General features: G+C 67.3%; 64 protein-coding genes and 1 pseudogene (1 of these 65 running past the window's edge). 25 read left to right on the forward strand and 40 right to left on the reverse strand.

What is annotated here, in order from left to right; genetic code table 11:
• Positions 1 to 249: 249 nt before the first annotated feature.
• The 10 genes from EDF31_RS17990 to EDF31_RS18035 form a co-directional block, all read right to left on the reverse strand.
• The gene (locus tag EDF31_RS17990) at positions 250 to 627 is read right to left on the reverse strand and encodes a helix-turn-helix domain-containing protein (protein ID WP_131847209.1); all 378 of its coding nucleotides are present in this window, start codon (positions 625 to 627) and stop codon (positions 250 to 252) included.
• Between the two features lie 587 nt (positions 628 to 1214).
• Positions 1215 to 2804: a glycoside hydrolase family 32 protein gene (locus EDF31_RS17995; RefSeq protein WP_131847211.1), complete on the reverse strand. Its 1590-nt coding sequence runs from the start codon at positions 2802 to 2804 to the stop codon at positions 1215 to 1217.
• Positions 2794 to 3120 carry a hypothetical protein gene (locus EDF31_RS18000; RefSeq protein WP_131847214.1) on the reverse strand — a complete coding sequence of 109 codons (327 nt, stop codon included), beginning with the start codon at positions 3118 to 3120 and terminating at the stop codon, positions 2794 to 2796. Before EDF31_RS18000 ends, EDF31_RS17995 begins: the two co-directional genes overlap by 11 nt.
• 35 nt (positions 3121 to 3155) lie before the next feature.
• Positions 3156 to 3368: a twin-arginine translocase TatA/TatE family subunit gene (locus tag EDF31_RS18005; protein WP_131847216.1), complete on the reverse strand. Its 213-nt coding sequence runs from the start codon at positions 3366 to 3368 to the stop codon at positions 3156 to 3158.
• Between the two features lie 40 nt (positions 3369 to 3408).
• Positions 3409 to 4164, reverse strand: a complete 756-nt coding sequence (gene tatC / locus EDF31_RS18010) for a twin-arginine translocase subunit TatC (RefSeq protein ID WP_131847218.1) — start codon at positions 4162 to 4164, stop codon at positions 3409 to 3411.
• Positions 4165 to 4220: 56 nt separating this feature from the next.
• Positions 4221 to 5123, reverse strand: coding sequence for a carbohydrate kinase (locus EDF31_RS18015; RefSeq protein ID WP_243650139.1), 903 nt, complete (start codon positions 5121 to 5123; stop codon positions 4221 to 4223).
• Between the two features lie 61 nt (positions 5124 to 5184).
• Positions 5185 to 6612 (reverse strand): glycoside hydrolase family 32 protein, encoded by a 1428-nt coding sequence (locus EDF31_RS18020; protein ID WP_131847222.1) that lies wholly within the window; start codon positions 6610 to 6612, stop codon positions 5185 to 5187.
• Positions 6609 to 7400, reverse strand: coding sequence for a carbohydrate ABC transporter permease (locus tag EDF31_RS18025; RefSeq protein WP_243650141.1), 792 nt, complete (start codon positions 7398 to 7400; stop codon positions 6609 to 6611). Before EDF31_RS18025 ends, EDF31_RS18020 begins: the two co-directional genes overlap by 4 nt.
• A gap of 113 nt (positions 7401 to 7513) precedes the next feature.
• Positions 7514 to 8461, reverse strand: a complete 948-nt coding sequence (locus EDF31_RS18030) for a sugar ABC transporter permease (protein WP_131847226.1) — start codon at positions 8459 to 8461, stop codon at positions 7514 to 7516.
• Positions 8461 to 9867, reverse strand: a complete 1407-nt coding sequence (locus tag EDF31_RS18035) for a sugar ABC transporter substrate-binding protein (protein ID WP_131847228.1) — start codon at positions 9865 to 9867, stop codon at positions 8461 to 8463. The genes EDF31_RS18030 and EDF31_RS18035 overlap by 1 nt, the downstream gene beginning before the upstream one ends.
• 137 nt (positions 9868 to 10004) lie before the next feature.
• Here EDF31_RS18035 and EDF31_RS18040 point away from each other — a divergent pair, with 137 nt between their 5' ends.
• Both EDF31_RS18040 and EDF31_RS18045 read left to right on the forward strand, forming a co-directional pair.
• The gene (locus EDF31_RS18040) at positions 10005 to 11054 is read left to right on the forward strand and encodes a LacI family DNA-binding transcriptional regulator (RefSeq protein WP_131847230.1); all 1050 of its coding nucleotides are present in this window, start codon (positions 10005 to 10007) and stop codon (positions 11052 to 11054) included.
• Positions 11055 to 12527 carry a glycoside hydrolase family 32 protein gene (locus EDF31_RS18045; RefSeq protein ID WP_131847232.1) on the forward strand — a complete coding sequence of 491 codons (1473 nt, stop codon included), beginning with the start codon at positions 11055 to 11057 and terminating at the stop codon, positions 12525 to 12527. It abuts the gene before it with no gap.
• A gap of 85 nt (positions 12528 to 12612) precedes the next feature.
• Here the strand turns inward: EDF31_RS18045 and EDF31_RS18050 are convergent, their stop codons facing one another.
• Positions 12613 to 13026 (reverse strand): GH32 C-terminal domain-containing protein, encoded by a 414-nt coding sequence (locus EDF31_RS18050; RefSeq protein WP_243650145.1) that lies wholly within the window; start codon positions 13024 to 13026, stop codon positions 12613 to 12615.
• Positions 13006 to 13104 (reverse strand): annotated as a pseudogene (locus tag EDF31_RS20415) (hypothetical protein); the annotation flags it as partial. The pseudogene EDF31_RS20415 and the gene EDF31_RS18050, both read right to left, overlap by 21 nt.
• A gap of 18 nt (positions 13105 to 13122) precedes the next feature.
• Here EDF31_RS20415 and EDF31_RS20200 point away from each other — a divergent pair.
• A complete protein-coding gene (locus EDF31_RS20200) occupies positions 13123 to 13467 on the forward strand; it encodes a hypothetical protein (protein WP_207896288.1) in 345 nt (114 codons plus the stop codon).
• 3 nt (positions 13468 to 13470) lie between these two features.
• A complete protein-coding gene (locus tag EDF31_RS18060; protein ID WP_131847236.1) occupies positions 13471 to 14460 on the forward strand; it encodes a hypothetical protein in 990 nt (329 codons plus the stop codon).
• 98 nt (positions 14461 to 14558) lie between these two features.
• Here the strand turns inward: EDF31_RS18060 and EDF31_RS18065 are convergent, their stop codons facing one another.
• From EDF31_RS18065 to EDF31_RS18100, 8 genes are all read right to left on the reverse strand, one after another.
• Positions 14559 to 14930 (reverse strand): hypothetical protein, encoded by a 372-nt coding sequence (locus EDF31_RS18065; RefSeq protein ID WP_207896290.1) that lies wholly within the window; start codon positions 14928 to 14930, stop codon positions 14559 to 14561.
• 2 nt (positions 14931 to 14932) lie between these two features.
• Positions 14933 to 15601, reverse strand: coding sequence for a ParA family protein (locus EDF31_RS18070; RefSeq protein ID WP_131847238.1), 669 nt, complete (start codon positions 15599 to 15601; stop codon positions 14933 to 14935).
• A gap of 184 nt (positions 15602 to 15785) precedes the next feature.
• Positions 15786 to 17621, reverse strand: a complete 1836-nt coding sequence (locus tag EDF31_RS18075; protein ID WP_131847240.1) for a hypothetical protein — start codon at positions 17619 to 17621, stop codon at positions 15786 to 15788.
• Positions 17622 to 17901: 280 nt separating this feature from the next.
• On the reverse strand, positions 17902 to 18138 hold the full coding sequence (locus EDF31_RS18080) for a hypothetical protein (RefSeq protein ID WP_131847242.1): 237 nt from the start codon (positions 18136 to 18138) through the stop codon (positions 17902 to 17904).
• Between the two features lie 153 nt (positions 18139 to 18291).
• Positions 18292 to 19416, reverse strand: a complete 1125-nt coding sequence (locus EDF31_RS18085) for an alpha/beta fold hydrolase (protein ID WP_131847244.1) — start codon at positions 19414 to 19416, stop codon at positions 18292 to 18294.
• A complete protein-coding gene (locus tag EDF31_RS18090; protein WP_131973751.1) occupies positions 19413 to 20369 on the reverse strand; it encodes a hypothetical protein in 957 nt (318 codons plus the stop codon). Before EDF31_RS18090 ends, EDF31_RS18085 begins: the two co-directional genes overlap by 4 nt.
• A gap of 8 nt (positions 20370 to 20377) precedes the next feature.
• The gene (locus EDF31_RS18095) at positions 20378 to 20875 is read right to left on the reverse strand and encodes a hypothetical protein (protein ID WP_131847248.1); all 498 of its coding nucleotides are present in this window, start codon (positions 20873 to 20875) and stop codon (positions 20378 to 20380) included.
• A 6-nt stretch (positions 20876 to 20881) separates the two neighbouring features.
• Positions 20882 to 21547, reverse strand: a complete 666-nt coding sequence (locus EDF31_RS18100; RefSeq protein ID WP_131847250.1) for a helix-turn-helix transcriptional regulator — start codon at positions 21545 to 21547, stop codon at positions 20882 to 20884.
• Between the two features lie 287 nt (positions 21548 to 21834).
• Here EDF31_RS18100 and EDF31_RS18105 point away from each other — a divergent pair, with 287 nt between their 5' ends.
• The 16 genes from EDF31_RS18105 to EDF31_RS18180 all read left to right on the forward strand — a co-directional run bounded on the left by EDF31_RS18105 (position 21835) and on the right by EDF31_RS18180 (position 35216).
• Positions 21835 to 23184 (forward strand): hypothetical protein, encoded by a 1350-nt coding sequence (locus EDF31_RS18105; RefSeq protein WP_131847252.1) that lies wholly within the window; start codon positions 21835 to 21837, stop codon positions 23182 to 23184.
• A gap of 18 nt (positions 23185 to 23202) precedes the next feature.
• Entirely contained in the window at positions 23203 to 23559 is a 357-nt protein-coding gene (locus EDF31_RS18110; RefSeq protein ID WP_131847254.1) for a hypothetical protein, read from the forward strand.
• Positions 23559 to 24302, forward strand: coding sequence for a hypothetical protein (locus EDF31_RS18115; RefSeq protein WP_131847256.1), 744 nt, complete (start codon positions 23559 to 23561; stop codon positions 24300 to 24302). The genes EDF31_RS18110 and EDF31_RS18115 overlap by 1 nt, the downstream gene beginning before the upstream one ends.
• A complete protein-coding gene (locus EDF31_RS18120) occupies positions 24302 to 25726 on the forward strand; it encodes a hypothetical protein (protein ID WP_131847258.1) in 1425 nt (474 codons plus the stop codon). The genes EDF31_RS18115 and EDF31_RS18120 overlap by 1 nt, the downstream gene beginning before the upstream one ends.
• 30 nt (positions 25727 to 25756) lie before the next feature.
• Positions 25757 to 26164, forward strand: coding sequence for a hypothetical protein (locus EDF31_RS18125; RefSeq protein WP_131847260.1), 408 nt, complete (start codon positions 25757 to 25759; stop codon positions 26162 to 26164).
• A complete protein-coding gene (locus EDF31_RS18130) occupies positions 26164 to 27780 on the forward strand; it encodes a hypothetical protein (protein ID WP_131847262.1) in 1617 nt (538 codons plus the stop codon). The genes EDF31_RS18125 and EDF31_RS18130 overlap by 1 nt, the downstream gene beginning before the upstream one ends.
• Entirely contained in the window at positions 27777 to 28055 is a 279-nt protein-coding gene (locus tag EDF31_RS18135) for a hypothetical protein (RefSeq protein WP_131847264.1), read from the forward strand. The genes EDF31_RS18130 and EDF31_RS18135 overlap by 4 nt, the downstream gene beginning before the upstream one ends.
• Positions 28052 to 28333: a hypothetical protein gene (locus EDF31_RS18140; protein ID WP_131847266.1), complete on the forward strand. Its 282-nt coding sequence runs from the start codon at positions 28052 to 28054 to the stop codon at positions 28331 to 28333. The genes EDF31_RS18135 and EDF31_RS18140 overlap by 4 nt, the downstream gene beginning before the upstream one ends.
• On the forward strand, positions 28330 to 29910 hold the full coding sequence (locus EDF31_RS18145) for a hypothetical protein (protein ID WP_131847268.1): 1581 nt from the start codon (positions 28330 to 28332) through the stop codon (positions 29908 to 29910). The genes EDF31_RS18140 and EDF31_RS18145 overlap by 4 nt, the downstream gene beginning before the upstream one ends.
• Positions 29907 to 30455: a hypothetical protein gene (locus EDF31_RS18150; RefSeq protein WP_131847270.1), complete on the forward strand. Its 549-nt coding sequence runs from the start codon at positions 29907 to 29909 to the stop codon at positions 30453 to 30455. The genes EDF31_RS18145 and EDF31_RS18150 overlap by 4 nt, the downstream gene beginning before the upstream one ends.
• Positions 30452 to 31564, forward strand: coding sequence for a hypothetical protein (locus EDF31_RS18155; RefSeq protein WP_131847272.1), 1113 nt, complete (start codon positions 30452 to 30454; stop codon positions 31562 to 31564). The genes EDF31_RS18150 and EDF31_RS18155 overlap by 4 nt, the downstream gene beginning before the upstream one ends.
• Positions 31561 to 31782, forward strand: coding sequence for a hypothetical protein (locus EDF31_RS18160; RefSeq protein WP_131847274.1), 222 nt, complete (start codon positions 31561 to 31563; stop codon positions 31780 to 31782). Before EDF31_RS18155 ends, EDF31_RS18160 begins: the two co-directional genes overlap by 4 nt.
• A gap of 17 nt (positions 31783 to 31799) precedes the next feature.
• On the forward strand, positions 31800 to 32303 hold the full coding sequence (locus EDF31_RS18165) for a hypothetical protein (RefSeq protein ID WP_131847276.1): 504 nt from the start codon (positions 31800 to 31802) through the stop codon (positions 32301 to 32303).
• Positions 32304 to 32406: 103 nt separating this feature from the next.
• The gene (locus EDF31_RS18170; protein ID WP_165901484.1) at positions 32407 to 34017 is read left to right on the forward strand and encodes a TraM recognition domain-containing protein; all 1611 of its coding nucleotides are present in this window, start codon (positions 32407 to 32409) and stop codon (positions 34015 to 34017) included.
• Entirely contained in the window at positions 34010 to 34441 is a 432-nt protein-coding gene (locus EDF31_RS18175) for a DUF4913 domain-containing protein (protein WP_131847280.1), read from the forward strand. Before EDF31_RS18170 ends, EDF31_RS18175 begins: the two co-directional genes overlap by 8 nt.
• A gap of 274 nt (positions 34442 to 34715) precedes the next feature.
• Positions 34716 to 35216 (forward strand): GNAT family N-acetyltransferase, encoded by a 501-nt coding sequence (locus tag EDF31_RS18180; RefSeq protein ID WP_165901485.1) that lies wholly within the window; start codon positions 34716 to 34718, stop codon positions 35214 to 35216.
• 636 nt (positions 35217 to 35852) lie between these two features.
• Here the strand turns inward: EDF31_RS18180 and EDF31_RS18190 are convergent.
• The 5 genes from EDF31_RS18190 to mobF form a co-directional block, all read right to left on the reverse strand.
• The gene (locus EDF31_RS18190; protein ID WP_131847286.1) at positions 35853 to 36611 is read right to left on the reverse strand and encodes a DUF4097 family beta strand repeat-containing protein; all 759 of its coding nucleotides are present in this window, start codon (positions 36609 to 36611) and stop codon (positions 35853 to 35855) included.
• 42 nt (positions 36612 to 36653) lie between these two features.
• Positions 36654 to 37316 carry a response regulator transcription factor gene (locus EDF31_RS18195; protein ID WP_131847288.1) on the reverse strand — a complete coding sequence of 221 codons (663 nt, stop codon included), beginning with the start codon at positions 37314 to 37316 and terminating at the stop codon, positions 36654 to 36656.
• Positions 37304 to 38509: a sensor histidine kinase gene (locus EDF31_RS18200; protein WP_165901486.1), complete on the reverse strand. Its 1206-nt coding sequence runs from the start codon at positions 38507 to 38509 to the stop codon at positions 37304 to 37306. Before EDF31_RS18200 ends, EDF31_RS18195 begins: the two co-directional genes overlap by 13 nt.
• A 192-nt stretch (positions 38510 to 38701) precedes the next feature.
• Positions 38702 to 39040, reverse strand: a complete 339-nt coding sequence (locus EDF31_RS18205; protein ID WP_131847292.1) for a hypothetical protein — start codon at positions 39038 to 39040, stop codon at positions 38702 to 38704.
• A 306-nt stretch (positions 39041 to 39346) separates the two neighbouring features.
• Entirely contained in the window at positions 39347 to 43126 is a 3780-nt protein-coding gene (mobF, locus tag EDF31_RS18210) for a MobF family relaxase (protein WP_165901487.1), read from the reverse strand.
• A 376-nt stretch (positions 43127 to 43502) separates the two neighbouring features.
• Between mobF and EDF31_RS18215 the strand changes: the two genes are divergently transcribed.
• On the forward strand, positions 43503 to 43943 hold the full coding sequence (locus tag EDF31_RS18215) for a hypothetical protein (RefSeq protein WP_207896292.1): 441 nt from the start codon (positions 43503 to 43505) through the stop codon (positions 43941 to 43943).
• Between the two features lie 279 nt (positions 43944 to 44222).
• Here EDF31_RS18215 and EDF31_RS18220 read toward each other — a convergent pair whose 3' ends face one another.
• From EDF31_RS18220 to EDF31_RS18265, 10 genes are all read right to left on the reverse strand, one after another.
• Complete coding sequence (locus tag EDF31_RS18220) at positions 44223 to 44720, reverse strand: hypothetical protein (RefSeq protein WP_131847296.1); 498 nt, start codon at positions 44718 to 44720, stop codon at positions 44223 to 44225.
• On the reverse strand, positions 44717 to 44935 hold the full coding sequence (locus EDF31_RS18225; protein WP_131847298.1) for a hypothetical protein: 219 nt from the start codon (positions 44933 to 44935) through the stop codon (positions 44717 to 44719). Before EDF31_RS18225 ends, EDF31_RS18220 begins: the two co-directional genes overlap by 4 nt.
• Positions 44932 to 45276, reverse strand: a complete 345-nt coding sequence (locus tag EDF31_RS18230; RefSeq protein WP_131847300.1) for a hypothetical protein — start codon at positions 45274 to 45276, stop codon at positions 44932 to 44934. Before EDF31_RS18230 ends, EDF31_RS18225 begins: the two co-directional genes overlap by 4 nt.
• 71 nt (positions 45277 to 45347) lie before the next feature.
• Positions 45348 to 45596, reverse strand: a complete 249-nt coding sequence (locus EDF31_RS18235) for a hypothetical protein (protein WP_131847302.1) — start codon at positions 45594 to 45596, stop codon at positions 45348 to 45350.
• Entirely contained in the window at positions 45593 to 45877 is a 285-nt protein-coding gene (locus EDF31_RS18240; protein WP_131847304.1) for a hypothetical protein, read from the reverse strand. The genes EDF31_RS18235 and EDF31_RS18240 overlap by 4 nt, the downstream gene beginning before the upstream one ends.
• Before the next feature lie 17 nt (positions 45878 to 45894).
• Positions 45895 to 46338 carry a hypothetical protein gene (locus tag EDF31_RS18245; RefSeq protein ID WP_131847306.1) on the reverse strand — a complete coding sequence of 148 codons (444 nt, stop codon included), beginning with the start codon at positions 46336 to 46338 and terminating at the stop codon, positions 45895 to 45897.
• A gap of 5 nt (positions 46339 to 46343) precedes the next feature.
• On the reverse strand, positions 46344 to 46592 hold the full coding sequence (locus EDF31_RS18250; RefSeq protein ID WP_131847308.1) for a glutaredoxin domain-containing protein: 249 nt from the start codon (positions 46590 to 46592) through the stop codon (positions 46344 to 46346).
• Positions 46593 to 46947: 355 nt separating this feature from the next.
• Positions 46948 to 47409: a hypothetical protein gene (locus tag EDF31_RS18255; protein WP_131847310.1), complete on the reverse strand. Its 462-nt coding sequence runs from the start codon at positions 47407 to 47409 to the stop codon at positions 46948 to 46950.
• Between the two features lie 108 nt (positions 47410 to 47517).
• Entirely contained in the window at positions 47518 to 48069 is a 552-nt protein-coding gene (locus tag EDF31_RS18260; RefSeq protein ID WP_131847312.1) for an LPD29 domain-containing protein, read from the reverse strand.
• 85 nt (positions 48070 to 48154) lie between these two features.
• Positions 48155 to 48361 carry a hypothetical protein gene (locus EDF31_RS18265; RefSeq protein ID WP_131847314.1) on the reverse strand — a complete coding sequence of 69 codons (207 nt, stop codon included), beginning with the start codon at positions 48359 to 48361 and terminating at the stop codon, positions 48155 to 48157.
• Between the two features lie 333 nt (positions 48362 to 48694).
• On the opposite strand from EDF31_RS18265, the gene EDF31_RS18270 reads away from it, so the two are divergent.
• The gene (locus EDF31_RS18270) at positions 48695 to 48985 is read left to right on the forward strand and encodes a hypothetical protein (RefSeq protein WP_131847316.1); all 291 of its coding nucleotides are present in this window, start codon (positions 48695 to 48697) and stop codon (positions 48983 to 48985) included.
• Positions 48986 to 49372: 387 nt separating this feature from the next.
• A complete protein-coding gene (locus EDF31_RS18275) occupies positions 49373 to 49774 on the forward strand; it encodes a hypothetical protein (RefSeq protein WP_131847318.1) in 402 nt (133 codons plus the stop codon).
• A 323-nt stretch (positions 49775 to 50097) separates the two neighbouring features.
• On the opposite strand, the gene EDF31_RS18280 is transcribed toward EDF31_RS18275, so the two are convergent.
• Positions 50098 to 50391 (reverse strand): hypothetical protein, encoded by a 294-nt coding sequence (locus EDF31_RS18280; protein WP_131847320.1) that lies wholly within the window; start codon positions 50389 to 50391, stop codon positions 50098 to 50100.
• 80 nt (positions 50392 to 50471) lie between these two features.
• On the opposite strand from EDF31_RS18280, the gene EDF31_RS20205 reads away from it, so the two are divergent.
• Positions 50472 to 51305, forward strand: a complete 834-nt coding sequence (locus EDF31_RS20205; protein WP_243650143.1) for a G5 domain-containing protein — start codon at positions 50472 to 50474, stop codon at positions 51303 to 51305.
• A gap of 188 nt (positions 51306 to 51493) precedes the next feature.
• Here EDF31_RS20205 and EDF31_RS20420 read toward each other — a convergent pair whose 3' ends face one another.
• The 4 genes from EDF31_RS20420 to EDF31_RS18305 all read right to left on the reverse strand — a co-directional run bounded on the left by EDF31_RS20420 (position 51494) and on the right by EDF31_RS18305 (position 53813).
• A complete protein-coding gene (locus tag EDF31_RS20420) occupies positions 51494 to 51787 on the reverse strand; it encodes a hypothetical protein (RefSeq protein ID WP_243650144.1) in 294 nt (97 codons plus the stop codon).
• A gap of 298 nt (positions 51788 to 52085) precedes the next feature.
• The gene (locus EDF31_RS18295; protein WP_131847322.1) at positions 52086 to 52838 is read right to left on the reverse strand and encodes a metallophosphoesterase family protein; all 753 of its coding nucleotides are present in this window, start codon (positions 52836 to 52838) and stop codon (positions 52086 to 52088) included.
• Positions 52839 to 53001: 163 nt separating this feature from the next.
• Positions 53002 to 53478 (reverse strand): DUF4411 family protein, encoded by a 477-nt coding sequence (locus EDF31_RS18300; RefSeq protein WP_131847324.1) that lies wholly within the window; start codon positions 53476 to 53478, stop codon positions 53002 to 53004.
• The gene (locus EDF31_RS18305) at positions 53475 to 53813 is read right to left on the reverse strand and encodes a hypothetical protein (protein WP_131847326.1); all 339 of its coding nucleotides are present in this window, start codon (positions 53811 to 53813) and stop codon (positions 53475 to 53477) included. Before EDF31_RS18305 ends, EDF31_RS18300 begins: the two co-directional genes overlap by 4 nt.
• A 129-nt stretch (positions 53814 to 53942) precedes the next feature.
• Here EDF31_RS18305 and EDF31_RS18310 point away from each other — a divergent pair.
• The gene (locus EDF31_RS18310; protein ID WP_131847328.1) for an IS3 family transposase occupies positions 53943 to 54107 on the forward strand; it runs 998 nt beyond the window's last position. Within the gene, positions 53943 to 54107 belong to an annotated coding region that runs on past the window's edge; the region does not span the whole gene.

The following is a 54107-nucleotide window of genomic DNA, read 5'->3' on the forward strand; positions in this document are numbered from 1 at the left end:
GGCAGGTCTGGCCGCCACCCGAAGGCGGCCAGACATCCCGGAGCGACACCACGCAAACGCGGTTTCAGCTGCGGAGCAGATACCCGAACCTGCTCATGAACAGAGTCAAACAGCCCTCACCACGCGGATCCATCCCCAAAACAGGGGGAAAGGTCGTTCTCTCGCACCGGACTCGACACGACACTGGTCTGCGCATCTGCCCCGGCAGCCCCAACTCCAGGGCACTCGCTGGAGCCGTCATACCGGCAGTTAGGCGCGGGCGGCGTGTGCGGTCTCGGACGGTGCCTCACCGTACTGGGCCCGGTAGTAGGCGGAGAACCGGCCGAAGTGCGCAATCCCACTCGCCGCCGCAGCCGTTCCGACCGGCTGATACGGGTTCGCGAGGATCATCAGTCGTGCCCGATGCAACCGCAGCACCCGGACTACGAGGGAGGGCGGCATCCCCAAATCCCGCTGGAACGCTTCCTGCAGGCCCCGTTTGCTGTAGCCGCTCGCCACCGCGATCTCCGGCGCTGTCAGCCGCCCCCGATACCGCGACCCGATACAGACCAACGCCCGAGCCACCGCCGGCTTCTGCACGCCAACATCGATCCCCACCGCTGCAAGCTCGTCCGACGACGTCGACATGAACCGACCGTAGACCCAGCCCACCAACCACGGTCACGGATCGTGAAAGCGTCCCCGAGGACGGCCGCCGCAGCCGGCACGGTTTGCTGGCATCCCCCTTAGTGAAGCGGGCCGCAGCGAACTCATCTTCTGGGAAAGCATGACCGCGTAGCGATCCCCTCAGGGACCCTCACTGCTCCCGCGGAAAGGGCGACACCACGGGCTCGCCAACAGCTCCCCCAAGCCCTCTGCCACGCGCTGCGTCCCACAAACCGTCAAGACAACGCAACGAGCCACCAGCCAGGCCGAGACGACATTCCGAGACAAGCGGCACCCGCTTGGATGCTGATGTCACCGACATGGCAATGTGTCTCACGGCTGCATCTCGGAAAACTATAGTTTTACGAGGCGGACGACGTGCTGCGTTTGTCGCACCCTCACCGGGCAGTTTCGCGGGACACCTACACGGGATTCCCCGGGTCAAGCAGGACAGGGGCAAGTTGTCGCGGTTGATGCCGCCGAACGTGCACCGGAAGGCGACCGGCTGGCGGGCAGCGCAGAAGCCGCCGCAGGGCGAAAGGCAGCTGCTGCCTTTCGCCCTGCGCGTGCTAGCTTCCGTATTCGCGGATGGTGATGTTAGAGAAGGTGGCGGGACCGCCGTCGGAGTACAGCGAGATACCTGTGTCGCCGGCGTCGAAGTTCACCTGGTTGGACAGGACCGTGTAGCCGGCGTTGACGAACACCTCGACGCTTTGCGTGTCGACGAGGATGCGGAGATGCACGGCGCGGGCGGCCGGATCGATGGGCGCTGCAGCCCGCGTGTAGGGCGCCAACGCGAATCCTGCACGGTCGGACGGCGCGCGGTCGACGTACAGGTCGCTCCCGTACTTACCGATGTTGGTGTGCCGCGCCCCGTCCGTCGAACGTCCGACCGAGACTCCGACGTTGGTGGCACTGGTCCACGTGACGTCGAGCTCGATCTCGTACGCGCGGCCGTTGTAGGGCAACACCACCGAACCGTTCACGGTCTGGTTCGCGATCGGCACGGTCCGCTTCGCGGTGCCCTTGAGCGCCGCGATCGGTGCACTGAGGAGGGTGTAGCGACCATCGGTCTGCTTCTGCAGCGTGATCTCGCGGACGATCGAGTTCTGGCCGTTGTACCCATCGGATGCGTCGGTGGGTACCTGCCGGTTCGCGTACTTCCAGTTGTTCATCCAGCCGAGGCCGTACCGCTTTGTTGTCGGCGCTTCGTTGGCAGGCCAGGTGACTGCAGCGTACCAGTCCCACCCCCAGTCGAGCCATTGCGGGGTGAGGTTATCCGCCGTGTACGTGGTGCCGTTCCAGGAGCCGGTCCAGTACGCGTACGTGCAGGGCAGCCCCTCGTTGTAGGCGTCCATGCTGCCGGCGAGGACCCAGTGTTTGGTGCCGTCATTTGCTGTGATCTGGAAGAGGTCGGGGCATTCGATGCCGCCGAGGTTGTGGTCGGGGTAGTCGAAGTTGTGCTGCAGCGTCCAGTCGATGAGGTTCTTCGATGTGTAGAACGCGGCGTAGCGCTGCCGGCCGATGACGCAGACCCATTCGTTGCGGGCGTCGTCCCAGGCCACCTTGGGGTCGCGGAACCACTCGGCGTTGGAGATCTGCGCGTCGGTGGTTGCGGCGCGTCCGTCGGTGTTGACGATGACGGGGGTCGGTCGGGCGGTGAAGGTGAAGCCGCCGTCGGTGGAGTAGAAGAGGTACTGCTCCTGATACTTCCGAACGCCTCCAGTGGGGCGGGTGGCTAGCGCGATGACGGCGCCGGCGCCGTAGCCGGCGGTGTTGTTCGTGTCGATCAGGGTGCAGCCGGTCCAGGTGGGCAGGTTGGTCTGCAGGGGGATGACGGTGCCCTGGAAGGTGAAGTTGATGCCGTCGGTGGTGGAGACGTGGTCCCACCCACCGTCCCCGTTGTCGACATCGGAGTGCAGGTAGTAGAGCTGGTAGGCGCCCCGGGTGAACACCGGGCGCTGCGGGTCGGACAGCCATCCAGCCGGCGGGGTCATGTGGTACTTCGCGCGGAATGATGTCGCTGCGGTGGCTGACGTTGAAGCGGATCCGGCGGTGGCGGCCTGGGCGGCCTCAGCGGGTGCCGCGGTGGCGAACAGCGCCAGGGCGCCGATTCCGGCGCCCTGGAAGAGGGCTCGGCGGTGAATTTCAGAGGTCATCGTTGACTCCGGTTCGAGGGTTGGTTGGTCCTGCGGTGTGGGTGAGCGCCGTTGGTTGGACGGCCGGTTCGTGTGGTGTCTGGGGTTGCGTGAGAGCGTCGCGGATGATGCGGCGCGGGTCGTAGCGGCGCGGATCGAGTTCGGACCAGTCGATGTCGACCCCGGTCTGCTCTTCGATCTGCGCTTTAGTCGTGTCAGCCCATCCCCGGAGTTGACGCAAGAGAGCGGTGAGCTGCTTGGTGTGGGCAGCTAGCCGAGCCGGTCCCAGACATAACCCTGCGATGGCGGCGATGACGAGCAGCTTCTCGAGGTCCACGGTGCTTTCCTTTCGTCAGCCCGCCAGGGAGCAACTCACTCGTGGGACGGCACGGTGCCGTCGTGTGTGACCGGGGTGCTGGCCGGGTCTGCGCTCTTCTTGTTGTCGCCGGCGTGGATCTCGCTGCGGAAGATGTTGAGCGACTGTCCCAGCCCCTTTGCCAGGGCGGGCAGCTTGGTGGCGCCGAAGAGGAGTACGACGATGCCGAGGATGATGAGCAGGTGGATGCCGGTGAGGTTGCCGAGCATGATGAGTCCTTCGTGTGCAGGCGGCGCAGCGGACGCTACGTCACGGGGTGGTGGTTGAGGAAGCCGTCGAGAGGCGCCGGGCGAGACGGCGGTCGTGTAGCCAGGCGACCGCGCACGCTGCGAGGTAGAGCACGCCCATCGGGATGGCGAGCAAGAACATCGACGCGATGTCAGCGGACGGTGTGACGAGTGCAGTGAAGATGAGGATGCACAGCACGGCGATGCGCCATGCGCCGAGGATCGCTTTCGCGGTGAGGACCCCGACGAAGTTGAGCAGGACCAGGAACACCGGCAGGACGAACGCGATACCGACGGCGAGGACGAGCTTCACGGCGAAGTCGTAGTACGCCTTCGCGTCGACGATCGAGGTGTCCTGGTGGGCGACGAAGCTGCCGAGGATCTGCACGATGTGCGGCAGGACGTACCAGCCGAACCAGCATCCGCCGAGGAACAGGGGAATCGCGGATCCGAGGAACCCGACGGCGTAGAGCTTTTCCTTCCGCACCAGGGCAGGAACGACGAACGCCCAGACTTGGTACAGCCAGACGGGGCTGGCGATGACGACCGCGATGGTGATCGTGATTTGGAGGCGCAGGTCGAAGGCGCCGCTGATCGCGGGGAAGTTCAGTTCCGCGGTGTGACCGCCGCCGGCGTTTGCGAGCTCGGTGACGGGTGCGCGGAGTTGATCGAGCACGAACGGTGTGAGGAACCAGCCGATGACCGCGCAGACTGCGATGGCGAGCACCGCGCGGAAGAGCCGCTTTCGGAGCTCGTTGAGGTGCCGGCCGAGTGACATCGTTCCGGCGGCGGGGCGCTCATGCCGCGTCGTCCCTCCGGAAATGGACGGGGCGCTCATCTGGTGGGCGCTCCCCGCGCTGCGAGCACGTTATCAGCGGTTGGTAGGTCCGCACCACGACGGCTCACGGTGATCGCCGCGGCGGTGGCGCTGACCTGCCCGAGTCTTGTCAGAGTGCTGGAGTCCAGGGCGTCGAGCGTGATGGTGGTGTCCTGGAGTTGCCAGATGAGGGTGGCCATATACGTGTCGCCGGCCCCGACCGTGTCGACGACGTCGACGCGTTCGCTGGGCACGGCGATCCGCTCTCGTGCGGTGGTGAGCGTTGCGCCGGCGGCACCGGTGGTGATGGCGGCCAGCGTGACGCCGAGCTCGAGGAGCCGGTCGAGGACGACGTCGGCGCTGTCGCCTGGGTAGAGCCAGGCGGCGTCCTCGTCGGAGAGTTTCAGCACAGTGGTGTCCGCAGCGAGCTGCTCGAACCGAACCCGTTCTGCTACCGCATCTCCGAGGAGCGCGGGTCGGATGTTCGGATCGAACGAGACAATGCCACCGGCGGTTGCGGTGCGTCGAACGAGCTCTCGCACTTTGCCCGCTCCGGGCTGCAGGAATGCGCCGATCGATCCGATGTGCAGCCATCGAGGCGTGTCCTGCAGGTGCGGCAGGTCCCATTCGATGCCGAACTCGTAGGTAGGCTGACCGTCCGGAGCAAGCAGGACTGTCGCCGCGGAGGTTTTCGTGGCACCGAAGACGCCTGGCACCAGCTCGACCCCTGACGCCTCGAGGTGATCTGCGACCTGGTTGCCGCGAGCGTCGTTCCCGAGCCACGTGGCGAACTCGACCGGCGCGCCGAGCCGTCCGAGCCCGAGAGCGACGTTCGCGGGGCTCCCGCCGGGGATCTCCCGTGTGGCGTCGTCGTGGACGATGTCGACGAGGGCTTCTCCCGCAACGGTGATTCGATGCACAGTCATCTCCTTCGATGATTGGGAACGAGGTGGTGTCGGCGAACCTGTCGGCGCCGCTCCGCTAGATCGAGGCGGATCCAGCCGTGGCGTCGGCGGCGGGAGCTGAAACAGTTGTGACGCTCGGCTTGAGATGCCACGCCAGCGCCTGGTTTGGGGCTTCCACGCTCCACGGCGGCGCCTGCGTCGGGTAGACGCGCGTGGTGACGGAACGTCCTGCGCTGGTGAACAGTTCGAGAACCGAACCGTCTAGCAGCACTCGGACTGCGGGTCGGTCCGCGGTCCGGTCGAAGGGAGCACGAATCACCGCGGGGCTCGGGTCAGCGCGGTAATCCGTGCTGGCGTGCGCCCGGTCGACGGTGAGGGTGTCTGCATCGACGTCGACCGTGATGTCGAGGTATTCGGCATCGGAGAAGCGCAGCCGGATGCAGCCAGTGATGGCGACGGGCAGCACGATTTCGGCTTGCGCGCCGATGCGAGCACCGTTTGCAGCCTGCGAGCTGCCGACGCGAAGGGCGTCGATTGCGGGGTGGGGTTCGGTGCCGAGCCGACCGTTCGTGATCCACGCCCGGCGCGGTAGAGAGATCGCGCCGGACCAGCCTGCTTGCTCGGTCCACTGCTCGGTTCGGCCTTCGGTGACCCATCCGAAGAGCACCGGCCCCCACGAGCTGGTCCGCATCACGGAAGCTGCGTAGAAGTGCTGCCCTTCATCGACTTTGAACGGCGAAGGAGACACGGCCAGCGGGATGGCGACCACCTCGCCCGGGCCGGCGGCGTGGGACCAGGACGCCACGATCGCGATGTCGATGCCGTCGACGGTGAGAATCTGTGGGCACTCCCACCCTTCGCCGGTATCGATGCCGTTGACCGTGTCGCGTGCCATCGACACCAGATCGCCCGCGTGGCTCCAGCTGATGCCGTCGACGGATCGGTAGTGGCGGACAGACGCGGTGTGATTCCTGGCCGCCGCGCCGACCGCCATCGACCATCCGTCATCCGTTTGCCAGACGAATGGGTCGCGGAACATGGTGATCGCCTCGTCAGCAGACGGGTCGGCGACGACCTGCACGGGAGGGCCGAACGTTATCCCACCGTCGGTGGATTCCGCGAGGAGGACCGACTGGAACGGACTGTGATCGACTTTGCCGGAGTAGTAGGCGCGGACGGTGCCGTTGTGCAGGACCGTGTTACCAGACCATGCGCCGCCGGAGTCGGCGCCACCGGGGACGGGGACGATCGCCGGCCGGTGGAGCGTCCAGTGCACGAGGTCGTCGCTGGTGGCGTGGCCCCACTCGACGGGGATCTCGAGGTCCACCCGCGGCCGGGACTGGAAGTACAGGTGCGCCTGCCCGCCGATGTCGATGGGGCCGTTCGGATCGTTGACGTACCCACGAGGGAGTCGGACGTGGAACTGCGGAAGGAGGTGGTCTGTTGCGGTCACGGCGGGTGCGGCTTCCTGGGGTGCTGGTGGCAGGGCGTGGAGGTCGGTCATCGGGACGACCCCGCGGTGACGCCTTCGATGAAGTACCGCTGCGCGAAGATGAACAGCAGCACGCTCGGAATCATGGTCAGCACGACGCCTGCGAGGACGACTGAGATCGATCCGGTGCCGAGGTTCCCCTGCAGGCCGACAAGCCCGAGCGGCAGGGTGAAGGTGTCCTGCTGGTTGAGGAAGATCAGCGGCCGGTAGTACTCGGCCCAGAAGCCGGAGAAGTTGAGAATCGCCAGCGTCGCGATCGCCGGGCTGGCCATCCGCGAGTACACGTGCCAGAACACCCCGAACTGGCTCGCGCCGTCGATGCGGGCCGCCTCCCCGAGCTCCTTGGGCATCTGCATGAAGTACTGGCGCATGAGGAACGTCCCGAACGCGCTGCCGAGCGCGGGGACGATCAGGGACGCGATGGAACCGGTCAGCCCCAAGTCCTTCAGGATGACGAACACGGGGATGATGATCGTCTGGATCGGCACCATCATCGTGGCGAGGAAGATGCCGAAGATGGTGTTCTTCCCGGGGAAGCTGATCATCGCGAACGCATACCCGGACAAGGTGCAGGTGATGGTCTGTCCGACGACGATGAGCAACGTCACGAGAACGCTGTTGACGAAGAACTGCCCGATCGGGATCTGGTTGAACACCGCCGCGTAGTTGCCGAAGTCCCACGAGAGCGGGATCCACTGCGGCGGGTTCTGGAACGACTCCGCCGGGGTGCGCAGCGAGGTGGTCAGCGTCCAGAGCAGTGGCCCAAGGGCGAACACGGCGGCGATGATCAGGATGATCATCCCAAGGATGCTTCCCACCTTGGCGACGGGCTTGCGGCGCCGAACGATGTGGCTTACGGCCGGCTGCGCGACGGTTTCCGGGGCGTGCAACGGGTTGAGGGTGTCAGTGGTCGTCATTGGTAGAACACCAGCTTTCGTGCGGCGATGAACTGGATCCCGGTGATGATGCCGATGATGACCAGCAGCAGGATCGCGATGGCCGAGGCAAACCCGAACTGCAGGTTCTGGAAGCCGGCCTGGTACATGGAGATCGTCGCGGTCGTCGTCGCGGTGCCGGGGCCGCCCTTGGTCATGATGAACGGCTGGTCGAACAGCTGCATCGCGTTGATCATCGCGATCACGGTCGCGAACAGGATCGTGGGGCTGATGAGCGGGATCTTGATCCGGAACAGGGTCCGCCAGGGGCCGGCACCGTCGATCGCTGCAGCTTCCTGCACGTCGACGGGCACCGCGAGCAGTGCGGCGACGAAGAGCACGAAGGTGAAGCCGACCTGCTGCCAGACCACCACCATCACGACCGTGACCTTCGCCCAGAAGGGATCGTTCAACCAGTGCGCCCCGGGGAGTCCGATCTCGTTCAGGTAGTAGTTGATGAGGCCGAACTTGGTGTCGAAGATGTAGCCCATGAAGATCGACACGGCCGCCGTCGACGCCAGCAGGGGCAGGTAGAACGACGTCCGGAAGAACACACGCGTGGCGTTGCGCTTCCGGTTGTTCGCCAACACCGCCAGGAGCAGGCCGAGCGAGATCTGCAGCACGACGATGGCGATCGCGAGGGCGACAGTCACACCGAACGATGCCAGGACCGGCCCGTCGGTGAAGAGCCGCTTGTAATTGTCCAGTCCCACGAACTTCGGGCTGCTGATGACGTCCCATGACGTGAACGAGAGCCCGAGGGAGGCGAGGATGGGGATGAGGGTGAACACGGCGACAAAGAGCACCGCGAGCCCGATCATCAGGAACCCGAACGTGGACTCACGTCGGCGGGCGCGCTTGGCCGCCGGCCGGCGGGCTGCGACCTTGGCAGCCCGCCGGATTGGTGTTTCTGTTGCTGCTGTCATCACGAAGCCTGCGACGCTGCCTTCTCGATGTCTGCCTGGAGGCCGTCGAGCGCCTTCTTGGCGTTCCCAGAGGAAATCGCCTGGGTGGTGCGCTGGTTCAGAGCCGTGGCGAGGGCGTTGTAGTACGGCGGTGCGGAGATCGGCACCGAGTTGTCGAGCTGGTCGTAGAACACCGACCAGTGCTCCGGCCCGGTTGTCTTGTACCGCTCGGCGGTCATCAGCGACTTCTGTGCCGGTGTAGTGACGTTGCCGGGCCAAAGGGCGTCGAAACTCTCCGGCTGCACCATGACCTTGATGACCTCGAACGCGAGTTCCTTGTTCTTGGAAGAGTTGAAGATGCCGTAGCCGCCGGCGCCGAAGAGCGACTTGTTGCTCTTCCACGTGGGGAACTCGACGACATCGAAGCTGCCGTTCTTCATCCCGGCGTTGTGGAGGCCACCGGCCCAGAAGCCGCCACCGATGGTCATACCGATCCGTCCGGATGCCATCAGACCCTGCAGCGTGGCGCCACCGCCAACGTCGGGCGACGGGGACGCACCGGACTTCTGCAGGTCGATGACGTACTGCAGCGCCTCGATGGCGGCATCCGAGTTCGCCGTGGGGTCGCCCCACTTCCAGCCGCCCTTGCGTCCGGAGACACCGATCGGGTTGTCGGAGAAGGCCTTGCTGTTCCACAGCCAGTCGCCGCCGGAGTACTTGCCCTCCTCGAGCAGGTTCCCGTCGTTGGCGTAGAGGAACGAGGTCCAGCTGCCCCAGAGGCGAACGACCCAGTCGAAGGCGTAGGTGCCGCCGCCGACCTTTGCGATGCTCTCAGCCGAGGAGTGGAAGTCGTCCATCGACCACTTGCTCGTCGGGCGGGACAGGCCGGCCTTGTCGAACAGGTCGGTGGAGTAGAACATGCTGCCCGCGTTGAAGCTGTCGGGCAGCGTGTAGAGGTGCCCCTGGTACATCGTCGACTCGAGCAGCGCCGGGTGGGCCCCGGTGAAGTAGGTGTGCAGGTCCGAGAGGTTCTTCGTGACGTAGTCGTCGAGCGGGGTGAGGAGGTTCTTCGACGCCAGCAGCTGCTGCCCCTCGGTTGCCACGCTGACGATGTCTGGCACGTCACCCGAGGCGATCTGCGTGAGGACCTTCGCGAGGAAGTCGTTCCAGTCGGTCCCGTTAATCGCCGTGACCTGCAGGCTCGCCTTCTTGTCGAGCTGCTTGATCTTCGGCTCGATGGCTTTCTGCAGGGCCGTCGCTGCGCTCTGCTCACCGAAGTAGAGCATCTTCACCGTGCCGGAGGTGCTGCCTCCGCCGCCGGTGGTTGAGCAAGCAGCCAGCGATCCGATACCGGCCAGCGCGAGGCCTGCGCCACCGAACTTGAACAGCGTGCGCCGGTCGATCGGGGTGCTGAATCCGTTCGCCATGGGTCGCTCCTCTCTGAGCGATAGTGACCCCGCTAGGTCGGGGCCAATACGTATTTGCATGGCGAGCGTACACAGCATGCAGAGCGGACGCAATACGTATTTGCTTCTGGCATGATGATGGCAACGGAGGAGGCTCAATGGCGAACCGCAAGCGCACAACGCAGTCACAGCGCGTCACCATGAAGGACGTCGCGCGCCACGCTGGCGTGTCCCAGCCGACGGTGTCGTTCGTCCTTAACGATCGCCGGGACGTTTCAATCGCTGCTGAGACGCGCACTCGTGTCCTCGAGGCCGCGAAGGAGCTGAACTTCCAGCCCAACCGGGCGGCGCAGTCGCTGCGATCGAATCGGTCCTACACAGTTGGTGTGATCGCCGACCGGCTTGTCTCCCAGCCCTACGCCGGTCACATCGTGCTCGGCGTGCAGCAGGCCGTGCAGGAGGCCGGGTACGTCTGCTTCGTAGTCGAGACCGCGCAAACCACCGACGGCGGCAAGGCCGCCGTTGAGAACCTCGTACAGCAGGGCGTCGCCGGCTTGATCTACGCAGCGCCTGGGCCCGAGTACGTCACCCCTGTCGACGGACTGGACACGGTCCCGACAGTCTTCGTTAACTGCTTCCCGCCCGGGGATACGCCCGCGGTGACCGTACTCGCTGACGAATACCAGGGCGGGTACGACGTCGCCGCCGCCGTTTTCGCAGCCGGCCACACCAATGTCGCCTTCCTCGGCGGCCCTGCGGACGACTACGCCTGTCAGGAGCGCAAGCGTGGACTCGAACGTGCCACCGCCGATTCGGGCATTCCCTCGACGCAGATCAGCATCACGTTCGGCACCTTCCAGGTGGGATCCGGCTACGACCTCGCGGTGGAGGTCCTCGACGACGCTGCCACCCGTCCGACGGCGATCATCTGCGGCAACGACCGAATGGCGGTCGGTGCGCTGATGGCGGCCCAGGCGCTGGGAATGCGCTGCCCGGAGGACATCAGCATCGTCGGATTCGACGACCAGCCCGACCTCGCCGACCAGATGCATCCACCGCTCACCACCGTCGCACTCCCGCACCAGCAGATGGGCTTCGAAGCCGGAACGCTGCTCCTGGCGGAGGCGGAACAGCCCGGCCGACACCTCGTGCCCTGCGAATACGTCTCCCGCAGCTCGCTCGCGGCCCCACGACCCGAAGGAACCTAAGTGACTCCCCCGCCCAGCACCCACTTCCAACCCCCGAATGGCTACGTCGGCGACGTCATCCCGTTCGAACACGACGGAACCGCGTGGCTGTTCTACCTCCTCGACGAACGACCGGACGCTCCGCCGCTCGAACGAACAACGGGGATGCCCTGGGCGGCCGTCACCACAACCGACTTCGTCACCTTCACCAACGAGGGCGTCATACTGCCCTCCGGCGGCCCCGACGCGAGCGACTTCGACTGCTACACCGGCAGCGTCGTCCGCGATGAAGAGGGAACGCTGCATTTGTTCTACACAGGGCACAACCCCCACATCAAGACCGGATCCGATGGCGGCGGCAAGGACGCGCAGGTCATCGCGCACGCGACGTCGTCCGGCGACCTGACCGACTGGGTCAAGCACCCCGACTGGAACTTCCCGGCGCTCGCTGGCTACTCCCCCGAAGACTGGCGAGACCCCTTCGTCTTCCGCCCGGCGGCCGACCGGCCCTGGCAGATGCTCCTCGCCACGCGGCGACTCGGCGAGCCGTACCGGCGCTCCGGCCTCGTTGCACGCCTCGAATCCGATGACCTCGTCACTTGGCGGGACGCCGAGCCGATCTGGGAGCCGCACCGCTTCATCACGCAAGAGTGCCCGGACGTGTTCCAGTGGGGCGACTGGTGGTACCTGGTGTACTCGGAGTTCTCCGACGCCTTTTGCACCCGATACCGTATCGCGAAGTCACCAGACGGCCCATGGCTCGCGCCCGCTGATGACACAGTCGACGGCCGCGCCTTCTACGCAGCAAAGACAGTTGCCCTTGGCGATCAGCGGTACTTCGTCGGGTGGATCGCGTCGAAGGAAGACGAACGCGATGGCGGCCCGTGGCAGTGGGCGGGCACCATGGCGACGTTGCAGGCCCACCAGCGTGCCGACGGGTCGTTGCGGTTCGACCTACCTGACGGGGTGAAGGCTGCGTACCCGAACGAGGTCGACGTCACCGCGGAGCTTGAACCGACCAACGGTGCGGAGGCAACCGTCGGCGCTGGCGCAACCACCCGATACGCATCCTGGGTTGGCCCGGAGCTACCAGAGGAAGCGCTCGTGGCTGTGGACCTCACCCTGGAAGCAGACACCCGCTCGCTGGGTTTGCTCCTGCGCACCAGCGACGACGGGGAAGAGGGCTACGCGCTCCGCCTCGAACCTGACCGGAACCGGCTCGTGTTGGACCGGTGGCCACGTGGCACGACTGGCACCGAGCAGTGGCAAATCCTCGGCGATGTGCCGCACGCCGTCGAGCTCGAGCGCTCGGTAGAGCTCGCCCCCGGCAAGCACCACATCGAGGTGCACCTGGACGGGGACATCTGTGTCGCTGTCATCGACGGGGCCGTCGCGCTGAGCACACGCCTCTACGACAGCCCTGCCGGCCGCGTCGGCGTGTTCGTGCAGGACGGCGCGTTCACGCTTGACCGCCTGACGGTCCGCACTCGCTAACGCTGGCACGGACGAAGTGCGCCTGCCCCGGACGACGGGGCAGGCGCACTTCGTTTCCGCGTTACTTCCAGATCGACTTCAGAGTTCAGGCTCGGAGGTCATCGACGCGGGCGGTGCCGCCCGTGGCGAACGCGCTGACCCCGGTGCTGGTGGAGTCCGGGAAGATCTGATCGGTGAGAACGACCTGGCCGTCGGCGCCGAACACTTCGATCGAGGAAGCGTCGACCAGGATGCGCAGGTCCAGGCCGCCGCGGGCAAGCTGCAGGGGCGCCTCACTGCGTGATGCGAACACGCTGCTGAAATCTACGTTCCAGGAATGGGTGCGGTCGATGAACACCGTTCCGGTGCTTATGTCGTACCCAACCTGCGTGTACCGGATCAGCGCTAGGAGCGCGATGCGGGTGTTTTCGTCCTGCGGCGGATCGAAGCGAAGGGTGGCGCGGAGGCCGCCTTCGGGTGGGGTGTCGAGCTGGAGGTGGGTGTGATGAACTGTTGCGATCCACTCCACGATCGCAAGCCCGGTCCCGGTGCCCTCGCTGGAGCCGTACCCGGCTTGCCGGACGAGGCGTCGCTGCGCGGTGGGTACCCCCGGTCCGTGATCCGTGACGGTGAGCGTTGCGTCGCGGACCTGGACCGACGGGGTGTCGCCGCTCTATTTCAGGGCGTTGTCGACGAGGTTCCGGGTGAGAAGTTCACCGTTGCCGAGGACGACGGTCGGTGTTGTCTCGAGGGGGATGTGATGGTCGGGGTAGTCGTCGAGGGCGACGTCGACGAGCTGATCGAGACGGATATGGGTCAGTGGCACGGGGTCGTGGCCGGCGTCGGCGCGAGCGCGCATCAGGAGCTGTTCGGGATCGGACGCGCGACGGTGTACCGGGCGGGCGACCGGAACCCGGTCGCCGAGGCTCCCGACCCCACGCTCCCCCGCGTCGAGGCTTAGTCGATGAGTGCAGTTACGCCAGCGGCCTACTGTGCCCGGCTACTCAAACGGACTCGAGAAGACGTCGCCGCGGCCATTGTCGAAGCCGTGGAGCGTCGGGATGAAGGCGAGGACTCGTCCGGCCGTGGCCGGCTCATCCACTGGGTCGCCGGCATTGACGACCCAGACACCGCGGGATTCTTCCGATTCATGGCCGACGAGTCATTGGAGGACGCCACCCGCCTCCTGACCGCGATCGACGAACACGCGCATGCGATGCAGCTCGTCATGGAAGCCGGCGCGGCGTCAACGTCGCTCGTGACGCTCCAGCGTGCGCTGATCGAGGCCGTTCTGACGCTTTGCTACGTCCATGACGCTGACGCAGCCCCGGCGCGGTCCATGCTCCGAATCCTCGCCCGGCAGCTCGATGCCTTCGAAGGGTCGGAGCGCAACTCCGCGGCATTCCCTCGTTCGGTCATCGGCGACCGTGCCGCTGAGATTCGCGAGGGCGTCGAAGGTTTCCGCGCCATGCTCGTGAGGTACGGCGTCGAGCTCGCTCCGCTCCACAAGGGGTCCACGCCGTCGCTGGCCTACGACGGCCACCGCGAGAACGTCATGTTCAACGCTACCGACGCCGCCAAGCGGTACCTCAAAGCCGACGCACACCACTGGAACATGGGAAGCGGTGGCACTCACTCGAAGGCGTGGTTCCTACCGAGCGTGCTGGACGGGCTCACGGACGAGAAGCTGTCGAGCGAAGTGGAGCAGTTCGGTGCGCCAACGTTCGCGGTCCTCGCGTCGGCACGGGTACTGCTGGTCGCGGTCGCCGCGCACAGCGGGGTGTCCACGACGCCTCCGCGTGAAGCGGTGTTCATGCGGGAGAAAGCGTTGATGGCCTTCGTGCAAGGCAACGACCCCAGCCCCATGTCTCTGGCCGAGTTCGAGTCGCGACCGGCTGACTGGAAGCCGGAGGCACGAGACCTCTCGGCATTCCAGCTGCGGCGGCCGCGTTGAAGAACGAACACAACCCAGGCAGCCACAGCGCAGCGAAGACCAGCAGCTAACCACGCTCAAGGTTACTAGTCACAAGTTATAAACTGCAAACTGCAAACTCATTTGGGCAGGGCGTCGTCGGTGATGCCCAGGGACGCCCGCAGCTCAGCCTCGGTGGTGCCCTGCAGCCGCTCGCCGTTCACGATCAGAAGGTCGATGGCGACACGGATCAACGTGTTGTCAGTCAGCCGCTCTCCCGCGCGCCCCCGGAGCGCATTCAGCTCCTTGCGCTTTGCCTCGACCCAGTCGAGTTGATCGCGGCGCTGGCGCGTGGGCTTCGGCTCGAACGTGAGCCACTTGGGCACGTCCGAGTCGGGCGTCGAGGGCGCCGGCGTCGACTGCGCCGCAGGCCTCGGCGGTGCCTTCGTGTCCGCCACCGGAACGGTCTCTACCTGCTTGCCGATGATGCCGGCGAGGTTCGCGCGTGCCATCACTACTTCCCTTCGTTGGCCCAGATTGTTGTCAGCTCGAGCGCTGCTGACATGAAGTCGTCCACCGCGAGGCTCGTGTTGCGGGTCGACGCGTAATTGGTGACGACTTCGCCGGTTCCTTGTGCATCCGAGTGGGCGATGTACTCGCGGATCCAGGTGTTCAGATGCGGGATCCCGGCGCCATCGAGGGCTGTGAAAGTGTCGTCCTTCCGCGCGTAGGACGCCTCGTTGCGGCCCACACGGCTGATGACAGCGCGATACGGGATGCCCCGCGGCTCCACGAGGGATTTGATCGTCCGGAGCAACGGACGGATGCTCGCCGGCTGAGGCTCAAGTGGAAGGACCGCGAAGTCGGTCGAGTCCAGCACCAAGCCGATGCGCTCCGCCGCGGAGGGTTCAAGGTTGCCAGGCGTGTCTACGAAGATCGTGTCCCAGCTGTCGGCGGCGCGAAGCTGACGAAGCACTGCGGGATCGTTCTCGTCTGTGAAGTCGAACGGCAATGCGATCCCCTGCTCGTCGGCGGTCTCCGCCCAGTCAGTGAGCGTGCGCTGAGACGGGTCAAGGTCGACAACCAACACACGAGAGTGCTTTGCGGCAATGGCCGCCAGGTTCATGACGACAGTGCTCTTGCCGACGCCGCCCTTTTGGTTGAGCACAGTAACGATGCGCATCTGATCCTCCAACTTGCTACTGCAAGTTCGTAGTTGGGAGTTCGCAACTCCTAAGTAGAGTGTACTTGACAGGTCAAAACTGTCAACTAGCAACTCGCAGTTGTTAGCTGCCAAGTAGATCCTACAGGCCGAGCTATAAAGTAGCAACTATTAGTTGCGAGTTGTTAACTTGGAGTTGATACGTTCAAGCTGCCAACTCCGTGTCTCGTAGCTCCTGCAGGATCCCGCGTCGGACGAACCGCATGGCTTCTTGGTGGTCGGCTCGGCCGTCGCTCGAGCATGGATATGACGGGTACGCCTCGGGACCGCCGTAGTCATCGACGGATCGGAACATGACGACCTGCGTGGTGGGAGTGCGGTCGCGGCCGCGGCGGCCGGCCTTGCGGATGAGGTGGTTCTGCCACCAGGCCCAGAGGTCGCGCTCGTCGGTGTACTGCTGTTCCCGGCGTTGCAGGATCCCGTCGACGCCGAGCTGCTTGGCCGCGTGTGTGCGAAAGTCCTGGAGTCGCCGGCGCCAGCCGGTGGGTGTGACGATGGCGAGGGTCCAACGGCGCATGCGTGCGAGCGCTGCGCGTGCGCGGCCGCGGGGGAGTCCTGCACGGTCAGCGACGACCTCGGGGGCGTTCTCGTCGGTGGTCAGGCTCTCGTAGACACGGCGGGCTGTGGGTCCGAGTCCTGCGCGAGTGAAGACGTCGTGTCGTCCAGCGTCGAGTCGGTCTTCCAAAGCTTCCAGGAGGGTGACTCTCGTGTCGAAGAGGTCGGCCGGGGGGCGGGCGGTCACATCATGAAGTGGCCCGACATGTAAGGAGGGTGTGGAAAACCGGTCTGTGAGTCGCCAGACGGCGGCGTTGGGGCCGTCTGCCTGGCGTCGGCGGGTGATCCATCCGGCCGCCTGGAGGCGGCGGAGTGAGCGGTCGGCGGTGCTCGAGGGGATCCCGGTGGCGATCGCCACGGACCGGAGTGCGGCGCCGACGTCGCGGGAGCCGGAGCGCAGGGACAGCCAGGCGAGGTGGGTCAGGACGGTGCTGTCGTGCAGGTCCGCCTCGGTGCGGGTCCAGCGGCCGGGGGAGGCGGTGAACGCCTGCAGCATGGCATCGACGATGTCGACGATCCCGGTCAGCTGGGTCAGGTCGCGCTGCTGGCGTTCCTCGGGCGCGTACCGGTACAGCACGGCCCGCTCCTGCGCCTTCGCCCACTGCCGCTCGAGGCGCGCGGCAGCCTCCGCCGCGGTGCGGGGCTCGCGGCCGCCGGTGGGGCGGTTGCGGGTGCGGTAGTGCTCCATGCCGGGTGCGGTCTTCGCGGCGTGCTTGACGTCGGCGAGGGTCCACCCGGACACCGCGGCCGCGAGCAGGCACAGGTAGCCGGTGCGCGACGGGTCGCGGCCGCCGGCAACGGTTCCCATGTGCGCCTCACCCCACGCCGGCAGGGACCGGTGCACCCGGTGGTGGGAGTCGACGGGACCGGTGGGGGAGGAGTCCGCGGGATCCACGGTGGGCCGGAGCTCACGGAACGCGGCCGTGACACGGAGGAGATCGCCGGCGGTGACGATCGGGGTGCGGAGCACGTCGACGTCGTCGGCACCAGCCATCACCTCCGACGCGCCACCGCGTGCGTGTGGAGTCAGGGGCGGGCGGACGGCTCCCGTGCGGTCGTTGCAGAGCAGCCCGTGGTCAAGGGACGGCAGGACAGCGCGCGCGGCGCCGGCGAGCTGCACCATCGTGGCCTTGTCGACGCCTGCGAGGGGCACCCACACGTGGAACCCGCCGGTGGGGCTCGAGCGGCACACCACGTGCGGCACCCGCGCGTCGCGGAGGATCCGCACCAGCACGCCGAGGTCCTCGGCCGCCTGGTCGAAGTCCTCCGGGGTCTTCGCGTCGAGGTCGAACGCGGCGAACCAGAACCGTCCGTCAAGGTCGGTGAGATCGATCGTCCACGGCGTCGACGGGGGAGTACGCCCGGCAGTCGGGAACTTCGACGGGTAGCTGTTCGACCGGATCGTCCCGTCAGCCTCCGCGATCATGCGGTTCACGTACCGACGAGGCGCGATCGAGCGCGTGAGAGCCCAGGCGGTATCCGTTGAGGACACGCGGGCAGATTGATCTGTACCAGGCGCAGCAACGTGCGTTACGATGGCGACACCTCCTCCTCTCGGGGTGGCGGTACGACGAAGGCTCCCGGCTCCAACCGGGCTTCTTCTCTCGGAACCTCACAACCTGACCTGATTGGCGTCCTGTACAGGCAGTGAGACACATGACTTGGGGCCTAGCCCCGGACCCCCGCTTCGGCGGGGGTTTTGTCGTTTAAGCGGCTGTGTGGGCGACCTCCAGCGAGTCGTCAAGGATCGGCAGGGCGCCGTACTCCGCCACGAGCTGGGCACGAAGCCGCTCGAGGTAGAGCGAGACGCTCAGATTCCCGGATGCGCGAGCGGCATCGAGGTAGTCCTGCCCCGTGTCCGGGTGCAGGGCGATATCCGGGCGCGCGGCGTTCACACCGCGGGGAAGACGATTGCGCTTCACACCTGCGTTGGATCCGGTCATACGCACGAGTGTGGTGTTAACGGGTGGCTTATGCGGGGAGGCCGGGACGGTGTGTCGGATACCGCTCGTCAGAAGAGTCCTGGCTGGGCTCGCGGTAGACAGAGCGGTTGGCATGTTCGATAGGTTACCGCAGCGGGCACACCGTAGTGCCGTTTACGGCAGAGACTCGACGAACTGGCGGACGCGCGTCGTGAATCGTTCCGGGTCGCTGTTCCACTCCATGCCGTGCGGGACGGGCTCGAACCGCTCGAGGGTGACCTGGGCCGGGTAAGTCCGCATCAGGTCCTCGGATGCCCCGATCGGGGCGTCCGTGTCGCCCTCGGAGTGCAGGATCAGCACTGGCGCGGTTGTGCCGTCAAGGGACGGGCGAAGGTGGGCGGCGCGGAGCGGCCGGCGCAGGCCGGCAGCCTGTGCGAGACCGGGCACTGTCAGCGCGGTGGTGAACAGCGGTGCGAGGAATCCGGGGATCCCGGAGCGCCGAGCGGCGGCGCCGATGATGGACCGCCAGTCGAGGGCGGGTCCGACGAAGATCAGGCCGGCGATGCGCGACCGCTGCTTCGAGGTGGCGGCGAGGATCAGGTTAATGGTGGCGCCCATCGACCAGCCGACGAGGACGACGTCCTTCGCGCCGTGGTCGACGGCGTACTGGATCGCAGCTTCGACGTCGTGCGCCTCCTCCTGGCCGAGCGTCGCGGGAGGTGCGGCGGCGTCCTCGACGTCGCCGCGGTAGGAGACGACCAAGGAGGTGAGCCCGGCCGACAGTGCGCCGGGCACGCTCCTGAGCGCGGAGGTGCGGGACGAGTGGATGCCGTGGACGTGGATAGCCCAACGAGTGGTCGGCGTGCCGCTCTGGAACAGGTACGCCTTCCGCGGGCCGCTGGGGGCGTGGATCTGCACTTCCTCGTACGGCGCGTCCACCGAAGCAGGATCCGGGTAGACGTACCCGGTCCACAGAACAGCGTCGTCAACGGCCGGGAGGCCCTGACTGGCGTCTACGAGCGCGCGCGTGACCGTTGTCTCGTCCTGGCCCTCGATGTCGCCGACGAGGGCGCTGAGGGCGTCCTGCGCCCCGAAGCGGATGCGGTACTGACCTGGTGCACTCGTGGCGGGGGTGCGCTCGAGTCGGATCTGCTGCACGTCGACGGATCGGACGACGGGGCGTCGTTTCGGCCGAGGGTGAATGGCCCGTCGGCCGCCGACGACGCCCAGCGCTGCGGCGCCCAGGACGAGGCCGGCGCCGATCGCGATACCCGTGGTGAGTGCTGCTGATCCGGTCATTCGTTCCAGGTCCTTCCGGAGGGGTTCAGGGTGGTGCGGGCGATCCAACGCTCGGTCCTGCGGAACCGCCGGCTTTCGGCGCCGGTGAGCTGCAGGGTCTCGTTCATGAGTCGGTTCTGGATCTCGATGGTGAGGCCGTAGGCATGGTCGAGCGGGTCGGGGGCCTGAACCATCCGCTTGATGAGGCTGAGCGAGCTCGGTGTGCCGAGCATCCGTTCGAGCTGCCAGGCGCTGTATCGCCACAGGGTGCGGCTGACGCCGGCGAGCACGTAGCCCACGATGATCGTGATCATTCCGGGGTAGAACAGCAGCTGGAAGGCGAGGAAGAACGCGCTCCCGAGCGGCGTGAGCTCGCCGGCGAAGTGCCCGATGGCCGTGTACACCAGGTCGGCGATCGCCGCGGCGATGACGAGAGAGAACCCGGCGATGAACAGGCGTCCCGCGACGGCGTTCCTACGTGGCAGTGCGGAGAAGAGCGAGCTGAGCGAGATCCACAGCAACCCGATCATGTACAGGCTGATGTAGACCCAGCAGGCGAGGGACGCGAGGTGTTCGTCGATGAACGTCTCTGTTGGCCCTTCCCGATTCGGGATGGCCATGAAGAAGCCGGTGAGGACCGCGGCGATGAGAACGAGGTAGCGGATTTGCCCTGGTTCTCGATCTCCGCTGTAGAGACGGATCGCGTCGCGGAGGTACCAGAAGCCGGCGGTCGCGGTCAGCGCTTCGATGAGGTTCAGGAAGTTCTGCCCACCGACCAAGGGGAGCGCCTGGTCCAGGGTGGTTGCTGGCCAGAGGAGACCAAGGGTTAGGAGGCCAAGAATCGCATAGCCGGACGCCACCCACGCCGGCGGGAGCGGTTGCTGCTCACCAGTGGAGAATCGCCGGCGGAGTGCTCGTGGAGTGCGGCCGATGAAGACCGCGAGCGCGAGCGCGAGTGCGGTCGCGGAGAGCACGACGGGCATCAGAAGATGTCCGCCGCCGCCTCGCTACCAGCGCCACGGAGCCACCTCGCGAGCGCGAAGGCGCCCTGCTCTGCGACGGCCTCTTCAAGTTGCAGCTCGTCGCTGAGATGCCCGTCGGTGACCGACCGGCCTCGGATCGAGATGATGCTGCCGCCGCCGGCGTTCCGGATCGCGTCTGCCGCCTCCGGGCGTGCGGAACAGCCGCTGTGGCGTCCCACGACGTGGATGAACTCGTGCAGGAGCGTGTGGAGCCGCACCGTGGCCGTATCGGCCTTGCGGTACATGATCACGCCGTAGTCGTCATGGTCAATCCAGTAGCCGGTGTGGTGCTGATCCGGGCTGCTGATCGAACTGATGTTGAGGCGCTTGCCGTACAGGGACTCGACGATGCCGAACAAACGGTCAAAGCTGCGGTCATCGTCCGGGAGTGCGAGGCGATCCAAGATCCCCTGCAGCTGCTCGTCGACGGCGACTTCGACCTGGTCGCTCTGACTCACGTACATCTACTCCTCTGCCCGCTTGCTCTCCCGGATCGCGCGCGCGAGTGCGCGGAGGGATGCGGGGCTGGCGCCGGCGACCCCACGTGACGACGCGCCCCTCGCTTCAGTCTGCGCGAACGCCTGCTGCACGTCTAGGCGCGCGTCGATGTCGTCGATGGTGCCGGAGAGCTCGAGCTGCGTCAGGTAGGACTCATCAACGCCGAAGAACGTTGCGATCGCGACGAGCTGTTCAGCGGTGATATCCGAGTGTTCGCCGGCAAGCACGGCCTGCCAACGCTGGAGGGTCAGGTGGGACTCCTGCGCGACGTCGCTAGCGAGCAGGGCGCCCTGGACGTCCAGCTTCGGGAACTGAGCCTGCGCCACTGCGAGCAGCTTGTGCACGCGCTCCGACACGACCTCTTCCGGGCTCTTCACCTTGGGCGTGAGGGAGTCCTGCGCGCGAGACCACAGGTCGCCGACGGTCACACCGCACGCGGTTGCCAGGGCTGACATGTCGTTCGTCGTGAACGGCAGCTCACCGCGGGCCCGGCGGTAGTAGTAGTTCGCCGACAGACCAGAGCGCTTGATGAGGTCTCGGGTGGTCAGTCCCGCGGCAGCTTTGGCGTCCTCGATCGCTCGCGCAATCGCCTGCGAGAACTCGTCCGCGGCGCCTTGGGGTACATCCGGCATCCACCCAGGATAGGGACTCCCACCAGGGAAGTATGTAGTGTGCCGCTAGCGGCACGTACCGCTAGCGGCACAGAGAAAGCCTCGAACGGCTTGCGCCGCTGCCGGCACAGTAGTTTACTGTTAGCGGCACATTCTGCCCCTAAATGGGGGTCCACTGCCCCCGCAGTTCGCGACCTCCGCAGGGGTGGGGGACCCACAACTTATTAAGTTGGAGGGCTCTCTTGGAGACTCAGCACCAGACCAGCGTGCATCACGCCCCCGATCCGGCACACACGCTGTTCCGCTCCGTGGAGGTGGAAGGGGACGCCGCCGGGCTCGCAAAGACCGGGTTGAGAGGCGGGCTGAACCGGATCGGCTTCAAGCTGCCGCCAGGTGCGGCGGAGCAGCAGGCACGCGAGCGCCGCGCGGCGCTCGAGAGCGCGCGGGCGGTGATCCTGCATAGTGCGTTTACCCGCCCGGTGGGGGTGCTGATCGCGAACCCGAAGGGCACGTCCGGGAAGACGCCCGCGACCCTGGGGCTGGCGTCGGCATTCGCGGCGGTGAAGGGCAACGGGATCTGCGCGCTCGAGGTCGCGGATGACTCCGGCACGCTTGCACTGCGTGCGGAGGGTGTTCCGCAGCTCGACCTCGGCGACCTGGTGCGCGACATCACGTCGATCCGATCCTCCGGGCAGCTCGCCGGCTACGCCGTGCAGCAGTCCTCGTTCGTCGACGTGTTCGGCTCCCGGCCGGGGGAGTCCCGTCCCGCGTTGACCGCGGACGACGTCGTGAACGTGTCCCGGGTGATTGACGAGTACTACCGGTTCCGGTTCATGGACTCCGGCAACGTCGTCACGACGGGGCCGTTCCTCGGCGCGATCGACGTCGCGGACGTACTGGTCGTGCCGGTGATGATGGCCCGCGACTCCGGCCTGAAAGCGATCGAGATGCTCGACGGGCTGATCGCGACTGGCGGGCACGCTGCCGAGCTCGCTCGGAACGCCGTGATCCTCCGCATGACGGATGGGCGGCCGGAGAACAGCGTCGACCGGGACGACGTCGTTCGCTACCTCGAGGAGCGCGGCGGTGCACGGCAGTTCGACATCCCGTTCGATGCGCACATCGCAGAGCGGCGGGACATCACCTGGGCGAAGGTGTCCCAGCAGACGCAGGATGCGTTCACGTTCGCGGCCGCGGAGATCGTCCGCGTCGTGCGAGGCGAGGCCCCCAGCACGGCCGTTGCACGGCCGAGCGAAGCAGCACCCACTGCGGCAACGTCGCCGCAGGATGACGAGGACCCCGACGGGGCAGAGTCCGCGCCGAACGCTGACGAGGCGCCTACGCCGGCGCCGGTGTCGGCAGCGGCCGCACCGCGGGCGTCGGTGGTGCCGGCAGTGGCGTCGGATCCGCGTGAGGACTGGGTGACGTGCTCGGAGTGCGGCAAGCAGACCCCGCCCTACACGTACTGCTCGTTCTGCAAGCACCAGTTGACCGACAACGTCAACCTGCAGCGCTTCTACAACCGCGGCCGACGCGCCTCCGGGTACGCCGAGCCCGCGGAAGACCTCCCCGAGCAGCTGCGCGCACTCCCGCCCGTCCCCACCGATGACGACTCCGACGACGACTCCGATTCCGGCTCCGGCCGGGTGTCGGCGTAACCCACGAAAGGACCATCCATGTCTGTTCTGCCCATCCCCACCGCCCCGGTGCCGACGCGCGTCGTCGCAGCGTGCTCGGGGAACAACACGAACCCTTTCTGCGGTGTCACGCCGAACTTCGACTGGCTCGGTGACGGCTTCAACGCTGTCTGGGTGCCGGCCCTTGGCGGTGCGCTCGGGATCGCGCTGATCATCCTGGCGTTCTTCTTCATCAAGGCCCTGCTCGGTCTGCGGAAAGCGCTCGATGCGAAGAAGCCGAACGAGGCCGAGCACGCCCGGAACGTCGCGTTCGGAACCGGGCTGGCGATCGCGGGCGTGATCCTCGCCCCGACCCTGTTCGTCGCGATCACGACCGCCGCGCAGCGAGGCGCCTGATGAGCACCCCCGACCAGCACGAGACGAACACCGGACATCCGAAGCGGGTCAGCGTCCGAAAGGCTGCGCTGATCTTCGCCGCCGCAGTTGTTGCGGCCGCCCTGGTGGTGCTGATCGTCGTGGCATTGCTGCCCCGACCGACGAGCGCTCCCGCCGCGTCCGCCTCTGCGCCGGCGACGACGTCGTCGGCGACGCCGGGTTCGGCGCCGACGGTGGACAGCCTCGGCACCTCAGAACGGCGCACTGTGTCGGGCTGCGTCGCCGGGGTCGAGATCACCGGGAAGGACCTGCTGCAGCTGCGACGGACGAAGGACTTCACCGTCGAGGGCGCCGCGGAGTTCCTCGGCGGGTTCCTACAGGTCACATCCGCGGCCGACCCGGAGTGGCGGTCCGGGATCGAACAGGTCGTGAACATCGCCACCACCGGCGCAGCGCACGACCTGCTGCAGAACCAAGTCTCCGAGGGCACCCCGTACGCGGACGCGCAGCAGCACACCGCCGACCTGTCCAAGGGCGCGTTCAAGGTCGTCGACCTCACCACCCACACGGTGACGATCGACATCGCCGCCGCGACGACCACGGACGGCAAGGCCGACGTGCGGAACGGGCAGACCAACTACACGGGCGGGCAGTTCACTCTCACCGCCACGGACGGCGGCTGGGTCGTGTCGGGGGCGTCCGGTGATGGCGACTGGCGGCAGAACGCCACCCAGACCGGCACCACGTTCACTGGAGGCTGCTGATGGCCTGGTGGCAGGACGCCGGCGCGAACCTCGCGGGCGGGTTGACGGGCATCGTCGCCGGGATCGTCGGCCACGGTGCGAAAGCAGCATCCGACGTGGTGAAAGCGGTCGAGTTCACCAAGGACCCCGCCGGATACATCACGTCGCTGCTGCAGCAGGGCGTGTACGTGGTCGCCACGAAGCTGGTCCCGCCGATGATCGACGCGCTCCACCCGGACTACACGGCGAAGTGGTGGATCTCGTCGTACCGGGTGTCGTTCGGGATGGCGTTCCTCGTCGCCGCGGTGCTGCTGGTGATCTCGTTCGTGCAGACCCAGAAGGGCAAGAACTCCGGCAAGGAGCTCGCCGAGACCCTGTTCGTGGCGCTGCCCGGGTTCGTCATCTCCGCAGCGTTCGGGCCGCTGGTTGGCCAGCTGGTCGGGAAGGTGTTCGTCCAGCTCGAGGACTCGATCGCGTTGTGGTCGGTGTCGTCGTCGACGAAGGACTACTTCACCGGCCTCGGCGACGCCGCCGCGTCCGACAACGCGCAAGCGTTGTGGGGGACCGCGCTGATCTCGCAGATCACCCTCATCGGGTTGCTGCTCGGGATGATCGTGGTGGTGTTCGTGCTGCTGATCCAGCTCGCCACGATGTACCTCACCGGCGCGCTGATGTCGCTGTTCCTGGTGTGGCTGATCAACGCCCGCACCCGGCACCTGGGAAAGATCGGCCCGACGGTGTGGATCGCGTTGAACTTCGCCCACGCCCTGCTGATCCTCCTCGTCGGCATCGTGTTCCGCGCCGTCGGCGGCCTGCAGATGAAGGCAGTGAACGGTGACGCCGGCGACTTCGCCGTGTTCGTCAACCTCGCCCTGCCCGCGGTACTGATCTGCATGATGGTCTTCGCCCCGATGGCGCTGATGAAGATCGCCTCCCCAGCAACCGCCGCAGTCGGCGGCGGCGGGCAGTCCCGCGACGGCGGGCTGAACAGCCCGAACGGGAACTCCGTCCCGCAGATCCCCACCAACGGTGGGGGTCGTGGCGGTGGCGGTGGCGGTGCGGGGCCGCAGAGCCCCAACGACGCTGCGCAGAACGGCAGCGGCAGCGGCAGCGGGTGGACACCGTCCACCCAGCCCGCACAGGCCAGCGGGGGCGGTGGTTCTACGACGATCAACGCCATCGGCGGTAGCGGCGCTGGGGCTGGTGGTGCGGCGAATCAGGCAGCGCAGTCCGGGGGACGGAAGACCGCGCAGGCGGCCGCGCAGAAGGGCGCCACCACCGCAGCGGGCAAGGCCGCGACCGCCGGCACCGCAGCAACCGGTGTCGGGGCGCCCGTCGCCGTCGGCGCGGTCCTCGCCAACGCTGCCCTCAAAGCTGCCGCATCCGCGGTGCGTGCCGGCCACCAGGCCGCTGAGCAGGCCGGCGACGCCGGCTCCCACGACTAACCCGCTCTGACCATCGAAGGAGTGCTCCTGATGCGTACCGCGAAGCGTTACCCGGCGAACCTGCCGGACCCATCCACCGTCACCGCCGGCACCGTCGTCGCGTCCGAGGGCTGGGGTCTGTGGGGTGAAGGGCAGGGGTGGCGGCAGCGCACCGGCCGGTTCACCGGCCCCACCTGGACTGCCGTGTTCCTCGAAACACCGGCGCTCCGTGCAGTGCGGCGGAAGGTGACCGACCTGGTGCTCCTGCTGTCGGTCGGGTACATCGCCGGTGTGTTCGGGTGGACCGCTGCTCGAGCCGGGCAGCAGATGACCACCCTCGACATTCAGCTGATCGCCGGTTCCGTCATGGCCGTGTTCGTGTCGCTGCTCGTTGTCGGGTGGGGGCGGTTCAGCGTCGACGACCCCCGTGGGGTGCCGCAGGCAGGGGCGGTGCGCTGATGCGGACCTCACTGATCGGCGGCGACGTCACCCACCGTGGCCTCTTCGGCGGACGGATCTCCAAGACCCGGCTCTGGACCCTGACCGTCGCACTGGTTGCCGGGTTCGCCGCGGCCGCGTTCTGGCAGCTGTGGGGGCTGATCGCGTTGGCGGTGCTGCCGTTGGTGGCGTGGTTCGTCACGATCGACACCGAGAACAACACCGTCCTGCAGCGGAACATCGACAAACGCTCCTACCGCGACCGTGTGCAGCGTGGTCTGACGACGTTCGTCCCATACGACACGGACGGGTGGGACGCACTCACCGACGCGTGGGCGTCCGCACGCGGTCGGAGGGCCCGCCGTGCGGCGGAGCGGCAGATGCACGCGATGCGGCTCACACCTGACGGGGTCGAGGGGATGCTGTGGCTGCGGGAGCGGAACCGAATGCCCGGCATTCAGTGGCACCGTCCGTCGTTCGGGCAGGAGTACCTCGCCGTGGTGTTCAGCACCACCGGGCAGGTCGAGGGCATCGAATCCGACGCCGTCTTCGACGCCTCCGCCGCCGGCTACGAGCAGGTCCTCGCCCAGTTCGGTGCGGCACTGACGCTGCCGAACCGGGTGCAGACGATCTCCCGGATCCTGCCCTCCGACCCCGCCCCGCACGAGGCGTGGCTCGCCGAGCACGGCGACGACAGGGTCCCGGATGAGATCCACGAGTCCTACCGGGAAGTCGTCGACGACATCTCCGCCGCGCAACTGGTGAACCGGCCCATGTTCGTCGTCTGCTGGCCCGTCACGGACCGGTTCGTCGCCCGCGCCGAACGCGCCGGCGACGGCATCGACGGCTGGCTGGCGGTCATGGACCGGGAAATCCGGTCCGTGACGGCGGCGTTCACGGCGGCCCGGTTCCGGAACGTGCACGCCATGACAGCGCGGCAGACCGCCGCGGTGCTGCGGCACCTGCAGCACCCCGGGTTCCCGATGGACCAGGCCGGAGACATCACCCCGGACCGGGCGTGGCTGCCCTCGCAAGAGGACTGGTCCTACATGACCTACGTCGGCGCCCCCGAGGGGCGGCTGTCGCAGTCGCTGTCGCGGACGTGCCGGGTGACGGCGAAGGATGTGAAGATCTCGCACCGCACGTCGCTGTGGATGGCGCCGCTGCTCGGCGAGATGGAACACCAGGTCGTCCGCACGATCAGCTTCCACCTCGAGCTGACCCCGCAGGATCACGCCCTGTTCCTCGCAGAGAAGGACCGTGTGTCCGATATGGCGGACGCGAACCGGCGGGCCCGCGGCGGCGGCATCGAAGACACCACCCTTACTGTCGAGCAGGAAGCCGCGAAACGGCGCATCGCCGACCTCACCCCGGGCACCGGGTACGCCGGCGCGAACTGGGTCGGCTACATCACCGTCACCGCGGGGAGTCGTCAGGAGCTCTCCGACGCTGTCGAGGAGATCACCGCCGCAGCATCGAACGCCGGGATCAGCAAGCTGACCTGGCTCGACCCGCACCAGCAGACCGTCGCCGCGTACACGTGGCCCGTCGGCCGTGGCATCGCGTCGTCGAACGCGTCGATCGGGACGCGCGTGGAGAAGCTCGCCGCCGGCAAGGAAGCGAAGGAATCGCTGTGACCCTCGATCAGATCTTCTTCACCGTGTTCGGCGCGGTGTTCTTCCTCGCGTTGGGAACAGCGCTGCTGTCGGCGGTGCGACCGACCATGGGCGCTGCGATCACGTTCCTCACCGCGATCGCACTCAGCATGCCGGCTGCGACCCTGGTGGGGCCGGTGGCGGGGATCTGCGTGTTGGTGCTGCTCCCGTTGGCGGTGCTGTACGGGTGGTCCCGTCGGGCGACGCGACGGCTGCAGCGCCACACCGATGATCAGGAAGCGGCGGAGTCGCTGTGATTGTCATTGGCTGGATCCTCCTCGCCGGGACCGTCGTCCTGATCTTCACCGGCACGGCCCTCTTCGCAGTTGGGTTCTTCACCGGCAACCAGGTCCGCGTGCTCCAAGGGTTCGGCCTCGCGGTCGTCGCCATCGCCGCGCTGGCTATCAGCAACGCCCTCGGTCCGGTCGCCGGCGTGCTGCTGATTGCCGTGACAGCCCTCGCTGCGTGGCTGCTCCGGCGCCGCATCCGGCAGCTCAACACCACCACCCTCGAACAGACAGGACCAACTCGATGAGCGCGACGACGAACAGCCCGAACGAGACGGACGAGCCGTACGAGCCGACTCGTCGTGCTCGGCGCGCAGGGCTGCTGTCCGCGAAGCAGCGGGTCAAGCGGAGCATCCGGTCCGCGCCGGTCGTCGTCGACGACGTCACCGACGAACTCGCCCCCGGGAAGGACGCGCACGGGTTCCCCGTGGCCGCGGACGGCGGATATCAGCCGAAGCGGCGGAAGCTGCTGACCCGGATCGGCTACTACGGCCCGCTGGTGAAGGGTGCGCCGTCGACGACGCGGCAGGTGGAGATCCTCAACCCCGCACCGATCGCGTCGCCGATGGAGTTCCAGGGGCTGCTGTCGGGCATCGAGACGCTGTCGTCGACGCCGGCGACGAACGATCAGTTCGCGGCGTTCCGCGCCGGGAAGGTCACCAGTGCGAACGTGTGCACGATCGGCGATGTCGGGGTGGGGAAGTCGACGCTGATGAAGTGCGACTACGTGCTCCGCCCGTTGGTGTTGAAGGGCCGCCGGGTGGTGGTCATCGACATCAAGCCGTTTACTGGTGACTCCGGGTTCGGCGAGTACACCCCCGTCGCTGCCGCGATCGGGGTCGATCCGATCCGGTTCATCATCGCTGACACGTCCACGTCCGCCGCCCGTGAGGGTGTGACGTTGAACCTGCTCGACAAGCGGCTGCTGCAGACGCAGCTCGTGCCCGGCCCGACCGGCATGGTGCAGATGGTGCAGCAGGCCGCCGCGGTCTTGAACGACAACATCGAGCTGAACCGGTTCGAGAAGAAGGCCGTCCGCGTCGCGGTCCTGCACGCGCTCCGCTCGGCGGAGCAGAAGCGGCGGTCGGCGAACATCCTCGACGTGCTCGAGCACCTCGGGAACATGGACGTCCCCGAGTACGCCGGCCTCAGTTCGTTCGTGAAAGATCACCAGGAGCTCGCCGGCTACGGCGCCCGGATCCTGCTCGAGCGGATCCCGGAAGAGATGCCCGGCCTGTTCGACGGGGACACGTCCTCGTCGGTGGCGCTGGATGACAAGGCGACGTTCTTCGATTTCAGCCAGCTGCCCGAGGACGGGCCCGCCCGGTCGATCGGGATGATGCTCGCCAACGCGTGGACCATCGGCGCGATCCGCACCTCCACGGAGCAGCAGCAGACGAACTTCTGCGTCGACGAAGGCTGGTTCCTTGTCGGCGGTCCCATGGGCGCCGTGATCCGGTCGAACTCCAAGCTGTCCCGCGCGCTGGGGCTGTCGAACGTGGTGAACATTCACCACGTCGCCGACATCCCCACCGATGACCCGGCGATCTCGTTCATCAAGGAAGCCGGCACCCTGCACCTGTTCCGGCAGGCACGGCAGGACGACGCGCAGCAGGCGGCCGCGATCGCGGGCCTGCGCACGGGGGCGTCGGACTACCTGATGACGCTGCCGCAGGGACACCACTTCAAGAAGGTCGGCATCGACGCCGAAACCCGCGTCGCGCACATCCGCTCGAGCCTGGAGAAGAAGATCACCGAGACGAACTACGCGATGGGGATGCTCGAGGACGAGAACGCGCAGCTGCCGAGCCTGGTGGCGGCATGAGCGCCCGGCAGGACCGAGACGTTCCCGCATGGGTGGTCTTCACCGTCGTGTTCGGCGCCGTCGTGATCATCCTCGGCGCCGGGCTTGCTCTCGGCATCGCCCGGCAGACGTCGGTGCCCGCACCGGAACGCGCCGCCGTGACACCGACCACGACAGCGTCGACGGCACCCGTACCACCGTCGGCGCCGTCGGACACGCCGGAGTCGGCGGCCGCCGGCTTCGTGACCGCGTTCACGGATCACCAGGCGCCGGCGGATGCGTGGGAGAAGACGTTCAGCGGCTACCTCACCGAGCAGGCGAAGACCGCCTACGCCGGCACCGACCGGACCCAGGTGCCCGGAATCCGGGTGACAGGAAAGGCGGTCGTCACTGCTGGTGTGTCCGCCGCTCCCGTGCCGGGTAGTGCGGACGATGACGGCGAGTCCGACCCGGTGCCCGCGATCGTCACCGTCCCGACCGACGCCGGTCGGTACACGGTCAACCTGCAGCAGCAGGACGGCCGGTGGCTGGTGGTCTCCGCGCAACTGCCCAGGAGTGGGCAGTGAAGGGCGGGATCCTCGCGGCGATCGCGCTGATCCTCGCCCCGATCCTGCTGATCGTCGGGGGGATCTACTTCGCAGTCGCCGCGTCATCGAACCCGCCCGCCGCGGCCGCAGCCGCATGCGGCACCGCGTCCGGGACGACCGGGACGGTGGCCAAGAAGGTGCCGGACAAGGTCGGGCAGTGGGGCCATGACCAGCTGACGGTGGCCGCGCAGCTCATCGCCGCAGCGGAACAGATGCAGGTCAACCAGCAGGCCACCACGATCGTGGTGATGACCGCGATGGGGGAGTCGTCGCTGTCGAACCCGAATCACGGTGACGCGGTCGACAACACCACGATCGGGGTGTTGCAGCAGAACGCCGCCTACGGCACCCGCGACCAGCGCCTCGACATCCCCACCGCGGCGAAGGCGTTCCTGACGAAGCTGCTGCAGGTCGACGGGTGGGAGTCGATGGAGCCGACTCTCGCCGCGCATGCCGTGCAGGGCAACGCCGACCCGTACCACTACGCCGAGTTCTTCTCCCAAGCCCAAGACGTCGTGAGGGCGCTCACCGGGACGGCCACGACGTCGGGCTGCGACGTCTCCGGGGATCAGAAGGAGCTCGCGTCGGTGCTGGCGGCGGCGTGGAAGAAGGGCACCTTCACCGACACGTACCACCCGCAGATGGTGGAGCAGGAGATCCTCCCGATCGTCGACGGCACCACCAAGCCCGGCTGCCAGGTCGACACTCGCATCCTGCAGATCCTCGTCGCCGCCCTCAACCGGTACGGGTCCGTACAGATCTCCGACATGAACCGGCCCTGCGTCGGGATCGGCACGCACTGCACGTCCGGGTCGTTGCACTGCAAGAACCCGGCCGTGGCCGTGGACTTCAATGCCGTCGGCGGGAAGCCGCTCCTCGGCTCGGGCCCGCAGGACATCGAGTTCCTCACCTGGCTCAACACGATCATGCCGAAGGGCTCTCAAGTCGGGCAGGTGCAGTGCCGGCCAAACACGCCGCTGTCGAACTTCCGGCAATTCTCCGACCCGTGCTCGCACCAGCACGTCGACCTCGGCAGCACCACGGAGCAGCTCACCCTGTCCGCTGCGAAGGGGAAGTCCCGCTCATGACGACCACCCAGCCGCACACGGACCCGATCGACCAGGTGCGCCGCGCCGTCGCCGCGTACCAGGCGTCCCGGCAAGCACGGGATGACGCGATCGCGGCCGCCGCGATCGCTGTCGGCCGCGAAGCCGTCGCCGAGGCGTCGGGACTGTCGATGTCCCGCATCCAGCAGCTCGTCACCAACCGCAACCAGGGCGCGTCGACGTCGACGCGGGCCCGCTGACCGAAGGAGAACGCATCATGGCTGTCAAGACGATCTGGCCCGTGGAATACACGTGCGGGCACATCGAGAACCGTGACCTGTCCGACAAGCCTGCCGGGAAGCGGGCAGCGTCCGCGAAGTGGTTCGGTGAGCACCTGGTGTGCGGCCGCTGCTTCAAGCAACAGAACGGCTCCGGCGAATCCGACGCCGACCGCAACGCCCGCCACAAGGAGGAAGCGAAGCAGATCCGTGAGGACGCCAACCGCGACGGCCTGCCGCTGGATCTCGTCGGCACAGAGAAGCAGGTGCCGTGGGCACTGCGGATCCGCGCGGAGCTGATCCGCGGCGCGTACGAGGCGCTCGTCGAGGGCGGGGAGCTCACCGACGCCGACTTCGAGGAGCAAGTCCTCGTGACGGCGCGGCCGCTGGACCGGGCCCGGTGGTGGATCGACAACAAGGACGCCGACGCCGCGGACCTTCCCGAGCTGCTCGCGGATCCCGGCACGATGGACGCCGGCGCATCGACGGAGAACGTCGCATGAGCCACCACACGCATGACACAACCCCAGCAACAGCAGCGATGAGCCCGACGCTGGGGGAGCGGGGCCTGAAGCGATGACCGAGGTGCGGTCAACGCTGGAAACGGTGGCGCTGTTCGCGGTCGTCGTGGCCGCTGCGTACCTCAGCATCCACATCGGCGCCGTGTTCACCCCGACGGGAACGGAATACTCCTGGAACGTCGTGGAGCTGATCGGGCAGTTCATCGACGGCGCGCGCGTGCCCGGTGCGGCCATCCCGATCCTGGCCGTCGTCGCCGCCGCTGTCGTGGCGGCCGCGATCGCCGTCGGACGGCTCGGCCGGATCCGCCGCGAGGAGCGGCAGACCGTCCGCCGGATGGCACCACCGTACGAGTACAAGGCGCTGCTGGAGAAGACGCGCCTTGAGCAGGCCCGGGAGGACCTGCACGAGGATGAACCGGACATCGGCCCGGGTCTGCCGATCGGCGCGGTTGCGACCCGCGGCCGCCACAAGGTGTTCCAGTCGTGGGAGGACGCCGGCGTGCACCTGCACGGCACCCGGCGCGGCAAGACCACGTCCGAGGTCGTCCCGCACTGCGCGGTCGCGCCCGGCGGGGTCATGGTGACCTCGAACAAGCCGGACGGGATCCGCGAGATCCTCGCCGCCCGCCACGGCGCCGGCGAGACCTACGTCCTCGACCCGAACCAGGTGGTGCGCCGCTCGTCGACGCCCGACTTCACGTTCAACCTCCTCACCGACATCCGCACCGACGACGACGCATACGAGCTCGCGGAGATCTTCGAGGCGTCCACACGGAAGGCGTCAGACCGCGGCGGGGACGCGCAGTTCGACGAGTCAGGACGGAAGATGCTCGCCGGCTGCTTCCTCGCCGCCGCGCTCGAGAAGCGGCAACTGCGAGACGTGTACGGGTGGTTGACCCGGGAGAAGGTGACCACCGTCGCCGACATCCTCCGGAGGCACGACGTTGTCGGGCTTGCCGCGACCCTCGACGGGTTCGCCGAGTGGACGGAGAAGACCCGTTCCGGCATGTACGCCACCGCGCAGCGCATGGCCGGCGCCCTGTCGAATGAAGCGATGATGGCGTGGACGGTGCCCACGACGGGAATCCGGCAGTTCGACCCGGCCACGCTCGCTCAGAGCAAGGACACGCTGGTGCTGCTGTCGAAGAAGGGCGGGTCCGCGGCGGCGTTCGTGACCGCGCTTGTCCGGGCGGTGTGCAAGGCCGCCGAGGAGCAGGCCCACGCCAACGGTGGGCGGCTGCGGGTGCCCCTTGTGGTCGAGCTCGACGAGTGCGCGAACGTCGTGAAGTGGCCGGAACTGCCGGAGGTGTACTCGTACTACGGCTCCCTCGGGATCGTGCTGAACGCGTACTTCCAGTCCCCTGCACAGGCGATCACCGCGTACGGGAAGGAAGGGTGGGAAGCGATCTGGTCCGCCGCCCCAATGCGGGTGTTCGGCGGGGGCGTGGTCGACCAGCCGCGGCTGCAGGAGCTCTCCGCGCTGATCGGTGAGTACGAAGAGGTCATCGACAGCGCAACCGGCGCCACCCGGTTGCGTCCGATCCTCACCGCCGGGGCGCTGGGATCGCTGCGGAAGTGGCGGGCCGTCGTCTTCGCCAGCGGCGTCGACCCGATCCTGATTCGAACGAAGCCGTGGTTTCGGAACCTCCGGCTCCGCCGCCGCATCAACGGCGGGAAGAAGGCCCTGAATGTCTGAGATCGAGGCAGTCGACGTGGACGGGGCGGACGACGTCGACACCGGATCGGCGGCGGAGGGCGGGAACCCGTTCCAGTCGATGTTCTACGACTGGGTGCAGGAACGATTCGCCCGGGTGGAAGTCACCGGGTCAGCGCAGCGGGCGACCTGGTGCCCGGAGTGGTGGAAACATCCCGAGGTCGTCGACCGGCTGCAGGCGCTGTGGACCGCACACATCGCCGCGGAGGCGGAGCAGGAGGACGAGAACGGGAACATGGCCGCGCTCTCGGACTGGTGGATCCGGCACTGGGACCCGCACCGTGCCGTGCTATTCGACGCGGCCACCGGGCCCTTCCGGGACTGCAGCATGCAACGCGGACACCTCTACGACGAGGACCGCGGCCAGATCAACGCGATCACACCCGCGAGACCGCCAGAACAGTAGCCACGCATCTCTGACGACGACGGGCGTTGCCTCATGCTGATCACCTAGTCGACGACGGTGGCGACAGTCGGGCTTGGTCAGAGGCGTTTCGACGGTCACGGGTGATCTTCGCTCCGTGTGGTGTCTGGCCGGCTGACAGAATCGTCGGGTGTTGATTCGGACAACTGTTAGCTCTGAGGTGACGACGTGTGCTCGGCTGCTGGCACGGGCGCTGCAGTCTGACGAAGTTGTGCGTGTGCTGATTCCGGGCCGGAGCCGGCGCGAGGAGCGTCTGGTGTTGTCCTACACGGCCAGCCTTCTCGCGGGTGCCTTCAGGAACGGTCTCGTCGATGTCGTTGAGGACGCCGCCGGGCACGTCATCGGGGTAGCAGTGTGGGAGGCGCCTGGGGCGACGACGTCGCTGTTTAGGCGGCTTCGTTACTTGCCGACGTACGTTCGCGCGATCGGTTTGCGGAACTTGCCAGCGACGACGCGCGCTTCCCGTGTCTACAGCGAGAACCGCCCTCAGACGCCGCACTGGTACCTGGCGGACATCGCGGTGGATCCACGCTCCGCCGGACAGGGGATCGGTTCCAACCTTCTTCAGCACCGGCTCGGATCAATTGATGAAGAGCACGCAGCTGCCTATCTGGAAGCGACAACGCCGGGAAGCCGTCGTCTCTACAAGCGCTTCGGGTTCACCGATCAAGCAAGTATGGGGCTCCTCGCAAGCGGCTACCCATACGCGATGCACCGTCCGGCGACGCAACAGACGACCGGCACGGTCGTTCGGTGAAAACCGGCCAGGGAAGCGGTTGTGTTCCTGCTGAACGCCGTAATCACATCGATCGGGCGAGCCGATGACGCACATCGTTCGTGCAACCTCCGGAGATGCGGAGGCGATTGGCCAGTTCCAGACAACGTGCTGGGAGCAGACGTACCGAGGTGTGATCTCAAATGAGTCGCTCGACGCAACGACCGTTGCAGCGCGTATCCGGCGTTGGGCGAATCGGATCAGATCCTCGTCCCGGAATGTGTTCATGGCTCGCTCGGGGAGTGGGGAACTGCTTGGGGTGGCGAGTACCGCTCGAGCGCTATCAGCGAGCAGCGCTCTTCCCGCGCTGGAGTTGTGCACGATATACGTCGATCAGGGCTCGCACGGGACCGGCATCGCGGACGACCTCTTGTATGCCGCAGTCGGAGCGGAAGACGCTCACCTGCTCGTGTTCTCGTTCAATCAGCGGGCGCAGCGGTTCTACGCCCGGCACGGTTTCTTGCAGAGCGGCCACCGCCAAATCGACCCAGGGACTGGGCTCGAAGAGCAGCAGTGGATCCGCCGTGCGGGTTAGGCCACCGTCATCTGACAACCTTCACGGGCAGCATTCTCGGGCCGGTTCAAATGCGCCCACACCGAGCGTGCTACACCGGTGTGTCAGCGGGTGCGGAGTTCGATGTCGCCGACGGTTGTGGTGAAGCGATACCGGTTTGCTGCGTCCGGGTAGCTGTCGAGGTCGCTGGTGACATCGCCGGCGGTCGTTTCGGTCGTGATCGCGTATCGGCCGGTGGGCAGACGCACGTCCTGATCTCCCGATGTGCTTTCGAGCGATATCGCTGACGGTGCGCGAGACAGATTCAGGGCGGCGTCTCCTTGCGTGCTCTGCATCTTCACTGTGTTGACGGTTCCGACGATGGTGACATCACCCTCCGCGCTCGTCACCGTCACGTCTGCGTAGCTGCCGCGAAGATTAACGTCGGCCGCGGTCGCGGTAACCGTCACCGACGGCTTCGCGTCGGCGGTCGGGAGGCGCAGAGTGAGGTGGGCTCCTTGTCGGACGACGGATAGCTCGGAGAAGCTCCATGCGGGTCCGTCGATAGCAACGGTCAGCTCACCATCCGTGACTTCGTGTGTTTCGCGCAGCTTGGTGTCTCCAGGCACGAACACTAGCTGCGGTTGGTCGATATCGGCGTGCTCCACGACAACGTCTGTCGCTGCCGTCTGCAGTGTCACCCGGTCAAAGTCGCCCTTGATCGAGCTGGTCTGGGATTGGCCCTGCTGGTCGGACGACGCGAGTAGCTGTACGGCGATGAGCGCCAGCAGCGACGCGATGAGTACCGATCCCACTATGAGCAGGAATATGCGAAGGGTGCGCGGGCGTCGCGGGGCCGGGGAGGGCGCGGAGGAGGTGGTCATGGGGTCCTCGATCTGTGGGGTGAAGGCGGATGTGTGTGGAGGTCAGCGGCCGGCGCCGGTGGCTTCGGAGAGGTAGCGGAGCACTGCAAGGACACGCCGATTGCTGGATCCCTCGGTGGGGACGCCGAGCTTGGTGAATACGGCGGAAACGTGCTTCTCGACCGAGCTCTCGGCGATGTGCAGCTCGTTGCCGACAGCGCTGTTTGAGCGGCCCTCGGCCATGAGCTGCAAGACCTGCAGTTCCCGCGGAGATAGGGTCTCCATGCCGTCTGAACGGCGCGACCTGGCGAGGATCTGTGCGATGACTTCAGGGTCGAACACGGTTCCGCCGGCGCCGACTCTTGCGACGTGGCCGAGGAACTCGTCGACCTCGACGACACGGTCCTTGAGTAGGTAGCCGAGTCCCGCGGTGTTGCTCGTGATGAGGTCCGCCGCGTAGCGCTCCTCGACGTACTGCGAAAGCACGAGGACGGCGACGCCCGGGTGCTGCGCGCGGATGAGGACCGCCGCGCGCACCCCCTCGTCGGTGAAGGTGGGAGGCATTCGGACGTCGACGATCGCAAGGTCCGGGGAGGTGACGTTGACGGCGTCGAGCAGCGCGGGTGCCGTGTCAATTGCGGCGGCGACCTCGTGTCCGGCATCGGTGAGGAGTCTGACAAGGCCTGCACGGAGGAGGACAGCGTCCTCGGCGATCACAATGCGCACGGGACCTCCACGGTCACGAGGGTTGGCCCACCGACGGGGCTGTCGGTGGACAGGGTGCCGCCAGCGGCGCGGACGCGGTCGCGCATGCCGCTCAGCCCGCCACCAGGGTGGCCCTCGGAGCCGGCGCCGCCGTGTCCGTCGTCCCACACCACGGTCCGGACGCCGTCTCGCACCTGAGCGACGGTCACCGTGCACTGCGACGCACCGGAGTGCTTGGCCACGTTCGTGAGCGCCTCGGCTACCGCGAAGTACAGCACCGCCTCAATCTCGGGCCGTGGCCGGCCGATGAGCGCGACGTCGACGGTGGTAGGGATGACGTTTCGTGCCGCCACCGCCGAGAGGGCAGCATCAAGCCCCCGGTCAGTGAGGATCGCAGGATGAATGCCCCGTGCGAGCTGCCGCAGCTCCGTGATTGATTCCTTCGCATCGCGGTGCGCCTGGTCGAGGAGCTCCCGCGTGGCCGCGGGGTCGCTGTCGAAACGTGACCGAGCCATACCGAGCGTCATCGCCAGCGCGACAAGTCGGGGCTGCACACCGTCGTGCAGATCGCGCTCTATCCGCTGCCGTTCGGTCGAGGCGGCATCGACGGCGCCCTGTCGAGCGGAAGCGAGGGTATCGATCCGTTCCTGCAGTGCCACGGTTCGGCTCGCGCCGAGGAGCGCGACGGTGAGTAACCGGTCGAGCATGCCAGCGCCTAACACGTACAGCGGCGCCAGGGCGAGAACCACGACACCGGCGACCACCCAGGTTGCGGTGCCGCTTGGCAAGCCCGGCAGGTTCGCGGTGCGAACGATAGCTACGAAGAACGGCACTGCGGCCAGGATGCCGAGGAAGCCGCACCCGAGGACCGCGGACACGAGGTGATGGGTCAGCGCCCGCCACGTCACTGGATCCGCCATGTCAACGAACGCCTGCGCGAACGGTCGGCGCAGACCGGTGACCCGGGTGGTCTTCCGGGTGGGCGGGGTGATCGCCAGATCGAGGAGCGCGACGGCGCGGAGCCGCTCCGACTGCGCGGCACCGCGCGCGACCGCACTGGCGATTACCAGCAGGAGCACACCGACCCCGCCTGCCGGGATCGTCCCGACAGCGGTGACGAACAGTGTCACCAACAGGACGACCCAGATCAGCCCGAGCAAGGCGTCGAAGAGGAGGTCCACCGCGGACTTCCAGAGGGCGATCACTTTCTGCACGCCTTCACAGTAGGGGCGACTTCGAGCAACCCTCGACGGTGGTGGCCGCATGACCTGGTGGCGGTTTCCCACCATCCGATGCGCGAAGTCCTGACCCGGGAGCATCGATATCCGGCTACGGCTGGTACCAGCCCTGGGGCAACGTAGGAGAGACCCAGGCGCTGTCCACATACATATCTGACATAACAGCGATTATCGGCGTAGCCAGCGCGAACGCTGCAGGGGAGCCGGTGCAGGGTTTTCCACTTCGAGATACGCCTCGAGCCAAGCGCTCGCGATGGCATGGAGCGCGGCTCGATCGCGGGCGATCACCCAGGCAAGGAAAATCGCACCGAGGACGATCGCACCGATGGTGATGAGGAGTTCGCCGCCGCTGTGCAGCAGGCTGTCCATGCCGGTGAGCGCTGCGCTGAGGGTTGTCTTGGCGTCATCAAGTTTGCCTACGTCGTTGAGAGCGTCGGATCGGACCTGCGCGTCACGCGCGGCGGAGACGCCGGACTGCATGAGGAAGATCGTGTAGGTGCCGATCAAGCCGGTGAGAGCAACGATCGCGGTGAGCCCCGCGCCGAGGACTGTGCCGGGAAGGGCGCTCCCAGCCGCGACCGCTCTGTTTCGGAGGACCGCGCGGGCTTCAGCTCGCGCGGAGTCGCTTGCGGCCCGATACGCCGTGAGGCGCTGCTCGAACGCCCGCAGATCCGAGTGGACATGCTCAGGGGTTCTCGGAAAGGCTCTGCGCCACCAGCTCAGCACGTGCCGACCCACACCCACCAGGACAGACCACAACACCCCCACGCGAGCATTCTGGCACCACCCGCCAACCCAACTGCCCGGTCCGCGTTAGCGTTCTCGTTCATTGTCGCGGCTCGGCGGCTTCGGGAGGTCGCGGCTCGTCGTGCTGTCGTCCGGCCGAACGGTCGGCACCTGCCGGCCGTGAGCCTGTTCCCACGCCTCGCGGCGTCGCCGAGCGTCGTCGGCGTTGCGGCCACGGATCGCAGCAAGGCGGTCCTTCCGGTCCGCTGCCTGCTCACGAAGGCTCTGTGACTTGTGCGACGCGACAACACGTTCCTGCAGGTCCTTCCCGACGCCCTCATCGCGTCGACCGACGGGGATGGCCTGGGTCTCCGCGAGGGGGACGTTGTGGCGGTCGCGGAAGGTGTCGACTTCCGCGGCGAGCCGCACCCACGCCGCTCGCCGATCGGGCTCGGCGGGCACGGAGCCGAGCTGCGCTGCCCAAGCGGGCTGCTCAGCGGCCATCGCTTCACCGCGCTCCATGAGACGGGCGCGGAGGTGGTCGTGGCGTTCCTGGAGCTCGTCCCGCCATGCCTGCGGGAGGTGGGGCGACCGGATGGGTGCCGTGTCGGCGATCCACGTCGGGACGGCCCGTTCGACGGCGGGCTGTGGGTGTTCCTGTTTCCACTGCTTCGTGAGGGCAGTGATGCGGGAGCCGAGTGCGGCTGGGACGTTGTCGACGTCGTCGACGGGACGTTCTGTCCATGCCCGGTAGAGCACGTCGGCTGGGTCGAGCCCGGCCCGCTCCGCGCGGCGCATTGCGGTGACGGTGACACCCCAGGTGTCCTCGCCACCGAGGGTGTTAGTGACGTCGGGGCCGAGCGCTTGTTCCGCGGCTGCGGTGAAGCGGATCCGGTCGGCCTGCTGGGTGAGGTCGGCGTACTGGTCGGCGAGGGTCACGATGCGATCCGCGTCGCGGTGGGTGATCCGCAGCTGTTCGCGTGCGGTGAGGTTCGGGTCGACGTTCCCGGCGATCTTCGTCAGGACGTCGCGCATGTCCTGGCCGGGTTCGGTGATGACGGCGAAGGTGTTGCTGTGGCGGCCGCGGGTCCCGCCGACGTACGCGGCGTTCCGGGTGGTGGATGCGTCGACGATTTGCCACATGGTGTCGCCGGTGTTGCCCTGCTCGCCGTGGGTGGTGCGTGCGTAGCCGAGCTGGGTGTGGTCTTTGACGTAGTCGGCGGGGAGGCGGAGCTTTCCGCCGTGGCCGGCGTGGACGACGTCAAGGGATCCGTCCTGGTTCACGTGCTTCACGGTCCAGCGGTCGCCGTTCTTGACGAACTCCCGTCCCCGGAGGGTGCGCTGCTTGTAGTCGTTCTTCCGCGTCACGATCCGGTCGCCGGCGTGGGCTTGGAATCCGTCCATCAGATTCGCCCCACGGCGGCCGGACACCTCGCCGGTAGTGAACCGGTACGCCTGGGCGCGGGCGTTGAGCTCGGCGATCTGCACACGGGTCGGGGCGGCCATGAGGGCGTCGAGCCCCTGGTCGATGTCCTGTTGCCAGCCGCCAAAGACGTGGTCGGCCATCCGGTCCGCGTCCCCGCCGACGACGCGGTCGTTGGCGAGATGCCACGCCCACGGGTCCTTAACCGTCGGGTCGCGCAGGAGCAGGGTGGCGGCGGCTTCGTCGGGGTTGCTGAACCGGTGGAGCTCGTCGAGGTATGTGGCGCCGACTTCGTGCTCGAGGAGGCGGAGCATGCCGCCGGAGGCGACGGCGTCGAGCTGCTTGTCGTCGCCGATGAACCGCACGTGCGCGCCGGTGAGCTCGGCGATGCGGACGACTTTGGCGAGGTTCACTGTGCCGGCCATGCCGGCTTCGTCGACCACGATCACGTCCCCACGAAGCAGGTCGATGTCGCCCGTGATGGACTTCGCCTCGAGCAGCTGCTCGAGGGTGGTGCCGACGAGGAACTTGTCGAGCGTGACGGCGCGGATGCCGACGGCGTCGGACATGACCGCGGCCGCCGCGGCGGACGGGGTCAGACCGATCATGCGGCCGCCTTCGGCTTCGATCGCACGCGCGGCGACCTTCAGCGCGGTCGTCTTGCCGGTGCCGGCGGGCCCGACACCGACCAAGACCCGCAGGGGGTCGCATGCGAACGCCGCGGCGAGAGCGGCCTGCCCGTCGTCGAGGTGCGCTCCGTGTTCCGCCCGTGCGGCGGCGAACGTCTCCGCGCGAACGGGGCCGATGGTGCGATCTTTCGCGGCGTCGAGGATGATCGCTTCCGCGTCGAACACGGCCTGCGAGGAGAACACCACGGCACCCTTGGAGGCGTATGGGGAGGATCCGTCGCGCATCGCGACGGGCTGGAACGCGCCGTGCGCCGGCGGCGGGGTCAGGCGGATGGAGTGGCCGTCGATGACGGTCTTCGTGATGACCGCGGCACCGGTCTTGCCGTCCAGGCCCGGCATGCCGCGGTGTTCGTTCACCCACTGCTCGGCGGCGATCTGCACGTTGTTGACGCCCCACATGGACCGATCCTCGGACACCCTCGCGAGGATCGCCCGTGCGGCGTCCTCCGGGTCGAACGGGGTCTCCTGGTCAGAGCCGAGACCGCGGCCGAGGAGCGCACCGACCTCGAGGTCCTGACGTCGGGTGCTCTTCCGGGCGGCGGTGAACCAGGTCTTCGCGACCTCGGCGACGGGGCGGCTGTGCTCCTTCTTCGGCCGCGTCGCGAGCACCGCCTGCTGGGCGATCTTGCGCCTCGTGGCACGGTCAGGTGAACGGCCGTGGTCGCGTCGGTAGTCCCGCTCGAGGTCCGCGGCGACCTTCCGGGAGTCACGCGATCTAGTGGACGATTCGGCGATCAGGTCGTCGCTGACGCCCGCGAGCTCCACTACCGGGGGGTCACCGGCGCGGAGGACACGGGCGCGGGTGGTGGCGCCGGTCAGTTCGCAAACGTAGTCCATGACGGCACGGTTGTGGATCGCCGCGGCGGCCATCGCCTGCCGGTGCAGCAGCTTCGAATCCAGGGTCCGCCACTTCCCGTCGGAGCCGAGGACACGGTTCGCGACGACGACGTGGTCGTGGAGCTGCGGGTCCCCGGAGCGGGAGTCATGGTGGCGGAACTTCGTCGCGATCAGCCCACCCTCGACGTCGAGCTGGCGGACGCCGTTCACGCCGGCGCGGGTGGCGATCGCGTTCTCCTCAAGCCACGCGATCGAGTCAGCGATCGCGCGCTCCTGGGCCTGCTCGATGAGCCGTGCGGTGGCGTGGTCGTCCTGCGCGATCGCGGCAGCCCACGCGATCGACACCGACTTCGGCGGCGAGAACGTCAAGTCGATCCCCGAGACGGTGTTCCGGTCGGAGCGGGTCGCGGCGGTGATGAACTTCCCGAGTTCTTCGCCGTCTGCAGGCGGTCGGCCGTTCGCCTCGCGGAACGCCTGCAGACCGACAGCGGTGCGCAACTGCGCGCGTTCCGACGCGTCGGGCTCCCGGTGCCGGGTGCGCTCGAACCGGTCCTCGGCCTCCTTGATCGCGGCCGCAAGCTTCGTCGACGACGCCGACATGCGGTGCGGCGCCCGGCCCAGCCGGGCGTCCTTCTCCGCGTCCTCGTAGCTCTTCCCCGCCTCCATAGCGCTCGCGACCATCGCCTCCGCGTCCGGGTGCAGACCTTCACCGAAGAGGGCCTTCATCTGCGCCTCGGAGACCTCACCGGCCATGCCGAGCAGACCGATCCCGCCACCGACCCACTGCCCCGGAGGGTTCCCCTCGACGGTGTAGTAGTCGCCGATCTCCCGGCCCTGCGCACGCCGCACGTCGCCGGTCGCGACCTCCGACGTGTAGTACGTGTAGCCGTCACCCGTGGACAGAACGTGCAAGCTCATCGTCATCAGCAGCCCCCCAGAGCGGGACGGTATGCGGCGGCGAACATGCGGCAAGGGTACCCCACTCATTCATAATGCCAATGGTGTGACAGCTAGTGGACCGAAGGATGAGGGGAACTTGCACGCGAGCTAGAGTGAGCGCGGATGCTGGTTGAGACCATGAAAACCAGATGCTTCGACGGCTGAGGAACGAAGACTGTCGTTGCAGCTGGTTGGGAGTGCGTCGAGGGCAGCATCCGAGCCAGAACCGCAGTCCGGTTCTGGCTCGGATGAACACGGCCCGGCGACCGCCGGTCCGCTTCCGGCCGCTCACGGTCGGTGTAGTGGCCGTTAGGTCGTGACAGGGCGGCCGGGCGGATGATTGGGAGAGATCGACATGGCCGAGAACCGGAAGTCAGCGAAGCAGACCGCTGCCCGTAAGGCGGCGCGGGAACAGGCAGCGCAGCGCGCCGCGGAGTTCCGCCGCCGGCAGGAGCAGCTTGAAGAACTCGCGGTCGAATACTTCGTTGCCGTCGACGCAGTCGCGGGCATCGAGGCGGCCGCGGAAGAGCGCATCGCCGCGATCCGTGCCGAGACCGAGCAGCAGGTCGAAGCGTCCCGCGCGGACGCAGCCGACATCGTCGGGCAGATGCTCGACACCAAGGTCACCCGCGACGAGGTCGCCGAACGCCTGGGCCTGCCCGTGCGCGAGGTGAAGCGCCCCAAGCGGGGCACGGCCACGTCCACTGCTGAGCGGCCGGACGAATTGCCGGCGGTCGATGACAGCGCACGAGCGGACGAGTGCGACGTCGATCGCGGCGAAGACCCGGCCGCGTGATCATGACTCTCGCCGCGTGCGGTTTCGCCGGGCCGCTCAGGTAGCGGGGCGCACGGTGGCTGCCCGCTCAGCAATGATCGTGAGCTGCGACGCGTTCGGCTGCGATCGCGTCATCATTCCGATCGCGACGGCCGACGACACCAGCAGTCGCGCCGAAGCACGATCGTTCGCACGCGAACACGGATGGTCGACCGCGGACACCTCCAGCAGCTACACCGATCTCTGCCCCACACACGCGGCCACCCCACGCGTCGGGTAACGCACGCGGCTGGGCTGCGTTCACCAGAGAGTCGGTGTGTCCGACTCGATCCCGGTCTTGTGCGCGGCGATCGCGGCGGGATCCCAGCCGTGCTCGCGGAACGCCGCCCGGAGCGCACGCGACAACCGCACCCGCTCCGCACGCGCGATGCCCGCCGTGCGGATCGCGGTCGACCCGTTGCGGTGCCGTCCGCGCTGCACCCGCTCGAGCATGTTCCCCCGATGCGTTCCCGTCGCCAGGTGCGACCACTCCGCGTCAACGTCGACGTGCACACACAACGGCACGTCACACGCGTGCAGCAGCAACACCTCCGGCAGAAGCGCGACACCGGTCAGATGCTCGTACAGCCACCGCTGCGGCCGCATCGCCCGCTGGCCACCGTCGGGTTGCGGGACCCAGAAGCGGCCGTACCCGTCGTCACCGATCGCGCCCGTCCAGATCCAACAGTCCGCCGCTCCCGGCCCTTTGACCACGTGCGACCAGAACCGTTCCGGAGCGGCCGACGTCGACCTGGTCACGTGTCGGCCCCGCCCCGGTCCTGTTCGGCGTCAAGGTGCGCGAGCCCGGCTGCGAGTGCGGCGTCGACTGTCATCGTCTCGGCGGCGACGCGACGGACGTACTCGCGGAGTACCGGGTCCGTGACCTGATGGCCTGCAGCGCCGAGCGCCGCGTCCGCGAACTGCACCCGCCGGTCCACCTCGGCCGCGGACACACCACCACGATCACCACTCATGCGCGCCCCGCAGAATCGGACGGTTCAGCGTCGTCGGGATCCACCCAGTGCAGTAGCCGCATCGACGCACCCTGGTAGCGGCCCTTGTTCGCATGGATGGCGCAGTCATGGTTGTCGTGGTCGTACGCGGCCCGGTAGTACCGGTCGGCGTCGAAGTCCGCAGCGTTGAACGCGTTCCACGCCGCGTCCACCTCCGCCTGCCGTGACTCATACCCCCACCGTTGCCCCTGCCGGAAGATCGCCCACTCCCGCGCGGTGAACTCCCCCATCGGGGTCTCACCCGAACCGCGATCCGCGGGCGGTGCTGCCAACTCGTCGAGATCCGCCGGCGCCGCGAACACGTCCGGAACCAACGGCTGAGGCTCCCGTGTCTCGGCTTGCCGTGCGAACGTGAACGTGGGCTGCGCTGACATCAGGACGCGAGACCGTGGAGCGGTTCCGGGACGGCCGAGCACACGGCCCACACGTCGGCGTCGTAGGCGCGGAGCTCGTCGCCGTTGATCAGCTCGATTCGGCCGTCGGCGGTGAGGCCGTGGAGGGCGCCGGTGACGAGTTCGTGCTGCCACTCCCCCTCGAGGGGGAACCAGCGGATCAGTCCGATGATCTCCCCTGCTGGGATCTCGAACCCCTGCACGCGGACTCGCTTCCGTCCGGCACTCACCGCGGTGCTTCCTGGTCGTCGGCGGAGGGGTGCTGGTACTCGACCCACACCCGGTGGGAGGGTGCCGCCTCGATGCGGTGCCGCCATGCGGCGGTCTCGGCGCGTTCGGCCGCGGTCACGTCGAGGCGCGCGAGGGCGTCGATGTGCTGCAGCACGTCCCGGCGGAACTGCTCCGCGTCGTGCACCCGGATGTGCGGTGGCCGCGCACGAGCAGACGCACGCTGCAGCTCCCGCGACACCGGCCGGGAACGCAGCCACTCGTCGTCGTCGCTTGTCACCATCGTTCTAGTGTCCCTGCTCATGCGCGGGCGTACTGGGGGAACATCCGGTCGATCGCTGCATCGTGGCGGGCGGCGCGGTCGTGCTCGCCGCGGAACTGAGAGATCTCCGCGAACGTCGGGTCCGATGCGAACGGTTCCGCGGGTACGGGTCGGCGGCACAATTCGGCGTAGTACCGGTCGGCGTCGTGCTCGGCCTGCTCGAGGCGGGCCCGCAGCGAGGCGACCTCGGCCATGAGCTCCGGCGCAGCCATCTGAAACCCGACCATGAACCCGGCCTCGTAGACCTGCCGCTGCTCGTCGGACAGTTCCCATCCGTGGACGTGCTCGGTCGGGTCGGCGGTGGCCTGGTCGATGGCGCGGAACGCGGTGACGGTGTCGCCGGCGTAGAGCTCGTCGACGGCGGCACGGGTCGCCGGCTGGATGACGTCGGGGCGGACGGTGGTCGGACGTTCGAGGGTCATCGACATCACGCGGCCGCGCTCGAGGCGAGTTCGCCGATCTTGTCGGGGCGGAACCCAGACCATGCGCCAACTTCCGTGTCGGTGATGACGATGGGGGCGTTCATGCCGAGGGTGGTCTTCCACTCGTCGATCTGCGCCTGGTCGACGTCTTCGAGGTGGGCTTCGGTGTACTCGATGCCGGCGGATGCGAGAGCACGCTCGGTGGCCTTGCACATGCCGCAGAACCCGGACTTGGTGTACACCGTGATGCTCATCGAAATCACCTTTTCGTAAAGTTTGTGATGCCGGGGGACTCTCCCCCGTTGCATGCTTCTATTCTATAACACGCGGGCCTATATGGGTAGCCTTTTTCGCACATTCTTCTACTATTTTTTACCGGGCGGCACTACTGCTGGCAGGTTGTTGCATATGCATTATCTGGCACCAACGCTTGACGTTTACGAACGCACGGCTGGGGCATCGATCACGGCGGGAGGGCTGGCTATCCCCTGGCGCATTAACGTCGTGCTGCTATTACCGTCACCCGATAGAAATAGCGTGCTGCGCATTCTCTAAATGTGTCACCCCGGCGCTTTTCACCACGTCGCCGACCGTCACCGCCCCGGCGGGTCAGCCCGCGACGGGGTGCGTGGTGCTGGTCGCGATGGTCTGCACGGTGACGTCGTCGTGGTCGCACTCCCAGAACACGGACCGTACTTCGTCGGCGATCGATTCGGGCAGCTGCTCGTTCGTCCACGCCGTCGACGGAAACGACACCGTGACGGTGACAGTCGTCATGGGGACGGTCGACGACGGGCCGTGGCCGGCTCCGCCCCACTCGTACTGCCACGCGAACGCGACCTGGCCGACGGCACCCCCGTGGTAGCGGTCGAACACGGCCCGGTGCTCGTCGTCGGCGTGGCCTGGACCACGGGTGCAGGTCCAGCGGGTGCCGTCGACGTCGTAGGTTGACGCACCGCACACCGGCACGCGGGGGTCGACGTCCGCGCCGGGTGCCAGGTCGGCGGCCGGGGCCTGCGGGTCGGTCTGCTCGTCGGTGAGGTGGGTGGGGCGTTCGTAGGTGATGAACATGAGCGGTAGTCCTTTACAGTGCTGCTGGGGTGCCCGCTTGGTCGGCGGGCGTTCCGTGGGAGATAGGGGGCCGCGTCGCCGTCGCTATCGGCGGCGCGGCCTGCTCGGCTACTGGCGTGCTGGGGCCGGTGTGAGGTCAACGTGCTGCAACAGGAACCGCACCGCAGACCAGGCGGAGAGGTGCGAGCGGTCCCAGGCGTGCCAGCCGTCGTTGAACTCGCAGCCCTGCCCGTCCGTGATGTCGCGGCCCTCGACGAGGACGCCGGCGTCGTCGCAGAGGACCAGGTGCGGCATGTTGCTGGACTCGCGGACAATCCGCTGGGCTTCGATGTGTCCGGCTGGGGTGAAGTCGCGGGCGGTGTTGATGCCGTCGCAGCCGTACTGGACTTCGGTCGGCATCTCCCCCGCCTCCCCAGCGATCAACGTGGTGCCGTGGTCGGTGTAGGTGTCGGCCATCCCGTCGAACGAGCGGCCCTCGTACTTGCCGCAGATCTCGTCGACCTGCGCACTGGTGGGGCCGTCTTCGTGGTGGACGTTGATCCACGCGGCCGCGGTGCCGGTGGAGCAGCGCACGGAGAACTTGATGCCCGGGAACCGGGTGCGCAGTTCCTTGCGGAGCAAGGCCGCGACGGCCTTCGTGGGGAGGATGGTGGTAGTCATGGTGGTGCCGGTTCCTTCGGGATCGGTTGTGGGAGAGTGATTCGGGCGGCCGGGACCAAATTCGTGTTGGTCCCGGCCGCTTTGCTCACTCCCGGCCGCTGTCGTGGGTGAAGGTGTCGACGAACGTGGTGAAGTGCGGACCTGCGACCGTGGCGGTGTGGGTCAGCTGGTACCCCTGACGGGCGCGGACCCGGAGGTCTTCGTCTCGTTCGGCGATCTTCGCCAACTGGCGCGGAATGTCGTCCTCGTCCACGACCGGGACGATGGTGGTGACGGTGTTAATGTGCTGCATTGGGTTTCCTCTCTCCCTCTCGTTGTTTTGCCTGGAAGGCGACTTGTCGCCGCTAGGACGGGAGGGTGCAGTGCAACCCGAAGGGCGGAGGGGAGAGAATTTCGGCGCGAAATAAGCGAAGCGCGTGCCGGAAATCTCGGAGGATCCGGCGGCTTGCGGCTTGCCGCTTGCCGCTTGCCGCTTGCCGCTTGCGCGGAACCTGGACGTCCGTACGCTGCCGAAGGCTTCCAGGCAAACCAACTGCCCGAAGGGCCCACAGTGCCGGCGGAGCCGGTTCCACCCGGAGCGCAGCGACTCCCGGCCTCTGGCCGGAAGCCTTGGGATACTCGTCCCATGAGCGAGCACGCCGGACACCCCGCCCCGCGGCAACGCCGGCGCCCGTTCCGAGCGATCGGCCGGTTCTTCGACTCGGTCGGGCCCTTGCTCGACTTCCTCGGCGTCCTCGCCGGCCTGGCGCTCGTCATCAACCTGCTGATCCGTGCGCTCAGCGGCGAGCACTTCGGCATGTTCGGATCCACGACTTTGTGCAACATCGCACGAAGTGAGGCACAATCATGCGAGCGCATCGACGATGCGGTGGAGCGCTGCTATGGGGGCGCATCGTCGATGCGTGCTCCGGCCTGAGGGGAGTCGATGGTGTTGTTGCGGAAGCATGCTGAAGAGATGCGTGACATGTACGCGAACGAGATCGCGGCCACCGTCCACGGCGGCGCGACCCCGTCTCCGCTGCAGGTGGAGTCGTGGGCACGGTATGACGTCGCGGCACGCGGCGGAGATCCCGCGGCCGCCTTCCCCTCGTCGGGGCCGACACAGAACTGATCGCTGCAGGCAGCTACCGCACAGTCCATGCTGGTGGCGGTGGGAGCTTGGCCAGAAGCAGTGGACGTGAAGCGAGTCGGTCGGGCATGGTTGCTGGTGCCGGTTTCCCTCCCCTGGGGCCGGCGCCGGGGCGGGAACTCTTTCTGAGTGATCGTGCGTACTCCCGCCCCGGTTTCACCTCCCAACGACGGCATGTCGTACAGCAGCGTCGATGGTGCCGCTGGCAGCATCGCCGGTATGGGATCTCGTCGCGGCGGCCGTAGGAAACAGAGCCGAACCCGGATTCAGCCAGCAGACGCGCTGCTCGAGCTGGTACCCAAGCCCCTGCCGTCCGCGGCCGCAGACCCATATGCGGCAGCGACGACCGCGCCGACCGCGATTGTCGTGTCGAACGCGTTCTGGGTGCAGTTCGCTGTACTCGAGCCGTGCGACGTCGCCGGCTGCACCGCTCAGGCCGGTCCGGAAGCGTGGGAGCTACTGGACCTCGACACGGGCGAGGAACCGCCGGGACGGTTCTGCGACGACCACCAGATCGCATGGGCCACCCAGGATCGCTCGTCAACGTCGCCGGCGGCGGATCCTGCGGGCGTCTGAGCGGGATTGATGCGGCGCCGCTCTGCGGTGTCGTCACGGTGCGAGGTCCGTCGAGCAGCGCTGGGGAGCGATGAGGGGCACGCCCCTCATGCGGTGGCGAAGCCGACGCGCAGCCCACGGACGTCGGGAGAGTCCGTGGGACATTTTCGGTGTCGGATGGGACACGAACCGGTGCCGCGTGGGCGTGAGGGCCGCTGGCTGCGACCCTCATGCCGTGTCACCTACTCGGCTGCCGCGTCCTCGCCGTCCGCCTGGTCGGGGTCGGGCTGGATGCCTGCGGCCAACTGCTCGACGTGGCTGAGCGGGTACCCCCACGCGGCCAACTAGTTCAGGTAGCCGCGGGACTCCGCGTCCGGGGTGCGCCACCACTCACGGTTCGCGATGTTCTCGAACCCGGAGAACACCACCGCGAGGGACAGGTGCAGCCCCTTCGTGGGGTGTTCCTCGACCCACTGGGAGAGCGTGTCGCCCTCCCACCCGGTGGTCTCGATGCCGAGCAGCCCGCGGGCGGACACCATGCCGGACGCGTACCGGGTGGCGGCGTGGCGGGTCAGCGCGACCGCGAGGAACCGGGCGGCGTCCTTCGGCGCGGTCTTCCGCCGATGTCGTTGGCGCACAACGCACCCCCGATCTGGGGGAAAGCGTTGAGCTGAGCAGCCCCGCAGACTTGTGCGGTCCTCATCACCAGGGAGCCGCAATGCCTTCACACCGCCCGAGCAGCCACCGCCCGATCGGCACCAACCGCAGGAAGCTCCCCACCGCGACGTGGGTCGGGATCGTCGTCACCTTGGTGCTGGCGCTGATCGCTCTCGCTTCGGGCGGTGTGTGGTCGATGCTCCTGATGACCGCCCTCGTAGTCCTGATCACTGCCGTCTACGGTCTGCTGTTCCGGCGCACCACCTGGCTCAGGCTCCCCCGGAAACGCTCCGCAGCGGCGCTCGGGGCAGGGCTCGCTTTCGTTGTACTCCTCGGCTCTGGATCAGCCTTCGGCGCCGCGCACCCGTCGAGTCCCGCAGCCGATCAGCCGGCGGCGATGGCCGCCTCCCCCGCCCCCACCAAGACACCACACGCGGCGGCGGCGACACCGACACCGACACCGACACCGACACCGACACCGACACCGACACCGACACCGACACCGACGGTAACGACGAAGCTCGTCACCGAGACCGCCAGAATCCCGTTCGAGTCCACGACCGTCGAAAACGACACTCTCGCGCAGGGCACGACCACCGTGACGACCAAAGGCGTCCGCGGCGTCCAGACCACGACGTACCGCGTCACGATCACCGACGGCAAAGAGACCAGACGCCAACAGGTTCGCCAGGAAGTCACCACACCACCAGTGGCGCAGGTCACAAGCGTCGGCACATACGTCGCACCAGCCCCGGCGCCGGCGCCTGCACCGGCACCGGCCGTGCCCGACGGGGGCGGCGCCACCGCTCTCTGTGTTGACGGTTCTCTCTCGTACGCTGCGCACCACCAAGGCGCGTGCTCACACCACGGCGGCGTCGCCCAGTTCTACAAATGATGCGAATCTTGACTGAAGGCGCAACCGTTCCGACCCGCAATGGACACCGGCCCGGAGCAGCCATGGGACTGCTGCAGTCCCCGAGCTGCCTCATCGCGCGTTCGGATCAGGATCGCTGAGTGAGTGAGTGACTGCGATGCGGATCGGGGGGGCGACGCTGGGTTCAGCGAGCAGCGTGCCGTGGTCGTTCATCCATCGGTTTGGCTCCAAAGGATCTCATCGTGTGAGAGCCGTTGACGATTCGTACCGGGTCCCACGACCTCACCAATTGCGTGCGCCGGGACGCCGAATGCTGTCATGCTCGTCAGCTCGAGGTGCCCTGGGAGGGAGAACTCGTGGCTGAGTGCCTCCCTGTCGAATGCTCTGAACTGGTGGGCGGACAGCCCGCGACGATGCGCTTCGAAGGTCATGTGCGCTACTGCCTGCCCGAGGTCGTACCGTGCGAACTCGGAGTACTCCATGTCGCTGTCGATGATGCGCACTTGGGTGAGGTTCGCGACAAGAAGTCCGCGTCCGGCGCCCACTGGGCCGAACTCCGCGCGAGGCGGCGTGAGAACCGCGAGTGTGTGGTGTCTCCGCGAAGGCCAACGATGAAACCCCACGGCTGCGAGTTTCCGGCAGAGGGTGCCAGTCGCGCAGCGTCGAGTACCGCCTCAGCCACGTGCGGGTTTGGCCGGTGACTGTTCTCGAATCGCATAGGGCTGAACCGCGCAGCCGCGAAGCGGTCGGATGGCACGACGATGTCAACGCCCCCCGTTTGAGTATTCCGGCAACGGTTCGCTACTTGCCGCTGCTGGGCATGCGGCCCGTGCGTAGCGCGTACTCGACATCTGGACGCTCGTTCGCGCGCGCGACCTCCGCGGCCGTCTCGATCGGGTAAGCGACGCTGTAAAAGGTGGCTTCCCAAGAGCCGGCCACATCCTCGATAACCGCGAAACGCGCCTCTGGTGAGCCCGCTTCGATCACATGCGGGTGGGGCCGATCGTCGTCGTACGCCGGCCAGCCCACACTTCCAGGGTTCACGACGAGCGCACCGTTGCTGAGCCGCAGCTGCCGCTGCAGATGTGTGTGGCCGCACAGGAGCAGCCGTTCGTCCGGAAGCCCGCCGAGTCGCGCGACGACCTCGTCCATCGTGGCGGCACGGACCCCGTCGGGAGTGACGGTTTCGAGCAGGTACACCAGGTCGTCATCGGGTGCCCCGTGGAACGCGAGAACGCCCGGAACGGGCACCACGCGCGCGGGAAGTGACGCGATCCACTGTCGGTGCGTCGCGGTGATTTCGTCCGAAGCGAGCGAGTCGGACCGGCTCATCTGGTCTCGCGGGAGCTCGAGGAGTTGCCGTTCATGGTTGCCGCGGACGGTGACCGCAGGGGTCCGCATGAGCAGATCGGCAGTCTCCGCGGGTCGGACACCACCAGAGAGGAGATCGCCGAGGTTCACGATGAGATCGATCTGCAAGGAACTAATTTCGTCGAGCACTGCTTCGAGGGCGAAGACGTTCCCGTGGACGTCGGAAATGGCTGCTATCCGCACAAGAAGACCGTAGCAGCGCCACCAAAGACGGTCGGTCGCATCATCATCGGACCATCGCGCAACTCGGAACCCACCGCTGATCGCCCGGCGTAGCCGCATCCTGAACCCCCTCGCGCGCCCGTTAGCGGATCCTCAACCGGGACCACATTCGGTCCAAGGATGATCACACGTTGGAGGAGAACTGCCATCCTTCGGCGCGTGCAAGCGCGAAGAAGTTGATCGTGTCGACCTGTTGTTCGGTGGCGACGGTGGGGATCTTTTGGTTTTGGTCTTGCACGTTGTCGCCAGCGCGGCGTTCCTCTGTGACGATCGTTCGGCCACTGGCCGCTGCGTGTGCGATCAGCCATGGATCCGCGGCATTGGCGGTGCCTTGCACCCAGCCGGGGTGCGCGATGCTGATCGCGTCGACGATCGGGATTTCCTCGGCGGTGATCTCGCAGACGAAACCGGTCTCGTTCTTCGCCCAGCTGTGCAGCTGGTCGCCGCCGCGGGCGAGTTCGTCGAGGACTTCCCGGCAGATGCAGGCGTGCCGGGCGTCGATGAGCGCTTCGAGTTCGGTCCAGGGGCCGGGGAAAATGTCGCGCGGGTAGTGCCGGTTGAGCAGGATGAGGATGTTCGTGTCGAGTGTGTAGTCGGTCACTGGCTACCTCGTCGTTGGTACTCCTGCTCGAGCTTCTCGACCGTGGGGATCTTCGCGCCGAGCATGTAGCTGGCCTCGAGGTAGTCAACGCGGTTCTGGTGCAGGGCTCGCATCACTCGGCCGACATAGGTCGGGCCGAGGTCGCGGTATCGCAGCGTCGCGTACGGCGGGTGGCCGTCGGCGGCGCTGAGCTGGTCGCGTTCGCGCTGCCAGACGTCATCGGACTCCTGCCGAACCTGTTCCAGGTCCACCGTCTCGATCAGCTGCAGGCTGTGTAGGCGGATCGCGGCCGCGAGCGTGCTCACCCCGTACGTGCTGATGACCTGGCGCACCATGTCAGCCCGACCGCCGCGCGTTACGCGTCTTCGCACATCTGCGGCAGGCATCAGTACCTCGGGACTGCTGCAGGTTTGGTTGACTCCTGACGGGTAGGGGCGTTGGCTCCTGCTGGAAGGATGTGCGCCATGGTGAAGGCGTATCCGGAAGAGTTCCGCCGCGACGTGATCGCGGTCGCCCGGAAGGGCGAGACGTCGGTGCGGCAGGTCGCGAAGGACTTCGGCGTGTCCGAGTCCTGCCTGGCCCGCTGGTTGCGGCTCGCGGACCGCGACGACGGCATCAGGGTTGCAGCG

It is taken from the genome of Curtobacterium sp. PhB142, assembly GCF_004341255.1.
In the GTDB taxonomy this organism is placed as follows: Bacteria; Actinomycetota; Actinomycetes; order Actinomycetales; family Microbacteriaceae; genus Curtobacterium.

Excerpts from the sequence above, each read along its gene's own strand:
- EDF31_RS17990 (WP_131847209.1), bottom strand. The coding sequence starts at position 627 with ATGTCGACGTCGTCGGACGAGCTTGCAGCGGTGGGGATCGATGTTGGC.
- EDF31_RS17995 (WP_131847211.1), bottom strand. The coding sequence starts at position 2,804 with ATGACCTCTGAAATTCACCGCCGAGCCCTCTTCCAGGGCGCCGGAATC.
- EDF31_RS18005 (WP_131847216.1), bottom strand. The coding sequence starts at position 3,368 with ATGCTCGGCAACCTCACCGGCATCCACCTGCTCATCATCCTCGGCATC.
- tatC (WP_131847218.1), bottom strand. The coding sequence starts at position 4,164 with ATGTCACTCGGCCGGCACCTCAACGAGCTCCGAAAGCGGCTCTTCCGC.
- EDF31_RS18020 (WP_131847222.1), bottom strand. The coding sequence starts at position 6,612 with ATGACCGACCTCCACGCCCTGCCACCAGCACCCCAGGAAGCCGCACCC.
- EDF31_RS18025 (WP_243650141.1), bottom strand. The coding sequence starts at position 7,400 with ATGATCATCCTGATCATCGCCGCCGTGTTCGCCCTTGGGCCACTGCTC.
- EDF31_RS18030 (WP_131847226.1), bottom strand. The coding sequence starts at position 8,461 with ATGACAGCAGCAACAGAAACACCAATCCGGCGGGCTGCCAAGGTCGCA.
- EDF31_RS18035 (WP_131847228.1), bottom strand. The coding sequence starts at position 9,867 with ATGGCGAACGGATTCAGCACCCCGATCGACCGGCGCACGCTGTTCAAG.
- EDF31_RS18040 (WP_131847230.1), top strand. The coding sequence starts at position 10,005 with ATGGCGAACCGCAAGCGCACAACGCAGTCACAGCGCGTCACCATGAAG.
- EDF31_RS18060 (WP_131847236.1), top strand. The coding sequence starts at position 13,471 with ATGAGTGCAGTTACGCCAGCGGCCTACTGTGCCCGGCTACTCAAACGG.
- EDF31_RS18065 (WP_207896290.1), bottom strand. The coding sequence starts at position 14,930 with ATGGCACGCGCGAACCTCGCCGGCATCATCGGCAAGCAGGTAGAGACC.
- EDF31_RS18070 (WP_131847238.1), bottom strand. The coding sequence starts at position 15,601 with ATGCGCATCGTTACTGTGCTCAACCAAAAGGGCGGCGTCGGCAAGAGC.
- EDF31_RS18075 (WP_131847240.1), bottom strand. The coding sequence starts at position 17,621 with ATGATCGCGGAGGCTGACGGGACGATCCGGTCGAACAGCTACCCGTCG.
- EDF31_RS18080 (WP_131847242.1), bottom strand. The coding sequence starts at position 18,138 with ATGACCGGATCCAACGCAGGTGTGAAGCGCAATCGTCTTCCCCGCGGT.
- EDF31_RS18085 (WP_131847244.1), bottom strand. The coding sequence starts at position 19,416 with ATGACCGGATCAGCAGCACTCACCACGGGTATCGCGATCGGCGCCGGC.
- EDF31_RS18100 (WP_131847250.1), bottom strand. The coding sequence starts at position 21,547 with ATGCCGGATGTACCCCAAGGCGCCGCGGACGAGTTCTCGCAGGCGATT.
- EDF31_RS18110 (WP_131847254.1), top strand. The coding sequence starts at position 23,203 with ATGTCTGTTCTGCCCATCCCCACCGCCCCGGTGCCGACGCGCGTCGTC.
- EDF31_RS18115 (WP_131847256.1), top strand. The coding sequence starts at position 23,559 with ATGAGCACCCCCGACCAGCACGAGACGAACACCGGACATCCGAAGCGG.
- EDF31_RS18120 (WP_131847258.1), top strand. The coding sequence starts at position 24,302 with ATGGCCTGGTGGCAGGACGCCGGCGCGAACCTCGCGGGCGGGTTGACG.
- EDF31_RS18125 (WP_131847260.1), top strand. The coding sequence starts at position 25,757 with ATGCGTACCGCGAAGCGTTACCCGGCGAACCTGCCGGACCCATCCACC.
- EDF31_RS18130 (WP_131847262.1), top strand. The coding sequence starts at position 26,164 with ATGCGGACCTCACTGATCGGCGGCGACGTCACCCACCGTGGCCTCTTC.
- EDF31_RS18145 (WP_131847268.1), top strand. The coding sequence starts at position 28,330 with ATGAGCGCGACGACGAACAGCCCGAACGAGACGGACGAGCCGTACGAG.
- EDF31_RS18150 (WP_131847270.1), top strand. The coding sequence starts at position 29,907 with ATGAGCGCCCGGCAGGACCGAGACGTTCCCGCATGGGTGGTCTTCACC.
- EDF31_RS18160 (WP_131847274.1), top strand. The coding sequence starts at position 31,561 with ATGACGACCACCCAGCCGCACACGGACCCGATCGACCAGGTGCGCCGC.
- EDF31_RS18165 (WP_131847276.1), top strand. The coding sequence starts at position 31,800 with ATGGCTGTCAAGACGATCTGGCCCGTGGAATACACGTGCGGGCACATC.
- EDF31_RS18175 (WP_131847280.1), top strand. The coding sequence starts at position 34,010 with ATGTCTGAGATCGAGGCAGTCGACGTGGACGGGGCGGACGACGTCGAC.
- EDF31_RS18190 (WP_131847286.1), bottom strand. The coding sequence starts at position 36,611 with ATGACCACCTCCTCCGCGCCCTCCCCGGCCCCGCGACGCCCGCGCACC.
- mobF (WP_165901487.1), bottom strand. The coding sequence starts at position 43,126 with ATGAGCTTGCACGTTCTGTCCACGGGTGACGGCTACACGTACTACACG.
- EDF31_RS18215 (WP_207896292.1), top strand. The coding sequence starts at position 43,503 with ATGGCCGAGAACCGGAAGTCAGCGAAGCAGACCGCTGCCCGTAAGGCG.
- EDF31_RS18225 (WP_131847298.1), bottom strand. The coding sequence starts at position 44,935 with ATGAGTGGTGATCGTGGTGGTGTGTCCGCGGCCGAGGTGGACCGGCGG.
- EDF31_RS18240 (WP_131847304.1), bottom strand. The coding sequence starts at position 45,877 with ATGGTGACAAGCGACGACGACGAGTGGCTGCGTTCCCGGCCGGTGTCG.
- EDF31_RS18245 (WP_131847306.1), bottom strand. The coding sequence starts at position 46,338 with ATGACCCTCGAACGTCCGACCACCGTCCGCCCCGACGTCATCCAGCCG.
- EDF31_RS18250 (WP_131847308.1), bottom strand. The coding sequence starts at position 46,592 with ATGAGCATCACGGTGTACACCAAGTCCGGGTTCTGCGGCATGTGCAAG.
- EDF31_RS18255 (WP_131847310.1), bottom strand. The coding sequence starts at position 47,409 with ATGTTCATCACCTACGAACGCCCCACCCACCTCACCGACGAGCAGACC.
- EDF31_RS18260 (WP_131847312.1), bottom strand. The coding sequence starts at position 48,069 with ATGACTACCACCATCCTCCCCACGAAGGCCGTCGCGGCCTTGCTCCGC.
- EDF31_RS18265 (WP_131847314.1), bottom strand. The coding sequence starts at position 48,361 with ATGCAGCACATTAACACCGTCACCACCATCGTCCCGGTCGTGGACGAG.
- EDF31_RS18270 (WP_131847316.1), top strand. The coding sequence starts at position 48,695 with ATGAGCGAGCACGCCGGACACCCCGCCCCGCGGCAACGCCGGCGCCCG.
- EDF31_RS18275 (WP_131847318.1), top strand. The coding sequence starts at position 49,373 with ATGTCGTACAGCAGCGTCGATGGTGCCGCTGGCAGCATCGCCGGTATG.
- EDF31_RS20205 (WP_243650143.1), top strand. The coding sequence starts at position 50,472 with ATGCCTTCACACCGCCCGAGCAGCCACCGCCCGATCGGCACCAACCGC.
- EDF31_RS18305 (WP_131847326.1), bottom strand. The coding sequence starts at position 53,813 with ATGGTGCGCCAGGTCATCAGCACGTACGGGGTGAGCACGCTCGCGGCC.